44 protein-coding genes and 1 tRNA gene (1 of these 45 running past the window's edge) are annotated in these 57,671 nt (G+C 53.2%); 29 read left to right on the forward strand and 16 right to left on the reverse strand.

Going from position 1 to position 57,671, the window contains the following annotated elements; all coding sequences use genetic code 11:
- The first annotated feature begins 349 nt into the window (after nucleotides 1–349).
- The 3 genes from JSS75_13360 (at nucleotide 350) to JSS75_13370 (ending at nucleotide 3,132) form a co-directional block, all read left to right on the forward strand.
- On the forward strand, nucleotides 350–577 hold the full coding sequence (locus JSS75_13360; protein MBS1904688.1) for a helix-turn-helix transcriptional regulator: 228 nt from the start codon (nucleotides 350–352) through the stop codon (nucleotides 575–577).
- A 193-nt stretch (nucleotides 578–770) separates the two neighbouring features.
- Complete coding sequence (locus JSS75_13365; protein MBS1904689.1) at nucleotides 771–1,592, forward strand: hypothetical protein; 822 nt, start codon at nucleotides 771–773, stop codon at nucleotides 1,590–1,592.
- The gene (locus JSS75_13370) at nucleotides 1,573–3,132 is read left to right on the forward strand and encodes a transposase family protein (GenBank protein ID MBS1904690.1); all 1,560 of its coding nucleotides are present in this window, start codon (nucleotides 1,573–1,575) and stop codon (nucleotides 3,130–3,132) included. The genes JSS75_13365 and JSS75_13370 overlap by 20 nt, the downstream gene beginning before the upstream one ends.
- Before the next feature lie 197 nt (nucleotides 3,133–3,329).
- Here JSS75_13370 and JSS75_13375 read toward each other — a convergent pair whose 3' ends face one another.
- Complete coding sequence (locus JSS75_13375) at nucleotides 3,330–5,030, reverse strand: tetratricopeptide repeat protein (protein ID MBS1904691.1); 1,701 nt, start codon at nucleotides 5,028–5,030, stop codon at nucleotides 3,330–3,332.
- Between the two features lie 179 nt (nucleotides 5,031–5,209).
- Here JSS75_13375 and JSS75_13380 point away from each other — a divergent pair, with 179 nt between their 5' ends.
- Nucleotides 5,210–11,566 (forward strand): T9SS type A sorting domain-containing protein, encoded by a 6,357-nt coding sequence (locus JSS75_13380; GenBank protein ID MBS1904692.1) that lies wholly within the window; start codon nucleotides 5,210–5,212, stop codon nucleotides 11,564–11,566.
- An 875-nt stretch (nucleotides 11,567–12,441) separates the two neighbouring features.
- Entirely contained in the window at nucleotides 12,442–12,882 is a 441-nt protein-coding gene (locus JSS75_13385; protein MBS1904693.1) for a hypothetical protein, read from the forward strand.
- Between the two features lie 249 nt (nucleotides 12,883–13,131).
- Here the strand turns inward: JSS75_13385 and JSS75_13390 are convergent, their stop codons facing one another.
- The gene (locus JSS75_13390; protein MBS1904694.1) at nucleotides 13,132–13,770 is read right to left on the reverse strand and encodes a hypothetical protein; all 639 of its coding nucleotides are present in this window, start codon (nucleotides 13,768–13,770) and stop codon (nucleotides 13,132–13,134) included.
- A gap of 52 nt (nucleotides 13,771–13,822) precedes the next feature.
- On the opposite strand from JSS75_13390, the gene JSS75_13395 reads away from it, so the two are divergent.
- The 7 genes from JSS75_13395 to JSS75_13425 all read left to right on the forward strand — a co-directional run bounded on the left by JSS75_13395 (nucleotide 13,823) and on the right by JSS75_13425 (nucleotide 20,562).
- Nucleotides 13,823–14,164 carry a hypothetical protein gene (locus JSS75_13395; protein ID MBS1904695.1) on the forward strand — a complete coding sequence of 114 codons (342 nt, stop codon included), beginning with the start codon at nucleotides 13,823–13,825 and terminating at the stop codon, nucleotides 14,162–14,164.
- Between the two features lie 452 nt (nucleotides 14,165–14,616).
- Nucleotides 14,617–14,865: a hypothetical protein gene (locus JSS75_13400; GenBank protein MBS1904696.1), complete on the forward strand. Its 249-nt coding sequence runs from the start codon at nucleotides 14,617–14,619 to the stop codon at nucleotides 14,863–14,865.
- A gap of 11 nt (nucleotides 14,866–14,876) precedes the next feature.
- Nucleotides 14,877–15,110 (forward strand): hypothetical protein, encoded by a 234-nt coding sequence (locus tag JSS75_13405; GenBank protein ID MBS1904697.1) that lies wholly within the window; start codon nucleotides 14,877–14,879, stop codon nucleotides 15,108–15,110.
- 1,096 nt (nucleotides 15,111–16,206) lie between these two features.
- On the forward strand, nucleotides 16,207–17,055 hold the full coding sequence (locus JSS75_13410) for a DUF1573 domain-containing protein (protein MBS1904698.1): 849 nt from the start codon (nucleotides 16,207–16,209) through the stop codon (nucleotides 17,053–17,055).
- A 38-nt stretch (nucleotides 17,056–17,093) separates the two neighbouring features.
- Nucleotides 17,094–17,978 (forward strand): hypothetical protein, encoded by an 885-nt coding sequence (locus JSS75_13415; protein ID MBS1904699.1) that lies wholly within the window; start codon nucleotides 17,094–17,096, stop codon nucleotides 17,976–17,978.
- 35 nt (nucleotides 17,979–18,013) lie between these two features.
- A complete protein-coding gene (locus JSS75_13420; protein ID MBS1904700.1) occupies nucleotides 18,014–19,732 on the forward strand; it encodes a hypothetical protein in 1,719 nt (572 codons plus the stop codon).
- A 71-nt stretch (nucleotides 19,733–19,803) separates the two neighbouring features.
- Entirely contained in the window at nucleotides 19,804–20,562 is a 759-nt protein-coding gene (locus JSS75_13425) for a hypothetical protein (protein MBS1904701.1), read from the forward strand.
- 8 nt (nucleotides 20,563–20,570) lie between these two features.
- Here JSS75_13425 and der read toward each other — a convergent pair whose 3' ends face one another.
- The gene (gene der, locus JSS75_13430) at nucleotides 20,571–21,878 is read right to left on the reverse strand and encodes a ribosome biogenesis GTPase Der (GenBank protein MBS1904702.1); all 1,308 of its coding nucleotides are present in this window, start codon (nucleotides 21,876–21,878) and stop codon (nucleotides 20,571–20,573) included.
- A gap of 126 nt (nucleotides 21,879–22,004) precedes the next feature.
- Here der and rmuC point away from each other — a divergent pair, with 126 nt between their 5' ends.
- Nucleotides 22,005–23,357: a DNA recombination protein RmuC gene (rmuC, locus tag JSS75_13435; protein MBS1904703.1), complete on the forward strand. Its 1,353-nt coding sequence runs from the start codon at nucleotides 22,005–22,007 to the stop codon at nucleotides 23,355–23,357.
- Nucleotides 23,358–23,375: 18 nt separating this feature from the next.
- On the opposite strand, the gene JSS75_13440 is transcribed toward rmuC, so the two are convergent.
- Nucleotides 23,376–25,187, reverse strand: coding sequence for a hypothetical protein (locus tag JSS75_13440; GenBank protein MBS1904704.1), 1,812 nt, complete (start codon nucleotides 25,185–25,187; stop codon nucleotides 23,376–23,378).
- Nucleotides 25,188–25,190: 3 nt separating this feature from the next.
- Nucleotides 25,191–25,276 (reverse strand) — tRNA-Leu (locus JSS75_13445).
- Nucleotides 25,277–25,405: 129 nt separating this feature from the next.
- Here JSS75_13445 and JSS75_13450 point away from each other — a divergent pair.
- The gene (locus tag JSS75_13450) at nucleotides 25,406–25,945 is read left to right on the forward strand and encodes a dihydrofolate reductase (protein MBS1904705.1); all 540 of its coding nucleotides are present in this window, start codon (nucleotides 25,406–25,408) and stop codon (nucleotides 25,943–25,945) included.
- Nucleotides 25,946–26,130: 185 nt separating this feature from the next.
- Nucleotides 26,131–26,733 carry a M48 family metallopeptidase gene (locus JSS75_13455; protein ID MBS1904706.1) on the forward strand — a complete coding sequence of 201 codons (603 nt, stop codon included), beginning with the start codon at nucleotides 26,131–26,133 and terminating at the stop codon, nucleotides 26,731–26,733.
- On the opposite strand, the gene JSS75_13460 is transcribed toward JSS75_13455, so the two are convergent.
- The 7 genes from JSS75_13460 to JSS75_13490 form a co-directional block, all read right to left on the reverse strand.
- Nucleotides 26,730–27,995, reverse strand: a complete 1,266-nt coding sequence (locus tag JSS75_13460; protein MBS1904707.1) for an efflux RND transporter permease subunit — start codon at nucleotides 27,993–27,995, stop codon at nucleotides 26,730–26,732. The genes JSS75_13455 and JSS75_13460 overlap by 4 nt on opposite strands.
- 15 nt (nucleotides 27,996–28,010) lie before the next feature.
- Complete coding sequence (locus JSS75_13465; GenBank protein MBS1904708.1) at nucleotides 28,011–29,189, reverse strand: efflux RND transporter periplasmic adaptor subunit; 1,179 nt, start codon at nucleotides 29,187–29,189, stop codon at nucleotides 28,011–28,013.
- Nucleotides 29,186–30,370 carry an efflux RND transporter periplasmic adaptor subunit gene (locus JSS75_13470; GenBank protein MBS1904709.1) on the reverse strand — a complete coding sequence of 395 codons (1,185 nt, stop codon included), beginning with the start codon at nucleotides 30,368–30,370 and terminating at the stop codon, nucleotides 29,186–29,188. Before JSS75_13470 ends, JSS75_13465 begins: the two co-directional genes overlap by 4 nt.
- Nucleotides 30,363–31,568, reverse strand: coding sequence for a TolC family protein (locus tag JSS75_13475; protein ID MBS1904710.1), 1,206 nt, complete (start codon nucleotides 31,566–31,568; stop codon nucleotides 30,363–30,365). Before JSS75_13475 ends, JSS75_13470 begins: the two co-directional genes overlap by 8 nt.
- Nucleotides 31,561–33,474, reverse strand: coding sequence for an efflux RND transporter permease subunit (locus tag JSS75_13480; GenBank protein ID MBS1904711.1), 1,914 nt, complete (start codon nucleotides 33,472–33,474; stop codon nucleotides 31,561–31,563). The genes JSS75_13475 and JSS75_13480 overlap by 8 nt, the downstream gene beginning before the upstream one ends.
- Nucleotides 33,475–33,482: 8 nt before the next feature.
- Nucleotides 33,483–33,884, reverse strand: a complete 402-nt coding sequence (locus JSS75_13485) for a copper-binding protein (GenBank protein MBS1904712.1) — start codon at nucleotides 33,882–33,884, stop codon at nucleotides 33,483–33,485.
- 102 nt (nucleotides 33,885–33,986) lie between these two features.
- Nucleotides 33,987–34,382: a hypothetical protein gene (locus JSS75_13490; GenBank protein ID MBS1904713.1), complete on the reverse strand. Its 396-nt coding sequence runs from the start codon at nucleotides 34,380–34,382 to the stop codon at nucleotides 33,987–33,989.
- A 408-nt stretch (nucleotides 34,383–34,790) separates the two neighbouring features.
- Here JSS75_13490 and JSS75_13495 point away from each other — a divergent pair, with 408 nt between their 5' ends.
- The 10 genes from JSS75_13495 (at nucleotide 34,791) to JSS75_13540 (ending at nucleotide 43,366) form a co-directional block, all read left to right on the forward strand.
- Nucleotides 34,791–35,657, forward strand: a complete 867-nt coding sequence (locus JSS75_13495; GenBank protein ID MBS1904714.1) for a c-type cytochrome — start codon at nucleotides 34,791–34,793, stop codon at nucleotides 35,655–35,657.
- Between the two features lie 95 nt (nucleotides 35,658–35,752).
- Nucleotides 35,753–37,210: a cbb3-type cytochrome c oxidase subunit I gene (locus JSS75_13500; GenBank protein MBS1904715.1), complete on the forward strand. Its 1,458-nt coding sequence runs from the start codon at nucleotides 35,753–35,755 to the stop codon at nucleotides 37,208–37,210.
- A 24-nt stretch (nucleotides 37,211–37,234) separates the two neighbouring features.
- Complete coding sequence (locus JSS75_13505) at nucleotides 37,235–37,879, forward strand: hypothetical protein (protein MBS1904716.1); 645 nt, start codon at nucleotides 37,235–37,237, stop codon at nucleotides 37,877–37,879.
- A gap of 12 nt (nucleotides 37,880–37,891) precedes the next feature.
- Nucleotides 37,892–38,554 (forward strand): cbb3-type cytochrome c oxidase subunit II, encoded by a 663-nt coding sequence (locus JSS75_13510; GenBank protein ID MBS1904717.1) that lies wholly within the window; start codon nucleotides 37,892–37,894, stop codon nucleotides 38,552–38,554.
- A gap of 18 nt (nucleotides 38,555–38,572) precedes the next feature.
- Nucleotides 38,573–38,986 carry a hypothetical protein gene (locus JSS75_13515; protein MBS1904718.1) on the forward strand — a complete coding sequence of 138 codons (414 nt, stop codon included), beginning with the start codon at nucleotides 38,573–38,575 and terminating at the stop codon, nucleotides 38,984–38,986.
- 14 nt (nucleotides 38,987–39,000) lie between these two features.
- Nucleotides 39,001–39,207, forward strand: a complete 207-nt coding sequence (locus JSS75_13520; GenBank protein ID MBS1904719.1) for a hypothetical protein — start codon at nucleotides 39,001–39,003, stop codon at nucleotides 39,205–39,207.
- 153 nt (nucleotides 39,208–39,360) lie between these two features.
- Nucleotides 39,361–41,454 (forward strand): cadmium-translocating P-type ATPase, encoded by a 2,094-nt coding sequence (gene cadA / locus JSS75_13525; GenBank protein ID MBS1904720.1) that lies wholly within the window; start codon nucleotides 39,361–39,363, stop codon nucleotides 41,452–41,454.
- Nucleotides 41,447–42,196, forward strand: coding sequence for a sulfite exporter TauE/SafE family protein (locus JSS75_13530; protein MBS1904721.1), 750 nt, complete (start codon nucleotides 41,447–41,449; stop codon nucleotides 42,194–42,196). Before cadA ends, JSS75_13530 begins: the two co-directional genes overlap by 8 nt.
- A 12-nt stretch (nucleotides 42,197–42,208) precedes the next feature.
- Nucleotides 42,209–42,421 (forward strand): hypothetical protein, encoded by a 213-nt coding sequence (locus JSS75_13535; protein ID MBS1904722.1) that lies wholly within the window; start codon nucleotides 42,209–42,211, stop codon nucleotides 42,419–42,421.
- A 24-nt stretch (nucleotides 42,422–42,445) separates the two neighbouring features.
- Nucleotides 42,446–43,366, forward strand: coding sequence for a 4Fe-4S binding protein (locus JSS75_13540; protein MBS1904723.1), 921 nt, complete (start codon nucleotides 42,446–42,448; stop codon nucleotides 43,364–43,366).
- Between the two features lie 98 nt (nucleotides 43,367–43,464).
- Here JSS75_13540 and JSS75_13545 read toward each other — a convergent pair whose 3' ends face one another.
- Nucleotides 43,465–44,160, reverse strand: a complete 696-nt coding sequence (locus JSS75_13545; GenBank protein MBS1904724.1) for a pirin family protein — start codon at nucleotides 44,158–44,160, stop codon at nucleotides 43,465–43,467.
- 457 nt (nucleotides 44,161–44,617) lie between these two features.
- Between JSS75_13545 and JSS75_13550 the strand changes: the two genes are divergently transcribed.
- From JSS75_13550 to purD, 4 genes are all read left to right on the forward strand, one after another.
- Nucleotides 44,618–45,430 carry a glutaminyl-peptide cyclotransferase gene (locus tag JSS75_13550; GenBank protein ID MBS1904725.1) on the forward strand — a complete coding sequence of 271 codons (813 nt, stop codon included), beginning with the start codon at nucleotides 44,618–44,620 and terminating at the stop codon, nucleotides 45,428–45,430.
- Nucleotides 45,431–45,556: 126 nt separating this feature from the next.
- Complete coding sequence (gene prmA / locus JSS75_13555; GenBank protein MBS1904726.1) at nucleotides 45,557–46,432, forward strand: 50S ribosomal protein L11 methyltransferase; 876 nt, start codon at nucleotides 45,557–45,559, stop codon at nucleotides 46,430–46,432.
- Nucleotides 46,432–47,334: a Ppx/GppA family phosphatase gene (locus JSS75_13560; protein MBS1904727.1), complete on the forward strand. Its 903-nt coding sequence runs from the start codon at nucleotides 46,432–46,434 to the stop codon at nucleotides 47,332–47,334. Before prmA ends, JSS75_13560 begins: the two co-directional genes overlap by 1 nt.
- A 183-nt stretch (nucleotides 47,335–47,517) precedes the next feature.
- Nucleotides 47,518–48,834: a phosphoribosylamine--glycine ligase gene (purD, locus tag JSS75_13565; GenBank protein MBS1904728.1), complete on the forward strand. Its 1,317-nt coding sequence runs from the start codon at nucleotides 47,518–47,520 to the stop codon at nucleotides 48,832–48,834.
- A 190-nt stretch (nucleotides 48,835–49,024) separates the two neighbouring features.
- Here purD and JSS75_13570 read toward each other — a convergent pair whose 3' ends face one another.
- From JSS75_13570 to JSS75_13580, 3 genes are all read right to left on the reverse strand, one after another.
- Complete coding sequence (locus JSS75_13570) at nucleotides 49,025–51,961, reverse strand: insulinase family protein (protein ID MBS1904729.1); 2,937 nt, start codon at nucleotides 51,959–51,961, stop codon at nucleotides 49,025–49,027.
- 130 nt (nucleotides 51,962–52,091) lie between these two features.
- A complete protein-coding gene (locus JSS75_13575) occupies nucleotides 52,092–54,581 on the reverse strand; it encodes a T9SS type A sorting domain-containing protein (GenBank protein ID MBS1904730.1) in 2,490 nt (829 codons plus the stop codon).
- A 102-nt stretch (nucleotides 54,582–54,683) separates the two neighbouring features.
- Nucleotides 54,684–57,671: the 3' portion of a T9SS type A sorting domain-containing protein gene (locus tag JSS75_13580; protein ID MBS1904731.1), read on the reverse strand. Its footprint extends 180 nt past the window's final position; 2,988 of the gene's 3,168 nt are visible here — the last part of the coding sequence; its start codon lies beyond the right edge, outside the window; the stop codon is at nucleotides 54,684–54,686.

Raw genomic sequence — 57,671 nt, forward strand, 5'->3', positions numbered from 1 at the left:
GGAGTAGACAATCTTCCACCCGCTCGTAGTATCCCCCTGAGGTGTGATTTGTGAATTCGACTGTTGGCCCGGTGTCGTCTGCCCGGCAGCGGTGCTGCCGATTGCGAGGCCGACAACGAGAAATAATATGATTGTGCGTTTCATTGTCTCTGTCTTTCGTTGAAATGGGAGTCCAATCCCGTTGTACTAATAGTACCCTCGACCGTGATAAGCGGCGGGGGAAGCATCGCAGTATGTAGGGCAGAATTTACTACCCTGATTCAAACAGCAGGGGTGGTAAACTATTCCCATATATAATCCGACTCATGAGTCGTACTGCTATACTGCAAATATAGGTACGTTTGCCCCCGTGAATATAAAAAGGATCATCGGGGACAACATCAGGGGGTATCGAAATCGACTGGATTGGAGCCAGGAAAAACTTGCCGTGCGAGCAAAAATGCACAACGATTATCTTGGTCGGCTCGAACGAGGTGTACAGAATGCCAGCATTGACAGCCTTTTCAAAATCGCCAAAGCATTAGGCGTTGCTCCCTATAAATTGTGGATCGAGGATTCTTACAAGCGGGAGAAGTAATACCTCCCATACCTATTGCACATGCATTCCTGTCTTCCCGAACCATCAGTTCGGATCGAGATCCTCGATAACGGCCGCAATCATATTGGTATTCAGATAACCCGAACCAAAGGTCCAAAAAGCGCTTGTGTGAGCCACAATTTGGGCGATTCGGCACCCCCGAACCCCCAGTTTTCACTACACAACCGCTATCATGACAGCACACCAACGATCACATCAGCCGCCTCACCAACTACAACACCACCCTTCGGTCTCCTCGTTACTCTCCACGGAGATCCGCACGGCCCTGAAGAACCGCCAGAACGTCGAACTGCGAGGCCGATCCGCCGCCATCCGTGCACTCCTCGACTCCCTCATCCGTTTCGAACGAGGGACGAACATCGTCGCGCCAACCCACGCCGAAGATCATACCCTGCATATCCTGCCGAACATCACCTTCCCGGTCAGCGATAAAATGACCCCGGAGAACGTCATGCGACAAGTCCTGCAGGAGTTCGGCTGGCCGACCACCCCGAACCTGTCCCATGTACAGTTCTACTTCGGAAAGCTCCTCAAGGAGCTCCATCACGACCGGATCGTCCCGGTCTTGTTGTTCGAACATACCGAGATCCTCAGAAGGAAGGCATTCAAGATCCTCTCGATCCTCTCCGAGCATACGGTAGACCGCCGGCCTTTGGGCGTTCCCTCGATCCTCTGCATCACCGAACGGGGAACCCCGGTTTCCTCGCTCCAGACGACCTCGATCGTGATCGAGGTAACGAGCCCCCTCACTAGGGACGACATCGAGCGGATCATCGAGTCCGCCGCTGCGGGATCATACGGGATCTTCGATCCGCCGGTCATCCATGCACTCGAGCAACTCCCATCCTCGGCCCAGATCGTCACCACCGTGAAGGAGCTCCACCGCTTCGGCAGACGACTCGGACTCGAACGGATCACGAGTGAGGTCTACGATCAATGGAAGCAGGAACGAACCGTCAGCCACAGGAAGCGCTATGCCACGACGAACGATTGATCCCATCCAGATCGAGCGTATCCGTAGCGCCTATCTGGGAGCGCAGACCGTCCCCGAACGCAAACGGGTCATCGAACGAGCCTGTCGGTCGACCGGATACACCTACGGAGCCCTCATGCGGGTGTTGAACCTACACCTGCGGCCTCGCTCGCTCAGTGGGAAAGAACAAACGAGGATCGACTATTTCAATACGCTCGGGAAGCTCGTCTGGGACTATCAGATCGAACATGCCTCCAATACACGGATGGCATCCACCTCGGTAGCGATACGAGTGCTCAAGGAGGGGAAACAGCTCCCCGAGGATGTCACCTACCACCAGATCTCGGCCTCGATCCGACGTCAGCGGCTCAAGAACAAGGCGCAGAGCTATTTTACCCGATTCGAACGAACGGAACCCCTGGCCATGATCCAGATGGATTTTTCACGAAGTGTGTATCTGGAGCATTTCATCAACGACGGGGTATCGTATCTCAGGACGGCAACGGCAAAAGGAGCCAATGCGAGATCGGAGCGGGTCTGGATCGCGGTATCCGTCGATGACGCGTCGAGAGTCACCTATGCCCGGTATTACCTCGTCAAGGGGGAAAGTGCCGCATTAGCACGGCATTTCCTCTTACAGACCTGTATGCAGAAAACTCGGGTGGATACCGCTACGGGAGAGATCGAATCCCTCCCTCTACTGCAGGGGCAACCGGGGACACTCTACACCGACCGGGGGTCTGCGTTTCGCAATGCCTCGTTCCGCTCGGGGATACGCAAACTCGGGATTCGTCATGTGCTCGGTTCGACGATCCGCGATACCGAGGGGAACAAGCTATCGGGGTCGAATAAACAGGCGCGTGGGAAAGTAGAGAGAATGATCCGCTATATCAAGGAGGACTTCGAGACGGAGTTGTTCTTATCCTACAAGCGAGGGACGATCTTTACACTGAAGCAGATCAACCGGTTACTCGCACAATGGCTCATGAAGGTCAATACGTCCCGTCATCCGGAGCATGCAAGCGAGAAGCGGTGGGAGATGTTTACACCAGCATTGGAACAGGCCGTGTATCCCCCGAAGGAGGCGGAGTTGCTTTTCAGTAGCTCGGTCTGGCGGAAGGTGAACCGGCGGCAGGTACGGATCACAGACGGGGTATACTGTAAAGTCCCGGTCGAGATCAACCTTGGGACGACGATGGAGATCGTTACGATCGCGGGAAGTCACTATACGATCATCGACGGGAAGCGGGTACTGCTGGAGCCGGTGCCGCTGAGGAAGAGGCTGCATCCTCGGGCGGAGTCACCGAAGGAGTTCGAGGGTGACTATCTCGAGGGGATGGCACTGCGGCTGCGGCTCAACCGGGAGATCGAGGAGCGCACGAGGCAACAGCAGAATCTGGGGACCATGATCGAATCTCTGCCGGATGAGGTGGGTGAGTTCTTGGGAGATAGAAGATCCGTCAGCGATATTCAGCGGGTAACGACAACATTCTTACTTGCGGCAGAGGCGGTATCGGAAATTGCCCCACATTATGATGAAGAACATGTAAGTGTGAGATAATCAACCTAAGGAATAATCATGGGGGTCGTTGCTAATAATATTTATATGGCTATCCAGAGGAGTCATCATACTCTATTGTTTCATAAGACATAAGCGAGCAATTCATTCGGGTTGCACTTAGTAGACGCAAGCAAGAGAAAGAAGCAGTTAGTGTCGGAGATTCTTAATGCACCACGTTCCTGTCATTAGAGTACTGTTCAACTTAGACTAACAGGGTTCTTAGAAGCGAAGAAGGATTCCAAATATGCATGTAGTTCTGTGTCGTTTGGGATTCGCATTTTTTTTCGAATATTGGAGCGATGCCAATCGACCGTCCGTTTGGAACAGAAGAGCAGGTCTGCGATTTGCTCAGAACCAAGATTGAGTCGCACAAGACCACAGATTTTTTCTTCCGTGTCGGACAACAGAGGATATGCCCTTCGAAGTTTTTGTTGGAAGGTAGTATCGAGCATTTCTAAGGATTTTTTATCTCGGTATCGTGCATGGTGATTCGATAGATTCTTTTTGATCTTGCGTACAATCGCTTGCACGGACTTCTGTAGATCCACTGTGTCGGACGAATGGGTCAGGGCCTCAATGTGCGGGATTATCTCCTGTAAATAGCGATTCATCTCCGCAAGTTGGTCGTCGAAGACAAGCAGTTTATGTGCTTGGATACTGTTCTTAGCTTCAAGACTTTCTGATTTTCGTTGGTAGTATTGTTTGTCGGTACTTGCCATTTGCAGCGCCATTTTTGTGTCAGCGATTTGGCGTTCGTGTTTCAGTTTTTCAGCAAATAACGATTCCTTTGCTGCATCTAATAATTTGAAGTACTTAAGTGCTTCCGGGATGTCTCCAATGCCTTCATACCCTACAGAAAGGGCATAGAGGAGAGTACATCTTTCCTTGTTTTGCATGCCGTTCTCAAGCATTTGTTGTACCTGCAACAGGCAGTCTACACCTTCTTCGTATCGCTTGACATTTACTAAGTGAGACCCTTTTGCGAACAACACCATCCCCTTTGTATAGTAATCATTTGATGTTGTGGCCAATTCTACCGAAATTTCTATCTGAGACAAGGCTTCATCTGTTTTACCTTGCATCGCGAAAATATTGGCGATGTTTGCATGAGTCAAGGCTTGATAGTTGGAATGCCCCATTTGGATTTGAATATTCAGCGATCGTTCAAAGTATTCCAATGAAGTATCGAGTTCATTTTGCCTGCCATACAACTGACCAAGATTGCCTAGCGCTGCAGCCTGACGCTGTAAATTACCGAGTTCGGTACTGATATCCAGGTCGATAGTATGCGCCTCGGTGGCACTGTGGAATTCTTGTAAATCACTATAGATCCACCCAAGAGATGAATATACTTCTGCCTCCAATAATTTATCCGGCAAAGTCTCTAATAAGCGGAGCGCTGTTATGTTGAAGTCTTTTGCCCGAATATTGTCGGCGAGCAATTGGTATATACTGCCCAGATAATGATATGTCCTTGCAAGATGACTCGAAGGCTTATCCTCTTGCTGGTTCGCTAATGATATCTCCAGGCATTCAATCGCTTTTCTATATTCCCCTAATGATTTTAGGGGCTGCGACATTTCAGACAATGCTACAGCAAGACCGCAACGATCATTCAATGTTCGGTACGTATCACATATGATTTCATACGTTGCGACGGAGGCTTCGTGGTCGGAAAGTAAGTACTGTGATTTGGCAATGATTGAAAGTGCCGACAGTTTGAATGAATAATCTTTGGACTCTTGGATAAGTTGTACTGCGCTTTTACCATACTCCAGTGCCCGTACAGGATCAAGGGGAAGATGGAATTCACCTAGTTCAATGAGTGCAGATATTCGCTTTGAAGCAGATTTGACTTTCGATAGTCTTCGACGCAGGCTCTCTAGTGTTAATGCCATAGGAGATCAATGGGTGTTTTGTCTATTCCAATTCAGAACACTTCCAAATATAAAACCAGTATCCTCCCAGTAGAGAACAGGATTCAATAGAAAGTATTTTTGCCGGTGTACACAATGGCACAGCCAGCATCGCTCGTTAGTATGTGCCGGGTATATCGTCTCAACTATCACTATCGGTCATGAAAACTCGTATTGTATTTCTGCTCATTGCTTTACCACTCCTATTTTCAAATGTGGTTGCACAAAGTCAGCTACAGACAAACAACTTCCCAATTGGAGGGTTTGTCTTCGGTCTCGATCTTCAGCCAAATAGCTACATGACTCCGGCTGAGACGCAAGAACGCGACGTATTGCGCACAAGCAAACTGGTCAACAAATACTTGCTTGCGGGCTTTAATACGAATTACTTTATTGACGGTTCCGAATGGGGTAGTAGTACGCATATTGATCTTGCACATCAGATGCAATTTCGACGCCCCTTCACGAACACCTCACAGTATAACAATACGTTGCATTATTATGAAGGTCTAAAGGATAGTTGGTTCCAAACCTACTTGGGAGGAAAAGGTATTAACCCCTGCGTAGAACAACGATATTTCGTATCAACCTATCTCACGCTTGGAGCTGAGTTCGATCCATATAATCAGATAAAAACACCAAGCGAGTATGATTTTGAAACATTTGAACGACTGCTTACAAAGGCCGGCAATGGAGATGAAGCTCAAACATCTTATAAGTGGTATGAAACAGTCGTAGATAACAATGGCACCCCCCAACGGAAGTTGGTAGATCATCGAATGGGGATGCGTCAACTTAATGGTGAATGGTGGATACGTCGATCCGATGTTCAATCTGGAACAGATGCAATCACATTTAAAGAGTGGCCAACATACATTGGTGATCCTGTTCCCGATCAGCCGTTGGGTTATTATTGGCCTCGTCATGTAAGCGGACCTGATCAAAAATTGAGTAAAAAGAATCCGACAAATAAAGATGAAGCAGGCTATCCTTTCCAGATCCAGCCAACACAAGCTCAGATTAATCAGCAGTTGTCCCATGAAAGTGCGGGCCTTCCTGATGAGTGGGAATTCATAACTGACGTTAATGGCCACAAAGTTATTGCAGACCATCAATTTTCAAACGACTCACTCAGGATGTATTTTATTTACCGTCTTGATGAAAATGAGTATTTTGATGATGACGACAGGACTGAAGCACCTCTCAAGGATAATTTGTATGGGAATATTCCACTCTATACAATAAAAGTGGAGTTGACGTATATTAAAAAACTAAACACATTTCCTGTGTCGTATCAAACATTAAGTCAACAGCCGTCATGGAATGTTTCGCGAACTTTTGATTTGACGTGGGACGATTATCGATATTTCCATCAGGATAATAATTCTCCGAGCAATACACATCTGACATCCTTTGCAGGTCGTCAATATGCAATGTTTCCATGTCCTTTTCAAACACCGGAACATGAACATCCACAACCATACATGGAGATTCCGCTCACACACACTGACGGTGACGATTTATATGTAGCTAATAGCATACAAGTCCACTTGATTTCCAAGGGACATGTCGGTATCTATCCGCGTGGGTTTATTTTGCGATCAAAAATTGCAGATGAGATCGTTACAGGTTACTTAGATAATATATTGAGTAAATTAGTTCAAAACACGGTTGCCAACACTTCAGACCCTGATACACATCTTCCTCCACCGTCTCTGGCTGCGCTAACCACTGCTGGTGAAAGTATTTGGCCTTCGTACAGAGCATTAGCTTACATAGACAACATGTTTAATAACCAGCCAACAGTGGATGGGAAGAAATTTGGACGGCATTTATTATCATTTCAATCATCTCCTGTTGGGGCAAACTATCATTTTCTCAGAAGTATATTCTACGATCAGAACGGCGCTTCCTATCCTGCCCCTGTTATTGTGCAAGAGATATTCGACATGTACCAAAAAGGTCTTGTAGATAAAGTTGGCAATGATATTCGACCATTATTCCCCAGTGACGGCTTATCGGCACAAATGCGGCATTTCCAAGGAACAAGCCCATCTCTCAGCTTTCTCGATCTTGGGTTCGGTGTTGCAGGCTGGAGCAATTGGCCGCACTTGACCGACTGGCGAAGCGACATAGGCTTATTGACTTCCACTACCGATGCGAATGCGTTACCAGCCTTTAAACAGTCAGAATACTCAAAGTATGTAGATACAATGCATGCCCATCTTATGACATCCGATAGGGACCATGCAGAGGCCTCGCATGCGGCATATACTGTTAAACAAAACCTTGCAGCCGATGCAACATCCGGGACATGGTATTCTCTTCTGTCTACAATTGGTGGTGTACGACTACCTCGTCCAGATGCATTCACCTTATCAACTGTTTACAGTGCACTAACGAGTTTTACTGGGACTCCTAGTCAGAATGCTCAAAACTATATTGACAATATTTGGAATCCATTATTTGAATATCAGCAGCAATTTCGGCTATTCCACGACCCAAATCATCCCCCTCAATATCCCGGTCCATTTCGCTTTGACCAATTATATCCGGCATCAGTATTTGATCTCTATAATCCTAAATGGGGAGGTAGTGACAAATTTGTATTTTCTGCGCGTTCACCAATATCGACAGAGATTCGAGCAGAAGGGTGGAATGCGTTATGTTGGGGTGCAAAGGGTATTTTCTTTAATACATTGGGAAGCGACGGCATCGAGCAAATGGGAATCTGCGATAATCACATGAATACGGATTTTGACGGATGGGAATATCAGGATGACCACGGACAGCTCAAGAAGGCTCGCTTTGTCGATACCTATCCAACAGCTCAGGTGTGTAATGCGAATACAGATCCCAATACAAACGACATCTTAAATACATATCTGTTGCCGAGACAACCAACAAACGTGTCAAAAAGGATCAGTTATCCCTATCGTCCGATCCATTTCGCCGATGACCCCAGTGCCGACCACATATGCGATAACCCCACAACTGTATTAGCAACAAGCGATGGGATGCTATTGTCGCCTATACAATGGATCCCATCCAGTGTCCCTGAAGATAAGATTACGGACTATATGAATAAGCAGTTTACTGTAGGTTCTACAGACGTTCAACTCATGCTTAAATCCAAAGGAACCTCGAACGGAGATGAACAGATGTTTCATATTGTAGCAGAAGATGGTAGTTTGATTCGGACGGATTCACGTAACCCTAATACCAATGACACCTGGGGGGGGCACTGGAAACCCTTGTATGAATTTACATCAGAAACCCACGCCTGTCAAGGTATTCCGCTTTGTTCAAGCAGTACAGTGCCTGGGCATAAGGAATGGCTTGCTACATTCTTTGGGAATGTACTAAAAGATCCGTCTAACCCTAACGATATCGAATATCATGACCCAGATGGGTGGTTTGACTTGCTTACATGGAAGCCTCACGATGTTACCGATGCAGGCACTCAAACACTAACAATACAACCAATTCGCCATACAAATGATGACGCGCCTTCAATCGATGCTTGGATTCCAACGTATTATGGCTATAAACAAAAATGGGCAGGTGCAACTCAACTTACAAAGGATATTAATGCAATCTCCACGTACCTCACTCGTTTTCAATGGCAGCGTGCGTTTACGGCTTCCGATTTGGGGAGTTTTGATGAACTAGACAGTAAACTAAATCAAGAACCTAAGTTTCCGATCAAGTCGATAAGGACCAACCCCGTACTTCCTTACGCATATAATATCGAATTTACATCACCGCAACATACATCGTTTGAGTACCACTTTGTTAAGGATGACCAAGCTCCGTTTGATGATATTAAGAAGACCCACCTTCAACTGGCGTTGTTTAAAGATCCTGTAATCCGCGATCCATTTAGCTTCTCATTTATTTTAGCAAACCAACGTACCTGGCCTATTCAATTCAAGCCAAACACAGACCCGGACCACGATGGTATTTGGCGCGATTTCATCTTAACGCAAGATAACACTGATTATCCCAATACGGAGACGTTACTTGGCGCTGTGGATGCACGCATCTGTAGCTTCACGATTAATCCAGATGCATATACAAATGTATCTCCCGCATTCCGACATGGGGATAAAGGTATATCGATGAGACTTTTAAACTTAGGGACAAAAAAACATACAGACTTTTTCTCAAATATTGATGCATCTACCCTGACAACGGTTCCTGTCGAATTCGCCCCCGGCCAGGGTAATCTATTCCGTCTGTATCCAGTCTTCAGTTTTATGACTACAGGTCGCGGTACAAGCGCGATTGCCTATAATAATGCCGGACATCTGAGCTCAAGTGAAAATAACACGCAACAACCCTCCATTACGTATGCGACAGAAGATCGAAATGGAATAGCAGTATCATACCCACAAAAAGATACTACAGATCCGAATATTCATAAGATGCTCCAATTGGCAGATTCACAAATTGTAGTGATCGACAGTTCTGGTCTATCTCATACACCAGCAGTGTGCGTATACCCAGGCGGACCTGGGGTTGGACTCGTCTACACCCTTGATAATGCGGGACCATCGAAGGATTCAACGTATGTCATATTCCGCTATGGGCCGGGTGCTTCCCCGTTGAATTATCCGGTTTCCGATACGCTCGATCGGTACAAAACATTTTCTGAATTGAAAGCAGCTCCGGCTATTGTGCCATCAAAGAGCCAAGGGCTATCCTTTTGGGTTTCATGGCGCCACCCAACTATGGGAGCGAAAATTGCAATTGTAAATAGCCTTGGACAAATTGTTGCACAGAATTCATTTTGGGCTGCAAATAAATTTGAGACTAAGTTTATATCACTGGCTTCCCACATGCAACAGATTGACTCTGGTGTGGTTGGAATTCCAGTCGATACATGCTATATTGCCTTTGAGGAAGGACAAGGTATTTCGTCAGATATTTACTTCGTTAAAGCATTTCACAGTGATAATGTAAATCCCACGCAAATAGGAACCGTTGGGATGAAAAACATCTCAAATGGGATGCCCTACTGCGAACATCATTTCCCGTGTATCAGCGTAACTCAAAAACGACATGTATATGTTGTTTGGGAGTCAACTCCGCCAGCAGTAATGCATGACAACCTCGATAGTGGTTTATTTAGGAGGCACTACACTGTATTGCGTGATCGGCCGGTTCAAGGGAAATGGTCACAGTTTACCTCATTCTTTGGTTTCGAGAGTAATTTCTACCCAATTCCACTGCTCGATACACTAAGTGTATCCCCAGTGATAACTGCGGCGGATCCTATCCCTGGTCCACCGCAAGCAGTGGAAGGAAGTAATTCTATCTGGCAGGACGAAGTACGAATGGCATGGAACAGCCCTATTGATAATACTATACGATTAGCACATTTTGGGAATTATGGTTTGAATACCATCCCCAAGTGGCAAATCGTGCCGATGCCCGAAACATCGCTTGAACCAGCAATGGCACCTCGTACAAGATTTAATGGCGTACTTCAGCCGTTGCTATTTAGAGACGATCTTCTTATGGACGATAGTAACTCTTATGCGGTTCATTTGACGCAATACAGTTTTCCGTTAAATAACATAGTTGATACTGTCAAACGCTTTCAGACCTTGATCGTCAAACCTATATTCTGTGCTTGCCCGAGTGTCTTTGTCGCTAAGACGACAAGTGTAGACATTCGACGGTACTTGGGATTCTCAGCCTTAACATTGGATTGGCATGGCTGGGACTGGGAAGATACGATCCGCGATGGGAATGGCGGTCTGAGTGCGGGCGGATATCGATCGGATGGCACTGTATTTATGCCATTTGATACGCTTAATTTCAGTGCGCTCTTTCGGGTCGGAAGCTTTCACCAAGGTGATACGATGTATGCAATGCCATGTGTTCAATCGGTTGCGGATACACTTGGGTTCAGACTTGTGGTTCGAAAGAAGTCTACAAATGATCTCGTTTGGACATTGGACTCGGCTGAATACGCGATGGGGCAATTCCATTCATCCGTACCGTACAGTAAATCCGAGAAGCGCACTCAGGTTGTTCCCCCAGTATTTACAAACGATTCTGTATATCTCTCTCTGGAGAGTTATACAATTGGACATGGCTTTAATCAAGCAGCCCCGAATGACAATCTGGATATATCACACCAGTTGGTATATGATACAACCATCTTTGATATTCCGGCGCCCCTTGATTCGACACAGACCAGTTATAAAAAGGAGGTTCCAAGTACCAAACCATCGCTGGTAAGTATTGTGCCAATGAGTATAGATATTTACCCTAACCCGTATCGAGACTTCACTACAGTAAATATCTTTGCACCTCTGAATACATCGATGAAAGTAGCCATCTTCGATGTACTAGGTAGGGTAATACAGACTCTCTTCGACGGGGCCAACGACAAACCTATGCAGTCATTTCAAGTTGGGAACAGTGGCCTTGACGACGGGCTGTACTTTATAAGAGCCCAAGCCGGATCGCAAGTCGTTACAAAGAAACTCGAACTTCGCCGATGATAGAATCACATTCGAGATAATCACCTCCGATGCGATATACATAGGACAGAATACGTTCGGAGGCGATTATTTTGAAGGGATTGGATTGCGTCTGTGGCTCAACTGGGAGATCGAGGAGTGCACGAGACAACAGCAGAATCTCGGGGCCATGATTGAATCCCTGCCGAATAAGGTTTGCGAGTTCTTGGCTTCGAGAAGATTCGTCAGCTATATTCCGAGGGGAACTACAACACTCTTACTTGCAGCAGATGCGGTGTCGGAAATACCTTCAGGTAGTAAAGCGACGTATGTGCACATCGATAACCGAAACACCTATGATTTGTACTAGTCGATCCGGTGTCGTATATTCGTGCGCAGCAGACTGATATCCCTATTGTACTGTTACATAGAGTGCGAGCGGCTAACTCTTACCGGCCGTTCTCTGCAAGTCACGCCACAAGTGCCGTATGGGTCACTTGTGGCTTTTTTTTTGAGACCTCAAGTCATTTTACGAGCTTAGGGGTTACTCCGAGCCCCGTTGGAGAAGAAATCCAGACCAGTGAACGCCGCGTAAGGCCACGAGTCTCTTCAGTGCCGTCGACACCGAATGCTTCGGCATTACTCGATCTGAGTTCGTCGTCGCAGGGAGTGCTTGCTCCACGGATGACGCAATCGAACCCCGATGCGATTGCGTCACCTGCAACGGGCTTACTGATCTACCAAACTGATAATTCACTGGATTTTATTCTTACAACGGAAGCCAGTGGGCATATCTCGTCCTATCGAGTGGTGGGCTCGGAGCCATCGTCTTCAGACGCAAAACCGCAACACAGTCGATAACGGTCAATACCCTTGCACTTGCCTCAGTAAGTTCGACAGTAAGCGATAACAATCTCGTGTTTACTGTCGGTGCGAATGAGACATGGGAGTTTGAAATTGTCGGATACTTGAGTATTTCGAGCAACGGCATACTCGGTGCCAGCGTGACAACATCTGGAGGAATCAATCTCTCAAGTGCCGTTTCGGATGCAGGATTTATTTTTGAGAACCTAAACGTCAGTGCGCTTGGTGTGCTTGGAGTTGGAATGGAAGGCGCTCGTACGCAGGATGCAAGTGCGGTAGGCGACCATGTAAATACTACCGTCAATCTCAATATTTCCGTGTTGGGTGCTCAGGTGTCGAACACATTTGTGAAAATGAAGGGATTTGTTCATGTAGGTTCGTCAGCGACGACGGTTACCGCCCGCTGGCAGCAAGTCATTGGAGCTGGTCTCGGCTCGTCAGTGACCCTCAATATTCAACCGAACTCGTATCTTAAAGCAACAAGAGTAGAGTAACGGGCTTCCTCATTGTTGCACCATTAGCCCTGCGAGCATAGTAATCGTCAAGAAGAGCGCACATTGAACCCTCCATACAAGAACACCAAATTAGTGCTTGATTTAGCAATACCATATTTCGCTCAGTGGCGAATTAGACTGTCTCTGAAAGAGCACAGTTACAATTTCTGATCGTTCCTCTCTATTACATTTGGGATGTGTTTACCCTTCGCCTTCGGAAGATTTTTTGAATTTGGTCCCAGTGCTTGATTAGTTTTCTTCGACGATAAGCAGCTTTCGAAAAATCTCTTCAACTTGCGACTTGATGGAGGTTGCATCCTCGTCAAATATTCGCTGGGCTTCAATCCAGAAATCCAACTTCTCTTTCGGGTGGAGATCGGCCTCTTTTGAAAGTTTCCGTTTAAGAATGGCACTATAGAGCTTCTTGTTCAGCTCATCTGAATGTTCGCAGATGGTTTGTGGTAGAAAAATGCGATGTGTGAAGAAGTATTGACGGAACTCGTTAAATACTTTCGCGAAGTCTTCTACTTGTTTGGCTAATGTTTCATTTTGGCTCCCGGGGCTGACGGCGTCAGCCGCATAACTGAACGCAATCGCAAGTCGGGAGTAGAACTCTGCAATGATCGCGATCTGTTGTCTTTTTACTTCTGATAACAGAATCTCACGATCTTTGCCAAGACGTTGTAACTCTGCCTTAAGCCGCTCAAGCTCTTCATCGGCAGATACTTTGAGTCTATGCCTGTATTCTTCGACTCCTCGGTCGGATGCCGCCTGAATTAGTGTCTCAATATATTTCTTGCCAGCAAATTGATATATTACCCATAGGACCAGAAGGACGACAGCAGTTGTAATTGAAATCTGCATCGGGGTGCCAGTGATCTCAAACATTGCAATGTATGTGATAGTAGAACCAATCTAACACGGAGGGGCGTGAAAAAAGATGCCACGCTTTGGCGAGCGTGGCATCAAAATTACTGGTTCCCCGCGTACGTCTTTCCGTGAGCACGTCGGCAATTCACCAAACTTAGGATTACTGATGAATGATTTCATTGCACCAGCCAGCCCACGCCATGTTCCCGTGTTTGTTGTCATGCGCAACGGCGAGGAAATCTTTGCCTTATTCGCGGATGGTTCGACAAGAGGAGGTGAACGGCTATTCCAGCAACAGGACTACATGATTAACTTCTTGCCTTCGTTGAGGTCTTCTTCTGTGAATGCAATCATGCCACCTTCGCTGAACACAAACCAACCCTCGGTAGGCTTAGCGACTGCTACCATGTGATACTAATAATAATTTGTTTAATGAAACGGGTACACTGATCGACTGCATCTATTACAAGAAGTTTGCATACAAGGAAGTAGAATTGAATCGTAGCCTGAGGTCACGCATGTGATTTGTACGGCCCGAGGCAGAGGATCAGGGAGCTGATTCGCCACGGGGTGATACAGTTCTGTTCATAATGGACCATTTTCTCCCTGACCTCTGCTCTGGTTGCAATTGGTGCCGTTGCTAATCTCTACGAACATACGTCATTTCTGTCCTGATTGTGCAAGATATTTATGCATTCCTCATTATTTCAATAGTATAGTATCGTTAGCAGTATCATTTATAATCAGTTACGGTCTGACAATTTCTCCTATTTCGCACGAACGGACAGCGACACACCTTGTTGTGTGTGTCAGAAGTTGCAAACAGGCTAACGCCATTAAATTAACGATTTAGAAGGACAACACATGACACTGAACATTCAAATTTCGACCCCGGTCATCCCGAACGATTCGATGAAAGCAACACTCACCGAATGCATCGTTTCCCTCTTTCCTGAAGATACGGTGAAGGTATCATTCCATACATCCGGTTTCGACTCCTACGGCCAGAATAGCTTCGATGTTCTTGCGATGGATGCTGCCCGTCATGAACTCACCGACGTTCGGAACAGCGTCATGGTTGCCCTCTTCACGAAGATGTTTCAGAACAACTAATACGATCCCCGATGAGAAACTACTGGAGCAAACAAATCGCCTACGGAATCCGAACCTTGAAGATTGCAGGGCGCATCCTTGAGAAGGAGAAACTCAGCCTCAAGCGCAAGCGCACAGTCGAAGCTATTATCTGCTCGACGCTTGAAACGCTTCGCTGGATGCATGACGGATCGAAGAGAGCCGTCCGAGACGAACTCAGGAAACATGGTCTGGTTCACCTCCTCGATACCTACCGCCAACTGTAAAAAGCCCGCAGAACTCTGCGGGCTTTTTCATACCACCACGGGACAAGCACACGACCCCCGGCTTCATGGCCGGGGGTTGTCGTTTATGATCAACAACATTGAATAAGCCTCCCTAAGAATAGGTTGTCAGATTAGTAATAGCGCCGTAACACGTTTGTTTTATATTCGTTGGAGATCTTTGCCTGTTGAACGGAGCCGGATTATTTTCACTTGGAAGTACATTCCATGCATTATTTGAAGCATTAGCTTGGGATGCGATAGCCATCGGTCGGATTAAATCGGATAATCCGGTATATGAATCGCGCAAATAAAGGACTTAGTCGCGCACTTTTACATTGTCTTTGCTTACGCTGAAGTCAAGATACCGCCAGTATCTTCAAGCCGGCGCAAGCAAGGAAAAACAGTTGCCCCTCCTTTACAAGGAGGGGGTGGGGTGGTTGCCTCGGGCGGTGCGAATCTTTCAGAAAGCAAGAACAGGCCGACAGCGGAGACGCGCATATGCGCGTCTCTACAATAAGCCCAGGTGCTCGGAATATTAATTCGTTCATAGGCACCTTGACACTGGCTCTTGAATGACGTATCTTGTCCTTGAAGTGACGGGCACCAGATGTCACTGATTCAAAATGTACATTGAAATGCAGATCACACACACCTATATCCCAAGACACCATAGTTCCGGACGAGGTACTCAGATGGGTTTGTGTGTGCACAATTATGTTGTTGATGGTCTATGTACTTACAGACCGAATCCCCCAAATTGGCACCTCACTGGTGACTGTGCGATGGGCCGTGGTGTAACCTTGGGTGTCTGCACTCGTTTCATGTGATGAAGGGCTGCCCTCTGGGGTGGAGGCCGAACGGGTGTTCATGGCTCAGTTTGAAACGGTGTAAGGAGCTGTCATTCTGAGTAAAGCAAAGAAACCCTGCGGCGGAGCCTCACAGGGATTCCTCAAGGGATTCTTCGCTTCGCTCAGAATGACGTCTGTGTAAAGCGTTCAAACTCTGCTACGACCGAAAGGGCTGTGGGTGAACCTTTTTCGGCCTGTGGATATTTACACTGAGTACCCAAAAAATCACATTGAACTCGCTGAAAACTATGAATCGTACACGTACTCTCATTACCTCCGCCATTGTCGGAGTTGCCGGTCTGTTGACTATCATTCTTGCATCGGGTAGTGTTACTATTTCTCCGGCATTCGCGTCGTTCTTCGCGCCGGTCGATACGGCCAAAGGCCCCAAGATCGAGGTCAACGAGATCGACCATGACTTCGGGAAGGTCGAACAGCAGACGAACGCCGAAACAAACTTTACGATCACGAACCGCGGTACCGATACGCTACAAATCATGAGCGCGAATCCGTCGTGCGGTTGTACGGCAGCGGTGCTTGGCGACAAGAAGCTCGCTCCGGGTAAGTCGACGGCGTTAAAGGTCACGTTCGACCCGCATAACAAGGCTGAGGGTCCGTTCACGAAGGTGATCACGATCGTCTCGAACTCGGTGGTCGAGCCGCAGAAGCAGATCCGCATTCATGGCATGATCTATCGCTCCAAGTTGGCCCATAAAGAGTCGATGCACCTCGACGGTGTGTTCCAGGGCAATTGCGCAACCTGCCATGTCGATAAAGGCAAAGGCGAGCTTGGTGCAAAACTCTACGAAGCCGATTGTGCGATTTGCCACGGCTCGAAGTCGGACAACAAGCCGGGTCCGGATATTACGGCAGACGAGATGATGAACCATACGCCGGAACAATGGAAGACAGTGATCGCCAACGGCCGTGCGAACACGAACATGCCGGCATTCCACACGAAGAATAAAGGCCCGCTCAACGACGAAGAGATCGCTTCGCTCGTCGACTACATGGGTGCGTTCAAAAAGAACTTGATGCGCGAGCGTTCGATGAAGAGCAGCTCGACCGGCGCTTCAACCAACACCCCGAAGCACTAAGCAGATCGTTTCATTGCTGAAGCTTCCGGGTGCACACTGTGCCCGGAAGCTTCGTCGTTTTTGCCGCTCAACTGGTTCGTCTATCATTCATCATCGCCCTCTTCCTTGGCGCCCGGCAGATATGCTCGGCCCAGGTGCTGCATTTGGAATCCGCCGAATCCAGAGGGCTCGGATCGTCGTCGATCACCTATGCATCATCGGCCGCCCTAACGCTGAACCCCGCACTCGCGGCCGGTGACGGAACGCACGATATCGAAGTAGGGATAGCACTGACGCCGAACGAGCAAGGACTAAGCGACGCATACACGGCGGCGGTAGAAGGAGTCTATACTGCACGCCCCATCGGACTGTCGTTTTCCGTCGGAGCATCTCGGTTGGCATATTCCACCGTCTATTCCGATGTCGATGCGATCGCCGGTCTCGCGAAACGGTTCGATCTGGCCCAAGGACGTAGTGCCGCGATCGGAGCCAGGTTCCGATACGAGTCGCTGACAACAACGCCAGACTATGCTCCCGTGAAGTTCTATCTTCTCGATCTGGGCTTTACGTTCGGGATTTCCTCGGAATTCTCGGTCGCTGCAACGGCACTCAACCTCTTCGGAAGCGGGACACGCGACGGGGCCGGAACGGTCGAGGAACGCCCCGTCGATCTACTCTTTGGAGCCGGATATCGGCCAAGCGACACACCGATCACCCTCAGCGCGACGCTCGAATCGGAGGAGTCGTTCGGAACGACGGTTCATCTCGGGATATCGTATGCGTTAGTCGATGCACTATCACTGAGCGCAGCAACGACAACCAACTCCGGGACGATCAGCGTCGGAGCCCATTTCAAATACGATCCTGCATTGATCGACCTCGGTGTTCGCTTCGACCATGCATTCGGATCGATCCTCACGTTCGGTCTGACCGGGCAATGGTAACCACTATCTCCATATTGGTCTGCATTACCGTCTGTATGAGCAGCACGGCAATCGCGCAAGTGATCGATACAACAGACGATGGAAGCAGGCTCATTGAGCTAATCGACCGTCTCGACGATGTCCCCGATCCAGATGCTATCGCATCCCGCGGTCAGGAGTTGATGGATGAACATCGAACATTCGAGCAAGGAGGGCCGAGTCGGGTCACAGTTCATACACAGATGCAACTCAATCCGGCACTGGCCGACAGCAGTGAGTATGTTCGCCACTACTACCGCGGCTCCCCGATCAAGACATCTTCCAGTATCGTCGCGAGAACGGCTGATGTCGAATTGTCACTTGTCGAAGCAAAGGACCCGGGCGAACCACTGTATTTTGATCATCTCGTCGGCTCACTATCGATCCGAAAACCGATCGATGCGGGTCCATTTAGCGTCGAACATTTCATCATCGGCAGTTACGGATTGAACTACGGCGAGGGACTTGTATTCGGGAAAGGGTATCCGATCTTTCCCTCGGTATCGAATATTTCGGTACGTCGATCCGCAGCAACCATCACGCCGTATCGTTCGACGAGTTCGTACCGGTATTTCAATGGTGCAGCAACAACCGTAGAAGCAGGTTCATTCTCAATCGATGGATTCTATAGCGATCGAAGTATCGATGCGACGATCGATTCGGGAAGTATCGCATACGTCAGTACGTCAGGCTATCATCGAACAACAACCGAATTAGATAGGATGGGAACGACGCAACAAACCGTAGCAGGAGGAGCGCTACGATGGCATTCGCCCGAGGATGTATCGCTTCATCTCCAGCTTGGAATCGTGGGCTGCGACACGCGGTACGATCTTCCGTTGACGGTCGATACAACTTCCCCGCAGTTCGGCCATGACAATACAAGAGTCCTCTCCGCCTTTTGTACAGTCCATGACAGCATATTCTACCTCAGTACGGAGATCGGCGCGTCGTTCGTACCGTCGAGAACGACAACTTCGTTCGCCTTGAGTAGTACGATCCGGCTCGCCAGCCCCTTACTTCTATCGGCCAACGTGCACATCATCCCGCCGGAATACTACTCGCCGTTTCTAGGTACGTTCGGCGCAGCAAGCGATAACGATCTGCATGAACGAGGCTGCTACCTCGGAGTATCGTATGCTATGTCAAATGTTCTTCAATTGAGGGCGTACTCAACCCTCTCGTTCGAGCACATCGGATCGCCGGACGTCGGAGCAACGACGCGTTCCGTGGAATCGGCTCTTGGCCTACTCTATGACAACAGCAAACGATCGGTCGATGCCCGGATCCGTTACTCCGTAGCTACCGAAACTCCACGCACCTTCAGCGATGGACGGATTCGATACGAAGAACGGCTATCGGGCACAGTGCTGCTTACGCTCCTCGGGCGTATCCGTTCACTCAGCATTGATGGTGAACGAACAGTTGCATATACAGCCGGTATCGGTGCTACGCTTCGCCCGATGCACGTGCTTTCGTGTTCGGCGTTTATCGAACCATACACCGTTCCAACATTCGATGTGCGATTGTACAGTATCGAGCCGGAGATCGGTGACATATTGCCGTTCGTTCCACTGTATGGCAGCGGCACCAGAGTCAAGTTTGTAGCTGCGCTGAACCTCGACGATCGAATTCACGTCGAGGCAAGTTTCGGTCAATCGGTCTTTTCCTATCCGGCCAATACACCGACTCGTCGTACAACGACGATCGCATGCTCGGCCACCGCCCGGCTTTGAATCCGGCACTTCTGCCCGAACGCTTTGGCAGATGCCAACTGTTACTTGCAAGTTATACATCAGAACACCCGATGACTTCATACCGCAACAGCACCATACTGCTCATACTGCTTCTGGCCTCGATCAGCGCCTCGGCTCAACCGATGTCCCCGGTTCCACCGCCGCGCGAGCCGATGTATCATGGTGCCCCGCCCATTCCTCCGTTCGCGTTCAATTTGTCAGAAATGAAGTTCGGTGCGCAAGGTATTGGCGTTCAGTCGTGCATGTACGTACAGATCACAAATACGGCCGCCGTACCACAAGTCATCAAGAAATTATATGTCGTCGACGGTAAGGATTACTCAATCCCATCGCCGTCACAGCAAATGCTGCCAATCACTGTTCCGCAGACGAGCAACGTCACGATCAGTGTCTGTTTTAAGCCGACAACACCTGGAGATCATAACACGAACCTCACGATGGTGACCGATAGAGACTCGATCGTCCTACCGATTCAGGGAAAGGGCCTTAAAGCGGAGGATCTTGCAAAGATGCCGAAAGTGGGGTTGACCATCGAAGAACCGAAGAAGCACTCGAAGCAATGGGTGTTCCGACTTCGTCTCCTTGCGCAGTCCCGCGTGACCATGCAGGTCTTCGATGCGCTTGGAATGTTGGTCCAAACGTATTCGATGAACGATATCAAACAGGAAGGCGTCTTCGAACAGACTTTTGAAGGACTTGATAAAGGCCGCTTGCCGCTCCCGTCAGGAACGTATTATGTTCGTTGTGTCGTGGACGAAGTAGCACGCAACAATCCGCAGATCTATACAAAGACCATCACCATCAAGTAATCCTGTAGCTACTTCCGACGGAAGATTAGCGAGACGGGCACGCCCGAAAACCCGTAATGTTCGCGAAGCTGTCGCTCGACAAAACGTTTGTAGCTTTCAGGAATCAGATCGGGAAAATTCGAGAACAGCGCAAAGACCGGCGGTTCCGTTTTTACTTGCGTAATATAATTGATACGAAGATCGTGCCCCTGTACTGCAGGCGGCGGCGTTCGTTCAATATCCGCCAACAAATCTGTGTTCAGCGCCGAAGTACCGATACGCTTCTTCCGATCTTCATACACTTTGAGCGCTAACTCCAGTGGTTTTGTGTGACGTTGATGCGTCACGGCGCTGATAAAGACGACAGGGACGAAGTCCGCAGTCTTCAGCATTTCGTGGACCGACTTCTCAAATTGTGCAGCCGTGTTCGTCTCCTTTTCGACAAGATCCCATTTATTCACGACAAGAATGACTCCCTTGCGAGCATCGATCACGTCGTTGAGAATACGCGCATCCTGCTTCGTGACACCCTGTGTCGCGTCGACAAGCACGAGCGCGACGTCGCATTCTTCGATCGCTTTCATTGTACGTACGATCGAATAGAGCTCGAGAGCATCGTCGACATACTTCTTGCGTCGGATACCTGCCGTGTCGATTAACGTAATCGACTGCCCATAATACGTGTACGTCGTATGGATCGAATCTCGTGTCGTACCGGCAATCGGCGTAACGATCGCACGTTCTTCGCCGATGAGTGCATTCAGATAGCTGGACTTCCCGACATTCGGCTTCCCGACAATCGCCAGTTTCATATTAGCCGATTCCGTCTCCGCTTCTTGTGGGGGAAGCAGTTTCAGTAACTCGTCAAGGAAATCGCCGACACCGCGGCCATTGATGGCACTCGACGTATACGGTTCGCCCAGTCCGAGTTCGTAAAATTCCGTACGGAAACTTTCTCGTTCGGCATTATCGGCCTTGTTCGTGATGAGCATTACGGGTTTGCCCGAACGACGGAGAATATTGGCAACTTCGGAATCGAGCGGGTGTACGCCGGCCGTCACATCGACCACGAAGAGAATGACAGCCGCCTCCGTGATGGCGATCTCGGCCTGCTTGCGGATGCCGCGTTCAAAAATGTCTTCTGACTCCGGCACAATACCACCGGTATCGACGATCAAAAAATCTCGTCCGGCCCAATCGGCTTTGGAGTAGATGCGGTCGCGCGTCACGCCGGAAATGGATTCCGTAATAGCGCGGCGTTCGCCGACAAGGCGGTTAAAGAGCGTCGATTTGCCCACATTTGGGCGTCCGACGATCGCGACTAAGGGTAGCGGCATCGTTCGTTTTGTCTCGTGAGCCTGTAGAACGCCGAAATCAGGCTTCCGATTACCACGAATGTTCTCCCCTACCCCAATTGTTCTGAACGTATATTATCATAGAAGTTCAGGAGCACCACCGACCACATGATCATTCTGTACATACTCCTTGGCGTCGCATTAGGGTTGGCCATTGGCTATTTCGCGTTTCAATCGAAAGAAACTGGCGATGTCACTGCCGCACTTCGCGATACCGAGACAAAGCTCGCCCAAGCCCAAGGTCAACTCGCGGAATCGGAGAAGATGCGTGCCGTCGCCGCCGATCGTCTGCAGCAACTCGAACGCGACCGCACCGAATTGCGAACGGAACTGGAGCATGAACGCGGACAACTGCGTACCCATGCAGCAGACATTGCTCGACTGCAAGAAACGCTTCGTGCCAGCGAGGATAGCTTTCAAAAACTCGAGCAATCGAGCGAGCAAATGCGGGATCAGTTACGCTCTCAATTCGAGAACCTCGCCAATCGCATCCTCGAAGAGAAGACCGACAAGTTTACCAAGCTCAATCAATCGCAGCTCGAAACAATCCTCAACCCGCTGCAATCGAAGCTTAAGGAGTTCGAGGCCAAAGTTGACCAGACCTATCGCATCGAAGCGGCCGAACGCAACTCACTTAAAGGTGAGATCCTGAAGCTTACCGAACTCAACAAGCAGATCAGCGACGAAGCAGCGAACTTGACGCGAGCACTCAAAGGCGATACGAAGAAGCAAGGCAACTGGGGTGAGCTGATTCTTGAGAAGGTGCTGGAGTATTCCGGGCTTCGCAAGGACGAGGAGTACGTGCTGCAAGAGAGTCATACCTCCGACGATGGCCGCAGGCAACAGCCCGATGTGATCGTCAAACTACCCGAAGGCAAGCACATCATCATCGACTCGAAGGTCTCGCTCATCGCATACGATCGCTTCGTCGCCGCCGAAACCGACACCGACCGCGACAGTGCGATCGCCGAGCACGTCGCATCGGTGCGCTCACATATCAAAGGCTTATCGGAAAAGAACTACCCTGGCCTTGGCTCGCTCAACGCCCCAGACTTCACGCTGCTGTTCATGCCGATAGAATCCTCCTTCGGCCTTGCAGTGCAGGCAGATGCCGACTTGTTCACCTATGCCTGGGAGCGCAAGATTGTGATCGTCAGTCCGTCAACGCTGCTCGCAACGCTTCGCACGATCGCTTCAATTTGGAAGCAAGAGCGACAAACGAAGAACGCGCTCGATATCGCAGACCAGGCCGGCAAGATGTACGACAAGCTCGTCGGTTTCGTCGAAGACCTCATCGCCGTCGGTAAGAAGATGGACGATGCAAAGAAGAGCTACACCGACGCAATGGGCAAACTCCACAGCGGCACCGGCAACCTCGTCCGCCGCGCAGAACAAATGAAAGAGCTCGGCATCAAAGCCTCGAAGCAACTTCCGCCGTCGCTGCTGGACCGAGCGGAGTAAGTTGGTGAGATCGAGGGACTATCGAACCAACACCTGCTTTTTGACGCGCATGGTCTCACCCATCGATACTTCGATCAAGTAAACACCGTCGGCGATCTGACCAGTGTTGACCTCCGCTACAGTCTCGCCGGCAGACGCATCGACCTCTGACGTTGCTACGATCGCACCAAGAATATTGCGAAGCCGAATGCTGCAATGACCACTCTTCGGACTGACGAACGAGACTCGCACATTTGAACCGTCAGGTATAACCGAAATGCTCATATCGCCGTCTTCGATCGTTGGGTGCTCATGCACCGCTGCCGGTGGTACCTTCTTCGAACCGTAGATCACGCCGACCAGACCATGGTAGTCACCACTCGCAACTTCCGCGTTGCTCACGAACGACGGAACACTAAAAATGATATCGCTCAGGCCATCTTGGTTCGCATCCAAGCTGCTGACTCCCCAAATAGCTCGTGAGTTGCCGATGCCAAGATACATATCTACCTTGTCATCAAGCGCCGTACCCATCTCGTAGACGAACGCAAGCGAGGCGGCATTGCCGAGACTGGCATCGACGAACAGCGCGTGATTCCCCGTCCCATTGATGTCACCGACATCGACGTATTGCTGTGGGAAATCGGCAGGGCCGAAGAGAAAGTCGTCGTAGTAACCGGGTGGGTGCAGTTCAAAGTCTGAGCTATCGAGATAGATACGATGCTTCCCAAAGTCTTTCCCTCCTCGGAAGAAGTAGATCGACGGCGTTCCGGGACGACTCTTACGTTGCAGCGCCGCAAGCAGATCAACGCTGTGATCGCTGCTGTCACGCGGAAATGCGACTGCCGTATGGACTCCGTCGAAATAGAACGGTACGTATCGAACCCCATACGCGGAGTCCTCCAAATCCGGATTCTGCCATCTGGTGAACACTGTATCTTCTCGCAACGCCCGTGCGAAGCCTGCGAGGGAAAAGTGTCCATCATTCGCGTAGAAAAACGCGTTGCCTGCACGGTTGAAAGCTATGTAGTCGTCTCGTCCCGTGCCTCGATAATCGGCTTGGACACCCCAGAACCCTTCCCCCTCTTCCAAAGCAGTGACAGCATCCACGACGCAGAATGAATCCACGTACTTATACTTATACGGATCTTTCATCGCACTGTCAACTATCCACGGACTACCATGAATGATGCCAAGGTAGACGGAGTCATGTGATGATGTATGAGTCCCGGTAAGCCTCACTCCGATCACAATATCATCTAAAGAGTCCGTTGAAAAATGACCGATGTAGGGAGTTAACATCCTGTCCGGCGCATAGACCATCGAGTCCCGAACAATTGCGTGAGTAAACCCAAGAGTAATCACCCGACTCGTATCATACTCCCCAACTGAGTCGGCGAGATAGAGAAAGATGGATTGACCACCAAGCACAACGGCATCCGTCAGCGTTCGTGAACGGAAATGCCCAAATTGTAAGAAGTCAACTCCGTTGAAATCCAGCCGCTCCGTGCGATGGGAGAGCTTGTGCATGTTTAGCTTCCCAACGATATCAACTGCATCGGCGAAGATCGGATCGAGGAGCTTTACGGTATCAGGTGGCGGGTTCATTCCCCCGATCAACAGTCGACGAGGCGATCCGCTGCGGCCCTCTGGAATACCCATCAAGATACGCCCAAGCATCTGGCCGGGGTTGCTCGTATAGAGTGTGTCGATCTCTTTTGGGTTACCGAGCCTCGGTTGGTAGCACTCTGCATCGAAGGCTGGAGATTGAACTTGTGCATGAGTCGGCATAGCCGAGATCGTACCCAGCAGCAACAATACGCAGACTCGGAGGAGATGACGATGGCTCATGCGTACCGATGGCCGGACTCGAACCGGCACGTCCTTTACAGGACAACGGATTTTAAGTCCGTTGCGTCTACCTATTCCGCCACATCGGCGCCTGCTGCTTGCGTAGGCGTCAGTCTAACCGACCTGCGTAGGGGGGCGTTCCCCCACCTACTGCACATACGTGCAACTTTCGATCACGAATTCGTAGAGCACTTATCGTAGCGCAACTAAACACTATCATGGCGTCACCACGCAACACCATTCTCTATATTGCCGCCAGCCTTGATGGCTTCATCGCCCCGCCAGATGATAGTCTTGATTGGCTTTCCGCCGTCGCCCGCGAGGGCGAGGACTACGGATACTTCTCGTTCTACGAAACGGTGGACACGCTCATCGTCGGCCGACGAACGTATGATATCGCCTCGCGCTTCGAGGGCGGCTTCCCCCATGCGAAGAAGGAGTGCTACGTCATTACGTCCAAGCCGCAGCCCGCACAGGGGTCGGTACAGTTCTATTCCGGCGATCTTCGGGCGCTCGTTGCTTCGCTGAAGTCGCACGAAGGCGGGACGATCTTCATCGACGGCGGTGCAGGCGTGGTGAACTCCATGCTCAAAGACGATCTCATCGATGAGTTCGTGATCTCGACGATACCGGTGCTGCTCGGCAGCGGCATACGGCTCTTCGGCGAAGATAATCCGAAGTTGCCGTTGCGACTGGTCTCGAGCAAGGCGTACGAGTCGGGGTTGGTACAATCACGGTATCAACGTGTAAGAGGATGAATTACCCTATGTCATTGCGAGGAAGCCGCATTGGCGGCGACGAAGCAATCTGAGAACTTAATTGGGAGACCAACCTCGAGTGTTTAGATTGCTTCGTCGTTGCTGCGCAACTCCTCGCAATGACATTGGTAGTATGACGGCATAATATGGACGCTACGGAACAACAGTTTGTTCTACCTTTTGCGATGGACATCGAACCGAAGTACCACGTCGAGCGGCGCCGCGTGCGCTATGCACGCATTAGTGTCGATCACGAACTAAATGTGAAGATCGTGATCCCGATGCGCTACACACGCGCGCATCTCGACGTCCTGCTTGAAGAGAAGAAGCGGTGGATCGCAAAACAGGTCGCGCATTTCGTCCTTGCTCGCGAACGGGCGGTCAAGCTCGGTCAGGATGAATTGCTCTATTTCGGCGAGCCGTTTCGGGTTGACTTCGACGCCACGAACGCGAAGCTTGCAGAAGCATGGTATCGTGACCGGGCGAAGGAGCATGTGTTCACGCGCGTCGCAGAACTGGCGGGGCAGTTCGGGTATGCCTATAATCGTCTCTTTATCCGAGGATCAAAGACCCGCTGGGGCAGTTGTTCGCGGCAAAAGAATCTCTCGTTCAACTGGCGACTGATGAAAACGCCGCCGCACGTTGTCGATTATCTCATCCTCCACGAGCTCGCGCACACGGTGCACTTCAACCACTCCAAACGCTTCTGGGCACGCGTCGAAGCGACGTGTCCGGACTACCGCCTTGCCGAACGCTGGCTCAAAGAGAACGGATCAGCATTGCACTAACTCGATCGCGTGAGCGCGAGGTGCCGGTAGGCGTTCTCCACCATCACGATTGCATCGTCCACGATCACTCCGATCGCAAGCGCAATGCCCGTCAGCGACATGATGTTCGACGAGAATCCGAACGCATTGAGCAGAATGAAGCTCGCCGCTACCGAGATCGGGATCTGAATGAGAATGATCATCGCGCTACGTGCATGCAACAGGAAGATCAGCACCATGATCGACACGCTGAGAAACACTTCGAACAAGGTCCCCTTCACCGACGCGATCGCTTCTTCGATGAGTGTTGAGCGGTCATACGCCGCATGGAACGTCACTCCTTTCGGTAGTCCCTTTGTGACATCCGCGATCTTGGTCTTCACCGCTTTGATCACGGCATCGGCGTTCTCACCGTAGCGCATCACGACGATGCCACCGACTCGTTCACCGTTGCCGTTCTCGTCGAACACGCCATAGCGAATGTCACCGCCCATCTGCACGTCGGCCACGTCCTTCACGCGGATCGGAGTGCTGCCCCGTGTCGCGATCGTGATGTTCTCGATATCCGGCACGCCGTGGACGTATCCGAGGCCGCGGATGATGTACGAGCGTTCGCTCATCTCGAACTTGCGTCCGCCGACGTCATTGTTGTTCGCGCGCACCGCACGCTGGACATCCATCATCGTCAGGTCGTACGAATTGAGCTTGATCGGGTCGATCGTGATCTGATACTGTTTCTGGAATCCACCGAATGATGCGACCTCGCTCACTCCCGCGACCGTCTGCAGCGCCGGCTTCACGAACCAGTCTTGCAGCGCACGCAGATCGCCGAGGTCGTACCCCGGCGCCTCGAGCGTGTACCAATAGATGTGACCGACACCGGTGCCATCCGGTCCCAGCGTCGGGACGATGCCTTCGGGCAGGAGCCGTTGCGCGAAGTTCAGCCGCTCGGTCACACGCGTACGCGCCCAGTAGATGTCGGCATCGTCATCGAACGTGACATACACGAAGCTCATGCCGAACATCGACGAGCCGCGGATGTTGCGCACCTTCGGGATGCCTTGCAGATTCGACACGAGCGGATACGTCACCTGGTCTTCGATCACCTGCGGGCTGCGACCCATCCATTCGGTGAAGACGATCACCTGATTCTCCGAGAGATCCGGAATGGCATCCACCGGATTATTGCCGACAGCATACACACCCCACGCAAACATCCCTACTGCAACAAGCAACACAAGGAGGCGATTGCGAAGCGCGAACGATATGAGTGCTCCTACCATAGTCTGCTCCTTCCGTTACATCTGCATGCCCGCCATCGGCGAAGCACCATTCTTGAATGTGTACTCGCTTGTAAGCAAGTACGCCCCGGAAATGACGACCTTATCGCCGTCACTGAGTCCTGACGTGATCTCGACTCCGTTCGGATTTTCGATGCCGAGCGTGACCATCTTGATCTCGAACACGCCGTCCGAGCGCAACACCCATACGCTTGCACCGTGGCTGTCCTGTTCAACGGCTCCGTGCGGCAGCGTGAGCGCGATATGCGGCTCTTTGCGAAGCGAAATGTTCGCAAGCATGCCGGGGCGAAGATCAGTGGGCGGATGATCGAGTCGGAAGCGAACGCTCACGTAGTGCTCATTCTGCTGCAAATGCGGCTGAATGAAGATCACCGATCCGCGCTGTTCGGGTAGTTGGCTACCGGGGATGGTGAACGTGGCTTCATCGCCCTCGTGCAGACCCGTCAAGAACGCGACCGGCACCTGCGCTTCGACCCACAGCGAGCCAAGGTCGGCAAGCTCGAAGAGCGTGCTGCCCTCGCTGACGTAATCGCCTTCGCTGACAGTTGCACCGGTCACATACCCGCTTGACGTTGCAGTGAACGGCACTTCGTTCATGATCTTCCCGCTGCGTGCGATCTCAGCGATCATCTCATCGCTCATCCCATAGAGTCGAAGCCGCTGCTTTGCCGCGGCGGCTACGTCGCCCGATGCAGAGCGTCTGCTCGCGGCGAGATACTCGGCCTGCGCTGCATTGAGTTCTTCACTATAAATAGAATAGAGAACTGCACCACGGGCAACCGGCTCCGCACCGGAGCGCACAGCAAGTCGAGTGATGCGACCGGCAACGCGTGACGAGATGGCCGACGCGCGTTCCTGGTCGATCGTCACCGTTCCTTCGAGCGTCAGCTCCGTCGCCGTCGGCTGCAAACCGATCGTCTCGAGCTTGATGTTCGCCAGTTGCTGCTGTTGCGTGCTCAGACGGATCTCGCCGGCCTTCAGCTGATGCTTCTTGACCTTGATCATCTCCATGTGGCAGATCGGGCAACGGCCGGCATGGTATTCGGTGACCTGCGGATCCATCGAACACGTGTAGTATTCATCCGGCGCAAGACCGTCCTCTTTCTGTTTCTCACTCTTGCACGAAACGAACGCCACCAGCAAGACTAGTGCGAGGAGTGTGGTGATGGTTCTCATTGTGCGGCCTCCGTTCTAATGAAGCTGTCGCTATCGACAAAGTAATGCGCTTCGAGCGCAACCTCGTCGCTATCGTCGACTCCGCTTGATATTTGCACCAGCGAATCGGTTGCGATGCCTGTCCTGATCTCTACGGCAGCGAAGCGGCCGTCGCGTTTGACGAAGACGACATCCCGTTTGCCAAGACTGACGACCGCTGACTTCGGCAGCCACGCACCATCTACTGCGCTCGGTTCGATCATTGCATCCACCAGTGCGCCGATCTTGAGCGATGACTCGTGCGATACACCTTCGAGATATACCCGAGCACGCAAGGACGATGACGATGCATCGAGGATGGGCTCGATGTAGTCGATCTTCGCAGTGATGGGATGCTCCCGGTCCGTCTCCGGTCTGATCGTCACTGCATCGCCATGATGCACCAGCGCTGCTTCGCTTCGCGGAATGTTCAGGGCGATCCAGACACGTGAGGCATCGTACACCGACACCAGCGCCTGCCCTGCACGCACGTACATCCCTTCTTTCAGCGAGAGTTCGCTCGAAGCGAGGTTCGTTGCGTAGTCGGACGGCGCGGCGCTCGTGCTACTGGTGCCGCCAATCATCGAGGCCATGCCATCGCCTCCCGACGCATTCATCTTGGTTGAGGTTGTGCGCGAAACGACATCGTGGATATGTCCGCCGTAGGGCGAGTACACGGGCAGCGGGTTGATCGGCTGTCTGGATGAGACGATGCGAGCGATCTGCGCATCGGTGAGTCCGAGATTCGCCAGCTTCTGCTTCGCAGCTTCGGCAAGCTCCGAGGCCTGTGCATTACCACGGGTCAGGGCGATGAGCCGCTCCTGCTCGGCGAGGATCGCTGGGCTATAGATCGCAAGGATCTCTGCGCCCGTACCGATCGGTTGGAAGTTGTAATGCAAGGCCAGCCGTTCGATGCGGCCGTCGAAGCGCGAGCTGATCGTGTTCACCGAACGCGGATCGACGGTCACCACACCAGTTGCACGCACGAGCGGCGTAACACTGGAGTGGGTGAGCTTCACGGTCGCACCGGCCGCTTTGACGATGCGGTTCGGCGATGCCGTTACATCCGTCAGCGATGCCTCTGCCGACGGTGGCGGCGCCGCCTCGCGTTTGGAGCATGCCGCGAGCGATAGCGCCAGCAGCAGCATTGGCGTCTTAGTCATTGGAAAGAGCGTCTTCATACGAGATCTGAGCGTTGATAAGTGATTTAAGGAGATCGAGACGATTCATCTCGGCCATCCTCAGCATCTGCCATGCGTCGATGACACGAAAGAGATCGCCGGCATTCTGTTGGTATGCACGCAACGATGCATCGAACGATCGCTGATAGGCGGGCAGAACGACTGTCGTGATGTTCTCGAGTTGCGTACGACTGCCGTCAACTTGCGCACGGAGTATTTCGATCTTGGCCGCACGTTCGCGGATCGTTGCATCGCGCTTGAGCTGCATGCTTTCGATCTCGCGATCGACACCGGCGCTCATCGCATCGGCTTCGGTGCGAGACCACGGTGCGATCGGCAGTGAGACCATGCCCATGACCGAGAACTGGTTTGGCATCATGGTATTGAGCGCTTGCATGTGGTTGACCGATACGCCGAACTCCGGATACAGCGCCGATCGCTCCACGTCGCGGCGCGAGCGCATCATCGTGATCTCGGCATCGATGCTCCGTACTTCCGGGATACTATCGGTGAGCATCCGATCGGAAGCGGTGCCAGAAACCGGCAGTGTGGTGTCGATCTGGAATGTAGCTGTCGCGGCGCCGAGGAAGTTTCGCAGCTCTGCATTGTTCATGCCGATGTCTGCTGTCGTCATCGTTCGCATCGAAGAGAGCTCCGCGCGGGCAGCCTGCGCTTTATAGATGTTCTCGAGCGACTCCTTCCCGGTCGGGTAGCGATCGGTTGCGAGCGCGATCACGAATGCAAGCAGCGAATCGGTCTCGTCGATCGCTCGAAGCTTGCGCTCGAGCACTGAGCGGCCGTAATAGGCTCGCTTCGCCATCGTGTGCATGTCGCGAAGAGCGACAGACTGCGATGCGCGGTCGAGCGCCGCTTCGCTGAGCATCATCCGCTCTTTTGCATTCACCTTCGCGGGGTTTGGGATCATCTGCTCGACGCCGACCATGAACATCCCGTCGCCGATCGCATTGTATGGCGTCTGCCACAACCCTGCAGTGATCTTCGGCGGCATCCAGCTCGATGCACTGCGAGCGTACTCTGAGCGTGCATCCGCCATCACCTCATACATCTTGATCATCGGATACGACCGATCGATCGCATGGAGCACCGAATCGAGCGTGATGACCTGTGCCTCGGTCTGCACCGCCACAAGCAACAGCACAAAGAGTAGTAGCTTACTCATGGTGTCCTCCCGGAATGGTGATCTTGCCGTGTTTACGCAATTCGCGTTCCTTGGCCATTTCATAGACGACTGGCGTGACGAGCAGCACATACACGGTCGAAGTGATGAGCCCGCCAAGCATCGGCAAGGTGATCGGTCGCATGACGTCGCTGCCCGTGCCGCTAGCCCAGAGGATCGGCAAGAGTCCGAAGAGGGAGACGGAGACCGTCATTAGTTTGGGTCGCAGGCGTTGGATGGCTCCGTCGGTCACGTACTTGCGCAAGTCCGCCGACGAGATCGTCTCGCTCGAGTTGCCTTTGTCGTGCACGAGCTTCTCCATGTACTCATTCAGATAGATCGTCATGAGCATCGCCGTTTCGATCGCAACACCGAAGAGCGCGATAAACCCGACCGCCACAGCGACCGACACGTTGACATGGTAGAGTGCAAGGATATAGACACCACCCGAAAGCGCGAACGGCACGGTGATCATCGTCAGCATTGCTTCTTTGAGCGACTTGTACGTGAAGTACAACACGAAGAAGATGATGACGATCACGATCGGCATGATGATCTGCAGCGTCTTGCGCGAGCGGATCTGGTTCTCCCACTGTCCGCTCCACTCGAAGCTGTAGCCCGTGGGCAGCTTCTTGAAGGCGGAGTCGAGTGTGCGCTGTGCATCGCGGACCGTCGAGCCGAGGTCGCGGTCGCGCACGTTGAAGAGCACCGTCCCGCGAAGCATCGCTCCTTCGGAAGTGATCATCGGCGGACCGTCGGCAAGACGAACATCGGCGACGGCAGCGAGCGGCACAGTGCCTGCGGGTGAGCGAAGTGGTAACTGACGAATGGCATCGATGCTGTTGCGATAGTCCTGTGCGAATCGTGCGTTCACCGCGAAGCGTTCGCGGCCCTCGACCGTGGTCGTGAGGTTCATCCCGCCAAGGGCGGTCTCGATGAACATGTTCACATCGTCCACACTCAGACCGAACTTGCCGATCTCATCGCGTTTGATCGCGATGTCGAGATAGCGACCACCGGTGATGGGTTCGACATACAAGTCCTTCACACCGTCGCGCCCTTCGAGCGCTGCACGCACACGCTCGGCGAGCGCACCGATCGTATCGAGGTCGCGACCGTAGATCTTCAGACCGACATCCGTTCGGATACCTGTCGAAAGCATGTTGATGCGATTGATGATCGGTTGCGTGAAGCCGTTGACTACGCCCGGGATCTGCAACTTCGAGTTGAGTTCTTCGACGAGGCGTTCTTTCGTCATGCCGGGTCTCCACTCGGCGCGAGGCTTCAGCAGGACGATCGTCTCGATCATGCTGATCGGCGAGTTATCCGTCGCAGTGTTCGCGCGCCCTGCCTTCCCCAGCACGCTCTCGACCTCGGGCACGCCCGCGATGATCTTGTCCTGTATCTGCAGAATGCGCTTCGCCTCGGTGTTCGAGACGTCGGGCATGGTCACAGGCATGAACAGGATCGACCCCTCGTCGAGCGGCGGCATGAACTCGGAGCCGAGTTGTGTGTAGAGGAACGCACCGCCGGCGAGGAGCACGATGTTGATCGCGATCACCGTCTTGCGCCACTCCAGACACCAGTGCAGGATCGGTGTGTAGAGCCGCTCGAGCAGCCGCGTGATCGGGTTCGATTCTTCGTGTTTGAGCTTGCCGCGAAGGAAGAACGAGATCAGCACGGGCGTGAGCGTGATCGCGAGAAATGCATCAATCACGAGGATGAACGTCTTCGTCCAAGCGAGCGGGTGAAAGAGCTTCCCTTCGGTGCCCGTCAAAAGAAAGACGGGCAGGAAGGAAGCGATTACCACTACTGTGGAGAAGAATACACCCGGGCCGACCTGACGGCTCGATCGTTCGATCGTCTCGAGATCGGCTGCAGAGCTTCGGAAGCGGTCGAAGAACTTCATTGTTCGTGCTATTTCTTGATAAGGTCCATCCCGCACTTCTTGCACGTGCCGGGTTTGTCGGAGTGCTGGTCGGGATGCATCGGGCAGACATACATCGCTGCACTCGTGCTCGTGACCTTCACACCGGTGATGACTGGAAAGCCCTTGACGACTTTCATCGTAAAGAGCCCCTTTGTGCCTTCACTCACTGTATCGAAGAGCTTTGCATCGTCGACGGCGAAGGTCATGGTCATGGCCTTCATGTATCCTTTGATCTCCTTGTGGTCGAGCGTGATCTTCTTGTCGTCACGATAGATCTTCTTGACGGTCGCTTTGACCTTGTACACTTTACCGTCCTTCACGGGTGCGGCGGCAACTGACGATAGGGCGAAATATGACAAGAGTATGGCGATAGATAAAATGTACTTCATGATCGAATTGAAATGAATAAGAAAAATGATAGAATACAACGGAACATCCGCACGCATGGCAGCTTAGCGGCCACGAGTCGGATTAGTAGGAGATCTAAGAGATCAGATGACGAAGGTCGAGAGCATCGCACGCGCAGTGGATGCATCGGGAGGCAATGGAACGGTTCGTTGTCCGGGTATGGGCTCGACAGTGCCGAAGAGATCGAGGTCGTTCGAAACGACGATCATCGGTTGCGGTAACACGGCGGCTATTACCTGCACCGACTGTGAGTCCTGCGAACGTAGGCTGTCGGTGTGGACCACTTTATGCTCGACGATCGGCTTGCAGCAATCCTTCGTCTTGGTGGATGCCTTCTCCGACTTGTTGCACATCGAGCACTGCTGGGTCTGCTTCGTCGACATTTTCGGGCATGCGAACGAGACTGCCGTGTATCCGATCGAGGAGATCATGATACACGTTACGAGCACTGCCGATATAACGCGACGAAGACGCTTCATACTATTAGTTCAAGCGAACAGTTTAGCGAAAAGGTTCGCTCTGAGTTTCACACTCCAACTTCCGTGCCCTGTACTTGAAGTTACGAAAACGCCGTAAACAGCGATAGTTTCTGAATTCATTACCGTCAAATTCTTTTACGTCATCAAAATACTCTTACACGAAAAATACAAAATAAGACTGCATAAACGGCACAACACCAACGATCGCAGGGAGAGATAGAAGAAACGAACGCTCGTTAGTTTAAATTAGACCAAATTCTTTCTCTTCTGTAAGAATATGTATTCACAGATAGTTACGAACAGAGACGTGAGGGCATGCCATATATACGACAAAAAGCGTCCTTGTTCAAAGGGTATCGTGGTCCTAATTTTGTAAGGTGTGCTTGAAAATTTTTCTATTGAACCATGATGCGAAGAGCCACCCTATTTACATTGTGTGGGATAGCTATTGCACTTTCCGCATGTAAGCAGACGCCGTTCGAGGAACAGGCGACGGCAAAGAAGATCAATACCCTTAAGCGTGCCGGTACTCCGGAAGCCGAGTGGCAAAAGGTCTGGGCCGGCAAGCAGGTATATGAAACGTATTGCTCCGGTTGCCATGGCGTAAAAGGCGACGGCAAAGGTCCGGCCGCGGCGATGCTCGAAACGAAGCCCCGCAACTTCACGCGCGGGATGTTCAAGTTTATTTCTTCCGCTCCAGGTTCGCTTCCGACCGATGCCGATCTGCTTCGCACGATCAATCGCGGTGTTCCGCGTTCGTCGATGCCGAGTTGGATTATGCTCTCGGATGCAGATAAACTCAATGTGATCGAGTATATTAAAACGTTCTCCGAGCGTTGGCAGACATCGCAGCCTCCGGTCGCACTTTCATTCGGTAGTACCCCGCAATGGCTTGGCAGCGCAGCTTCCGTTGTGAAGGGCAAAGCCGTGTACGCGCGGATGGGGTGTGCGAATTGTCATGGTGAACTCGGTCTCGGCGATGGCAAGTCCGCTGCTGCACTGAAGGACGCGGAAGACAATCCGATCAAACCGTTTAACTTCCGCGAGGGTGTGCTTAAGGGCGGCACGCGAGTGGAAGACGTCTATCGTACCTTCTATACCGGTCTCGCCGGAACGCCAATGCCTGCGTTCGGCGGCATCCTCAGCGACGAGGAAAACTGGCATCTCGTCTCCTATATCACGTATTTGATGGGGAAGACGAATGTCACAGAAGCCGCGATGGCGGCTGCGGCAACAGCGGCGCCAACTGCTGATTCTACGAAGACCGCGAAATAACACGCGGTGGATCGGTCCGTGGCGGGAGCTTCCCGATACGGACCGATCGTACACGAACGAACCGAACTCGCAATTTTATTTCTTCTGCTACGACTATGGCTCTAGTAAATGCAGCAACGTTACCTGCAACGGAATCGAACCAGGGGTTGGTCGATAAGTGGGTGGTCAAAGCCCACTTCATCGCCGGCATCACGGCGTTCTTCGTTGCACTGCTTGCCGGACTGGTATTCAGCACGCAATTTTTGAGAAGCTACCTCTTCCCGGGGATCGAACTGCTCTCTCCGGGTCGCGTGCGTATGGTGCATACGAACATGGCAGCCTATGGCTTCCTCGCAAACCTCTTCTTCGGAATGCTCTATTGGGCAGTGCCGCGTCTGACCGGTCTGCGCGTCTGGAAGCGGGGGGTATCGCTCTTCCTATTCTGGGCATGGCAAGCGATCTTGCTGGCGACGTTCGTCGGTCAGCTCTATGGGCTTGCACAAGGTGTCGAATGGGCCGAGACCCCGATCTTCATCGACCCGGTCGTCGTCATCGGCGTGTTACTCATGACGGTGAATTTCTATGTGCCGATAATCAAGACGAAGGAAAAACCGCTGTACGTTTCGCTCTGGTACTTCACAGCGGCCTTCGTCTGGACCGGCCTTGTCTATATCATGGGTAACTACCTGCCGCAGTTCTTCGCCCCGGGCGTTGCAGGTGCAGCCATCGGCGGACTCTACATCCATGATCTCGTCGGCCTGTTCGTGACGCCGCTCGGTTGGGGCATGATGTACTACTTCGTGCCGCTGATCATGAAGAAACCGATTTATTCTCATGCCCTCTCGCTCGTTGGCTTCTGGGGTCTCGCCTTCTTCTACCCCTTGCAAGGCGTACACCACTTCCTCTGGAGCCCGATCCCGATGTTCGTACAATATGGAGCCGTGACTTCGACGATCGCCGTCGAGATCGTCGTCACTACCGTCGTCGTGAACTTCTTCCTGACGCTTCGCGGCTCGGGTTCAATGCTCAAGACGAATCTGCCGTTGCGCTGGTATTACACGGGCATGGTGCTCTACTTCACGACGTGCTTGCAGTGCGCCTTCCAAGTCACACTGACATTGCAGCAGGTCATCCACTTCACCGATTGGGTCGTTGCACACGCCCACCTCGTGATGCTTGGCGTGTTCGGTTTCTGGCTGCTCGGTACGGTGACGCATTTGTGGCCGCGTGTCACGGGCCGCGAGTGGTATAGCCTGCGCCTGAACACTTGGCACTACTGGCTCTCGACGATCGGCCTCGTCATCATGTTCGGTGACCTGACGATCGCCGGCCTGGTGCAGGGCTTTAGCTGGCGTTCACTACAGATCTGGGAACAGTCGCTCATCGCTTCGTTCCCGTTCTGGCTGGTACGTACGTTCGCCGGCGTATTGATTGTCCTGGGTCAGATGATCTGGGCCTACAATCTCTATCGCACTGCGAAGAACCCGATCCGCTTCGGCGAATCGCAGAAGGAGTTCGACCGCGAACATGAACTGGCACCGGCGTCGTACCCGCGTCCGGCTGTCGTATCCTAAACACCCAGCAAAGGAGACCACGCGATGAATCGAGAAGAAAAAATCAGGCGGATACAGGAGTTGCAGGCCGAAACCTCGGCGCTCATCTCCGCGCTCGAGGAAGAGAAGCCGCATAAATATCCTGACGAAACGTGGCCGCCAAAGACGTTCTACTTATGGTATCACATCATGACGGGCAGCATCCTTGGTGGCTTCGGCGCCATCGGTAGTCTGCTCTTCAATGTGGTCGGCTCGGTGATCTTCGATAAAAATCCATTCGAGCTCATTCGGGTCTTCATGACCTTTCCGATGGGTCAGAATGCGATGACGAGCGATTCGGCGACGATGTTGATCGTCGGCGTAATCCTCTATGTGTTCACCGGTGCGCTCTATGGCATCGTGTTCGAAGTGATCATGGCAAAGTATTTTAAGCAGTCATCACGCGGACAACGTGTGGTGGCGGCAATCGTGCTCGGCCTCGTGATCTGGATCGTGAATTTCTACGGGATCCTCTCGTGGCTGCAGCCGATGCTCTTCGGTGGCGACTGGATCATCTCGTCAATCCCATTCTGGGTCGCAGCGCTGACACATATCGTCTTTGCGCTCACGATGGTGCTCATCGGCGAGTGGGGCCACTTCGAGGCCACCGATTATAAGCGCCAGGCAATGGTGCGGGCAGAACAACTTTGATCGTATACGACAATGGCAAAATCACCTATTGAACGGTTTAGCACGGTATTTCTCGTTGCCGGCATCTCTTTCTTCGCGTTCAGCTTCATTTCATCGGGACTCATCCCGTGGTTGATGATGAACAAGATCCCGACGCAATCGCTCGACGATCTGGCAAAGAATCCGCCAGCTACGTTCGCGCAACTTGCCGCAGACTATCCGCAGGAATTCAAGAAATACTACGGCGAGCCGAACAGCGCCAGCTATAAAAAGGCGCTCTCGCTCGGTCGCGACGTCTATATCGCAGAAGCGTGCTGGCACTGCCATTCACAGCAGGTCCGCCCGATCTCGAACGAGCCGGCTCGCTGGGGCAAAGTCTCGACAGCAGACGAGTACCAGAATGTGCTGCAAATGCCGCAGATGATGGGAACACGCCGTGTCGGACCGGACCTGTTCCGCGAAGCAGGCCGCCGCACCAACGATTGGCAAATGGCGCACTTCTATAAGCCGACGAACGTCGTGCCGTCGTCTGTCATGCCGGAGTTCACGTGGTTCTTCGACAAGGACAAGCGTCCGAACGAACGCGGCCTTGCGATCGTCACGTATGTCAATTGGCTCGGCAGTTGGAATAAGGATTCCACCGACGAAATGAAGATGAGCATCCCGAAAGCGAATCGCGCCGGGATGGGACAATAATTACCGGAGGATACGACAATGGTAGAAACGACTACTCAGCAGCCACCCGTGGCACATCCCGAGCTTCCTGCACAGTTGCAGTACACACCGAAGCGTCGCAACCGCCCGCTCGTGGTATTCCAGTGGGCAGTGATCATCATTGCGGGGACAGGCTTCACCTATAAATTCATCGAGTTCACATACTCGATCTTCAAGACAGGCAACGACATCGTGCAATTCGCCGTCACGCCAATCGTGATGTATTCCTGCGTGGCGATCGGATTTTTCTCGATGTTCATGTGGACCGTCGTGCGCGGTGACTATAAGGATATCGAACGTCCGAAATTCCGGCTCTTCGAACGAGAGCTCGAACTCGGCAATACGGAATTTCTCGACACCGAGAAGCATGACGCACGCGAAGAAGTGATCTCGATCCCGATCTCAAAGAACTAACGACTCGTATAGATATGGAACCGACGAAAGACATGATGATCGCCGACGACGACTCCAGTACCCCGGATCGCTTTACCTATCTGGGTAGCCGATTCCCCTGGTGGATGCTCGTCACGTGGGTCTGCTTCATTATCGGCTCGACGTGGTACTCGATCACGTTCATGCTTCCCAACCTGAGCCGTTGGGTCGACAAGCCGCCGTTCTCGAAGTTTGTGCCGTGATGTCTCCTCTGGGGTGGAGAGGAGAATCTGGCACTGGAGGCGTGCAGAGCCCGCTCTCTGCGCGCCTCCGACCTTTTTGAATCGAAGAATACCACCCATCGGAGCTTGTGACCGGCGCGGGGCACAGGATCCGAAATGCACCACCCATTTGGAATGAATACGTCAGTCGTATCGGTTTGCGAACACTGCGGCCTCCCGGTATCGGCCCCGCACCGCCATGCGGAAGACTCCCTCTATTGCTGCTACGGTTGTGAAGTCGCCGCACACTTGCTCGGTAAGGGTGACGAAGCCGGCGCTCGACTCTCGATGTATAAGCTTGCAGCAGGCGTCATCCTTGGCATCAACGTCATGATGTTCTCCATGCCGTTATATGTTGAATCGCTCGGTGCGTTCTTCCGTCAAGGCCTCGGCTCCGAGGCATACTTCGAGCTGCTGAAGTGGCTCCTGATGGCGCTGTCGCTTCCCGTATACTTCCTGCTCGGCATGCCGTTCATCGAATCGGCAATCCGAAACATTCGCGATGGCCTGCGCTCGAACGCCGATCTTCTTATCGCCATCGGCGTCACGGCGGCCATGCTCGTTTCGATGTTCGACACCATCTTCACGAACGGCCCCGTCTATTACGAAACGGCCGTGGCCATCCTCGTCATCGTCACCGGCGGCCGGTATCTCGAAGCGAAAGCTCGTGCGAAAGCATCGCGTGCGGTTGACGATCTTGAAAAGACCGTCCCGAGCATCGTCACCGTCGTCGCATCGGACGGCTCGCTACGCGATGTGCAGGTGAGCTCGCTCAAGGTCGGTGATGTCATTCTCTCGAAGCCGGGTGAACAGATCCCGGTCGATTGTGTGATCAAGAGCGGCTCCGCCGAGATCAGTGAAGCGATGCTCTCCGGCGAACCGCATCCCGTGCGTCGCGGCGAAGGCGAACTGTTGCTTGCCGGCGCGATCAATTACGACGGCCTCCTGCATCTCGGCGTCTTGCGCGTCGAAGCCGAGAGCTACATCATGCGACTAAAGTCGCTGCTGATCGAATCGAAGCAAGGCCGCGCAGAGATCCAAGACACAGCCGACCGGATCGCCGCGACCGCCATCCCGATCATCATCGCCGTGGCGATCGCAAGCCTCATTTACTGGTCGGGCGCTGTCGATCTGCGGCACGGCCTCTTCGCATTCCTCGGTGTGGTGCTCGTTGCCTGTCCGTGTGCGATCGGCATCGCGACTCCTGCCGCGCTCTGGGTCGCCGTCACCGAAGCATCGCGCCACGGTATCCTCTTCCGCTCGCTCGGTGTCGTCGAGCGATTGTCATCGGTCAAGAACCTCTTTTTCGATAAGACGGGTACGCTTACCGTCGGCAAACCTGCCGTTCGCACGTATACAGTTGTAGGTGACGCGACGGCAATCGGAAGCGACGAACTCTTGCCGCTTGTCGGCGCAGTGGCATCACTGTCGGCACATCCGCTCTCGCGCGCCATTGCCGATGCATACGCGACCGATCGCTCGCTGGCATCGAATGTCCGTAACATGCAGGAGGTGCCCGCCAAAGGAATCGCCGCTTCCATCGGCACCCACACCGTGCGCATCGGTTCGGAAACTTTCGTCCGTGGCGAGCATCATATCAGTGACGGCGCTCGTCTCGAAACCACCGTTTGGTGCAGCGTTCGCGACGAGGCCGGTCTTGACAATCTCTTCGAGTTCTCGTTCGCCGATGAGGTGAAGCCGGAGACCAAGCGCGTCTTCGACGAACTCCACTCAGCCGGTTATCGGACGACGATCCTCAGTGGTGACGAGCAATCGGTCGCAACCCGCATGGGCAGCGATCTGGGCTCCGAAGCGCTCGGCAAGCTCACGCCGAAGCAGAAAGCAGAGATCGTCGCAAACGAACCGGAGTCGGCGTTCGTCGGCGACGGCTTCAACGATGCAGGTGCGATCGGCGCTGCGCGCGTCGGCATTGCGATGGGCAGCGGCTCGGACCTCGTCAGAAGCGAAGCGGACGTGATCCTCTTCGATAACGACCTCGAGCGCGTCCCGCAGTTGCTGCGTCTGTCGGCAAGCACGATGCGGATCGTCAAGCAGAATTTGTTTTGGGCGTTCATTTACAACGTAATTGGTGTCTTTCTTGCAGCGTTCGGGCTCTTGAACCCGATCATCGCTGCGCTGGCAATGGCGCTTTCGAGCCTTGCGGTCGCGCAGAACTCGATGCGCTTGCGTCACCTTCCCCACTTTCAGTCGGAGGGAGCGAATGCCTGAACTCTGGTTAGCGTTCGGCGCCGGACTCTTCGCCAGCCTGCACTGCGTGGGCATGTGCGGACCGGTCGTGATGGGTTGGCAGTCCGCTTCGTCTGCGCCGGTGCAGATCGACGTCGGCGGCGGTAGTGTCATCGCCGTGCAGCGATCGGTGATCGTACCGCAAGTGCTCTACCACGCAGGCCGTGTTATCTCGTACGGGATGATCGGCATGATGGCAGGCTTTGTCGGCGGTGTAACGATGATCTCGGCATCGGTACAGCAATCGTTCACGATTGCTTTCGGTGCACTGATGATCGTTGCGGCGCTCTTTCAGCTTGATGTGTTCAAGCGTCGTTCGAGCGGACTTACGAACTCGAAAGCGTACAAAGCACTGCGAGGTCTCATCTCGTCGAACACCGGTGAGTCGCGCTTTTTGATCGGGCTGCTGACACCGCTCTTGCCCTGTGGTCTGCTCTATGGCATGGCGCTGCACTCGGCGGCGACGAACTCGCCGGTGCTCGGCGGACTCGAAATGGCTGTCTTTGCGCTCGGCGCGGTACCCGCACTAATGATCGTTGCTTCGCTTTCGAGCATGTTCGGCGCGAAGCTTCGCAAACACGGCTCGACGTTCGCTGCGGTGTTCATCATGACGATGGGCGTGTTGACCATCCTGCGCGGAGCAGGGATCTACACGAACCCGTTCGAAACGAAGACACAGGAGAACTGCTGCAAGGCGCCGACACAAGTTGTACAACCAAAATAATTCTGAACGACTATGCTGACAAAAGTACTTAGTCTCGTTGCGTTAATAGTGATGATCGGCCTGTTGGCCCTCGCACTTCCGAATTACATCAACCTCTTCAGCACGAATCCGTCGGTGACGGCGATCGTGATGACCGGGTTGTTGGTGCTGGTAATCCTCGTTGCTGCTGTCATGCTGCTTGTATTCGGCGTGATCGGCATCAAAGGAAAATCAGCCAACGCCTAACCGAATGATCATTACCACCCCATCATGAAATCGCGTTTCCGGGCCGGCGTCGTGACGGCGCGCTACTGGGTCAATATCGTTGTGATATTGATTCTCGTGGTGTTGCCGCTGTTCCATATTATCAAGTTCGACTTCCTCAACGGTGAGTTCTACACCTTTGGGCAATCGACACATTGGATCACGACGGCGACGGCGTTTCTCGGCTTCTGGGCCGGATCGTATCTCATCACCCTCACGGCGGATTACATTTATGGCCGCCTGTTCTGCGGATGGATCTGCTCGTGGGGATCGATGCTCAAAGCACTTCGCTACACGGGTGAAAAAGTGAAGCGGAAAAAGCTCTCACCGTATGTCACTGAAGGCGTGACATTCCTGATGGCTCTGCTTTCGACGATCGGCCTACTCAACTGGTTCACCGACATCACGGTGCTCTTCCAAACGTCGCATAAGGCGTTCGGACCGTTCCTCGCTATCTTCACTGTATCGACGGTCGGCAGCTTCATTATGCTTCGCTACGTCGGGCTGAAGTTCTGCCAGGACTACTGCCCGATCGGCTGGTATCTCGGCGTGCTTTCGCAGAAGCACATGATGCGCATCGACTTCGAGCCCGCGAACTGCACGCTCGGTGAGGTATGCGTCCATGACTGCCCGATGGCGATGGACCCGCGCCTACTTGCTACCGACGGCGACATCAACAACCACGCAACGTGCGTGCTCTGCTTCGATTGCATCTCAAGCTGTAATGCCTGTGCCGCGAAAGTCCCGGGTACGAAACCGCTGACGGTCGGCATCGGCAAACAGCCGACGCTCGAGATCGACCTCGAAGGCGTGCTGAAGCAAATGGAGATCGATAAAGCCGAAGCCCGCAAAGCCCGCCGCGCCGCGCCGAAGTCGTCGGCTCCGCTGGTTACGATAAGTGCACAAAGTGATGTGAGCGCGAAGTAAGACAACTGTCATTCTGAGCAAAGCGAAGAATCCCTTCGTGACGACCTGACTCTTCAGGCCTTCACGAAGGGATTCTTCAGTTCGGTCGCAACGCGGCCTTAGTTCAGATCGAACAGTAACAGATGCGAGTCCTCGTTCGCCGTGATCGAGAGGTTGCTGACACTATCAATGCCTGCCCCATCGCCGGTCGTAAGCGTCTGTCCGTCAATACTGACCGAACCCGCGATCACCTGCAGCCACGCGCCGCGGTTCGCTCCGAGTTCATGACTCAGCGACATACCCTTGCTTGGCATTGACGCATAGACCCTCGCATCTTGCCCGATCGTGACCGAGCCATCGGCGCCGTCGGGACTGGCGATCAGTCGCAGCCTATCCTTCTTGTCTGCGTCAGTGAACTGCTTCTGCTCGTAGCTCGGCGTCGAGTCTTTGTACTTCGGGAATATCCAGATCTGATAGAGATACAGCTCGTCCTCGAAGGGATTCACTTCGGAGTGGAACACGCCCGTGCCGGCCGTCATGCGCTGCACATCACCCGCACGGATAATGCCGGTATTGCCCATGCTGTCTTGGTGGTGCACGCCGCCGGAAAGGACATACGTGATGATCTCCATGTCGCGGTGCGGGTGCATGCCGAAGCCCTGCCCTGCGGCGATGCGGTCTTCGTTCATCACGCGCAGCGTGCGAAAGTGCACCCAGCTCGGGTCGTGGTAATCAGCAAAGGAAAACGTGTGATGAGTGTCGAGCCATCCCCATTGTACATGTCCGCGATCGGCGGAGCGTCTGACGGTAAGCATACGTATCGGTAGGTTTGTTAATGAAGGCTAATACGGATTCGGGAGGTGATTGTTCCCAGGGGCTGTCTGAACTCGGATTCGTCGGATTCTGGGATTCGTCGGATGAAGCTGTCATTCTGAGCAAAGCGAAGAATCCCTTCGTAACGACCTGACTCTTCGGGCCTTCACGAAGGGATTCTTCACTTCGGTCGCTACGCGGCCTCCGTTCAGAATGACAGCGAGATTTCAGGAGACTCCTCCCTTCGGTCGGAATGGCTTTCCTAATCCACTGAATCCCTGAATCCGACGAATCCAAATTCAGACAAAAAAAGAAGCCTGTGGAGGTCACTCTTTCGAGCATTACTCAACACAGGCTATCCGCGTTGTTCATATCAATAATGATTGTGGTTTACGCGGTACACAAATAAGAACTTCGCACCATCGGAATTGTTACACCTTGCCTATGTACTTTTCGCACATGACCAAGGCTATACGAGTGCTCGTGGTGCTACTCCCGATAGCACTGCTGACAAGCTGTTCGAAGAAGGAGGCAGAACCGCCAAGGACAGAGACTTCCGCGCCGAAGCAGGCTTCGACGCCGACGTATTCCTACGAAATTGTCGCCACCTATCCCCACGATACAAAAGCTTTCACGGAGGGACTTCAATATTATAACGGGGAGCTATATGAAAGCACCGGCATCAACGGTCATTCGTCGCTGCGTCGCGTCGAGCTCAAGAGCGGGAAGGTTCTGCAGAGCATAGATCTTCCTAATCAATACTTCGGCGAAGGAATCGTGATCGTTGGGTCAAAGCTCTATCAACTGACGTATACGTCGCAGATCGGCTTCGTCTATGACCTCAAGACCTTCAAACAAATCTCGACATGGAGTTACAACGGCGAAGGCTGGGCGCTGACGACCGACGGCACGAGCCTCATCATGTCGAACGGCACCGACAAGCTGCAATTCCTCGATCCGAACACGCTCTCGGTCACGCGGACTGTGAGCGTGCAGGAGTCGGGCATGCCGCTGACGTATGTCAACGAGCTTGAATACATCAAAGGCGAGGTGTGGGCGAACATCTGGCAGACGAATCGCATCGTTCGCATCGATCCGGCCACCGGCGATGTGAAGGGATGGATCGATCTGAGCGGACTGCTTTCGCCGGCTGAAGCACAGGGCGTTGACGTACTCAACGGCATTGCCTACGACGCCGAGCACGACCGCATCTTCGTCACCGGCAAGAACTGGCCCAAGCTCTTCGAGATCAAGATCAAATCTATCAGTTGATGCGAATCTCTCTGTGAACCTCTGTGCATCCTCTGTGTACCTCTGCGGTTAGAACAGGATCTTAACCACAGAGGTACACAGAGGGCACACAGAGTAACACAGAGGGTAAGCCCGGAGCACTGAGTTATGCAGGATACAGAATTTCTCTCGTTAGTATTTAGTGTACCGCTCGAGTTCGAGGATGCACTGCAAGGGTATTTTCTCGTCAACCACGAACCGCAAGGCTTCGAGGAGGCCGCGAACGGCACATTCCTCGTTCATATCCTCAAAGCGGAATGGACACCGGAAGCAGAAGCGTCCTTCGATGAGTTCGTCAAGTCCCTCGGCACGAACGATGTGAAGCTCGAAGAGATCAAGACATACCAGAACAAAGATTGGAACGAGCAATGGGAAGCAGGCATAGAACCGCTTCGCATCTCTGACGATCTGGTGATCGCGCCAAGCTGGCGCCTCACCGAAGCCGCAGCCATGGGAGCAACGCATCTGATCAAGATCGATCCGAAAATGAGCTTCGGCACCGGTCATCACGAGACGACACGGCTGTGCCTGCGCATGATCGAGCACCTCGATTGCAGAGGCAAGCGAGTGATGGACCTGGGCTCCGGCACCGGCATCCTCGCGATGTACACCATGATGCGCGGCGCTACCCACGCCGTCGCGATCGATACCGATGAGTGGGCGTTCAGCAACGCAAAGGAGAATTGCGAACGCAACGGGTTCTCATCGGAGACGATCGATCTGAGACTTGGCGATCTTGCTTCCACGACCAAGCCGGATGAGAAGTTCGATCTGATCATCGCGAACATTCACCGCAATGTCCTGCTTGTGATCGCCGACCAGATCGCGGCGCATCAATCGCCAGGCGGTGCGCTCGTGCTCTCGGGCATCCTCGAGTACGATGCCGATGAGATCATGACGCCCTACATTGCAGCCGGCTATGCGTTCATCGATCGGGCGCAGGAGAACGAGTGGGTGTGCCTTCGATTCGCATATACGAAGTAGTGCGAGTCGCCGTCATCGATATTGGGACGAACACCGTCCTCATGACCATCGCCGACGCAGCGAGCGGCGCCATCCTCCGTGACGAACACGCGATCGCACGTTTGGGTGAAGGCGTTGACAAGACCCGCCGTATCTCGGACGAAGCATACAAGCGATTCGCCGAGATCATGCGTCGCTACCGCGGTATCATCGACGAGCTCGCAGTTGAACGCGTCGTCCCGTTCGCGACAAGCGCAATGCGTGATGCAACGAATCGAGATGAGGTCATCACACGCACAGCGCGAGAGCTTGGCTACAACATCGAGCTGCTTAGCGGCGCCGAGGAAGCACGCTGGAGCTTTGTGGGTTCTCTCTATGGCATCGACAAGCTTGAGGGGGTCGTCGCAACGATCGACATCGGCGGCGGGAGTACGGAGGTTTCTGTGGGTCACGGACAGACGTTCGATCGCGGCACGAGCATTGACATCGGCGCAGTCCGCATCAAAGAACGCTTCTTTCATCCGATGAACGATTCGAATGCAGATGCTGCGCGCGCATTCATCCGCGAACAACTTCTCGCCGCAACATCATCGATCGAATCGCCGTCGGATCTGATCGCCGTTGCCGGCACACCGACATCACTCGCGGCAATGAAGCACAAGCTGGCATCTTTCGATGCTTCGATCGTCGATGGCACTGTACTCACACACGAAGAGGTAGTGACGCTGACGCACGAGATCCTCCACATCTCAAGCGAAGAACTCACGCGCCGCTACCCTGCTGTCCTCGCCTCGCGAGCAGATATTCTTCCGGCGGGAGCGCTGATCCTTGAGGAGGCGATGAAGGCGTTGAATGTTTCAAGTGTCCGAGTGAGCACGAAGGGTTTGAGGTATGGGGTGCTGGTGAGAGAGTTGGATCGATAGACTGCCGAGACGGAAGAATCCAGTCACCTGCTTGGATATTTGAGTATGCCTGTAGGGATTCTTCGCTTCGCTCAGAATGACGTGAGGGGTATTGCCCCTCCCACAAAAACCCATATCTTTTCCTCACGAGGACCGGTAATGTCGTAATTTTGTACTTTCAGCTTCGCCTATACCCTCGACCTAATGCGGATTCTTGTACTTGGCTCCGGCGCCCGCGAGCATGTGATCTGTTGGAAGCTCAAGCAGTCGCCTGTCGTCTCGAAGATCTTTTGTGCACCCGGCAACGCCGGCATTTCGCAAGCGGCTGAGCTCGTGCCGGATGTAGTGCCGACCGATGTGAAGTCCGTCGTCGGCTTCGCGATGCGCGAGCGGATCGATCTGGTCGTCGTCGGCCCGGAAGCGCCGCTGGCCGCAGGTGTGGTAGACGCGCTTGAGCAGGAGCGCATTCCGGTCTTCGGCCCGCAACGCTCGGCCGCGGCACTCGAGTACTCGAAGGCGTTCTCCAAAGAGTTCATGCATCGGCACAATGTGCCGACCGCGCGGTATGCCGTCTTCACGGCGAGCGAACAGCTCGAAGCCCGCGCCTTTCTGCGTCATCTCAACTATCCTGCTGTCGTCAAGGCCGACGGACTCGCGGCCGGTAAGGGTGTGATCATCGTCGAAACAGAGGCCGAGGCGCTCATGACGATGGACGATATCTTCGGCCGTCGAATCTTCGGCGAAGCCGGGACGCGGATCGTCATCGAAGAATTCATGGAAGGCGAAGAAGCAAGCGTCTTCGTGATGACCGACGGCACGGACTACGACGTCCTCGCCCCGGCACAAGATCACAAGCGCATCCTCGACGGCGACCGAGGCAAGAACACCGGCGGCATGGGCGCCTACGCACCGGCGCCGGTAGTGACGCCCGAGGTCATGCAGCAGGTCCGCTCCGAGATCATCGAGCCGATGCTGCGCGGACTTCGCGAAGAGAATCGTACGTACAAAGGCGTGCTCTATGTCGGTCTGATGATCCGCGGCAACCGCGCGCGTGTCGTCGAGTTCAATGTTCGCTTCGGCGACCCGGAAGCGCAAGTTGTCATTCCATTGATGCAGGGCGACTTCGCAGAGATCCTGCTTGCCTGCGCGACGGGCAAGCTCAAGGAGCATCTACCGCTGAAGTCGTTCGATGCATGCGCGGTTACGATCGTGATGGCGTCGCAAGGATACCCGGATTCATACGAGACGGGCAAGGTCATCGAAGGACTCGATCACTTCACGCAACAGCGCGAGATCGACTCGGGCGTCGCCGTCTTCCACGCTGCGACCAAATTTGACGAACACGGCGCCGTGCTTACTTCCGGCGGCCGCGTGCTATCGGTCACGGCCGTCGGCTACGGCGACGAGCTCAAGCAAACGATCACTACAGCCTACAATGCCGTACACGAGATCTCGTTCGACGGCGCATACTACCGGAGCGATATCGGTCACAAGGCGCTCAAGTCGGTCCCGGCGGCGTAACAACAATGTCATTCTGAACTGAGGCTGCGAAGCGGCCGTAGTGAAGAATCCCTTTCGTTTGGCCTGAATCGTCAGGCAAACCGAAAGGGATTCTTCGCGTTGCTCTGAATGACGTGTAAAGCAGAACGAGTAACGAATAGGGCCTCGCCCCACTCGTTACTCGTTACTTTAGACTCGTTACTACTTCAGATCAATATCCGAAGATATCCTCCAGCTTCAACTCCGTGACCGGTCCCCACTTCTCGAGCGTCTTGAAGTCAACCTTGTCGCGCTTGCCGAGCACCATGATGGTGTAGTGGTGATCTTTGATATTTTGCTTCTGGAAGTCTGAGATCTTCGAGAAGTCCATCGTCGGGACGGCATTATACACATCCTGACGCAGATCGTGATCGAGCCCGCGCTTGACAGCACTCTCATAGTTGAAGAGAATGCCTTCGCGCGTGATGCGCTCTGTCGAGATCGTGTTGCGGATCGCATCTTTCGCCTGCTCGAAGAGCTTGTCGGTCTTCGGCATGTTGTTGAAGAGATCGAACATGGCGTCCATCGTCTCGGGCAGTTTGTCCGCCTGCGTGCCGACATACGCGTAGAAGTAGTTCGGCTTGTCCTTCTTCGCCGGCGTCTGGTAGTTCGACCACACGGCATACGCAAGCGCTTTCGACTCGCGAATGTTCTGGAACACGACACTCGACATGCCGCCGCCGAAGTATTCGTTATACAGACTCTGCACCGGGACCTTCGCCGGATCGTAGGTGTAGGATTTCGACAGGAAGACAACTTCCGCCTGCTGCATATCGAAGTCAACGAAGTACACCTTGTTCTGGTCGGTTGCCTGGTACTGATAATCAGCCGCAACGGGCGCCGCCTTCAGCGACGAAGGCGTCTTGTGCATCTTCTGCAGCATCGCCGTCACGTCATCGAGCTTCTGCGGTCCGTAGTAGAGCACGCGGTGCTTGTAGGTCGGGATAGAGGTGATCTTCGCGACCAGCTCCTGCGGCGTCAGCGCCTTGAGCTCTGCTTCGGAAAGGATGTTTGTGAACGGATTGTACTTGCCGTACTTGCCGAAATTACCCATTGCCTGACGCAAGATCACGTCCTTATCCTGTTTCGCATCGGCGCGGCTCTTGAGTGTACGGGCGACGAGTTTCTGCAGCGCTTCGCCATCCGGCTTCGGAGCGGCGAGCAACTCTTCGAGCAGCTTCACTCCTTCACCGAAGCTCTTCTGCAAGCCGGTCAGCGACACATAGATCTGATCATCGGCCGTCGAGACGTTGAGGCTCAGGCCAAGCGCATAGAGCTTCTTCTTGAGCTCTTCGGCGCTCATGGTGTTCGTGCCGAGGTAATTCAGATAGTCGGTCGCAAACGCAAGCTTTTTATCTTCATGTGCACCGAAGTCGAGCAGGTAGTACATTGAGAAGAGTTGATTCTCGTCGTTGTGCAGGTAGTGTACCGGCACGCCGCTCGGCAAATCGCGGAATTGGATATCCTTCTTGTAGTCGATGAACTTCGGGGAGATCTTGTCAGCCGGCGTATTGAGAATATGTGTGAGGAACGGCGACTCCGCTTCGCGATTGACCGGTACCGCCGTGATCGACGGCTTCTCTACCTTCGGCGAGTTGCGCTGCCCTACGCGCTTGTACACGACGACATAATTATTGCCGTAGTACTTCTTCGCGACCGCCATAATCTCCTGCTTCGTCACCTTCTGCATCTCGTCGATCTCGGCAACGATATTCTTCCAGTCGAGGTGGTGGATGAATGCCTCCATCATCTCGTTGGTGCGCGTACCGTTCGACTGCGCGCCACGGATACGCTCGAGCTCCGCGTTGTTCACGACAGCTTTAATGAGGCCTTCGTCGAAGTCGCCCTTCTTAATCTTCTCGATCTCGCCGAGCATCAGGTTCTCGACGTCTTCGAGCTTCTGCCCTTCGAGCGGACTGCCCTGCATCATATGCATCGAGTAGTCCATCTGCTGTAGCATCCACGTGCCCGCATTGAGCACCTTCTGGCTCTGGTTCAGATCAAGGTCGAACAGACCTGCCACGTTATTTGAAAGCATGCGGTCGATCATCCGTAGCACGAGTGCGTCGTGCGTTGCCATGCCGGGCAAACGGAAACCGATGGCGACATTCTCGGGATCGGGTCCCATGACCTCGCGACGAATGGGTGAGGTGATCGGATCCTCCGGTGCAAATGTGAATGGCGGCACCGGCTTCGGTGTCAGGACGCTGAAATCCTTGTCGATCATCTCGATCGTCTTGTCCGGATCGAGATCGCCCGAGAGCACGACAGCCATATTATTCGGGATGTAGTACTTCGAGAAGTACTCCTCGATCTTCTTGATCGACGGATTCTTCAGATGCTCCACCGTACCGATCGTAGTTTGCGTACCGTACGTATGGTGCTTGAAGATCTCGCGCATCATCGTCTCGAACTGTTCTTCACCATCATTGTCGATATTGCGGTTCTTTTCTTCATAGACCGCTTCGAGTTCGGTATGGAATAAGCGAAGCACCGGATGGCGGAAACGCTCCGACTCGATCTCAAGCCACTTCGCAAGCTGGTTCGACGGAATGTCGTTCACATAGACCGTCTGTTCGAGCCAGGTAAAGGCGTTCGTCCCCTTCGCACCGATCGCGCCAAGCATTTTATCATACTCGTTGGCGATAGCCCACTTCGCTGCAAGCCCGGATACCGAGTCGATCTCATGATACTTCTGCTTGCGCGCAGCCGGATCTGTCGTCTTGCGATAATCCTCAAAACGGTTCTCGATCTCATCGAGATACGGCTTTTCCTTCGAGTAATCCAGGGAGCCAAACTTGTCGGTACCCTTAAAGAGCAGGTGCTCGAGGTAATGAGCAAGGCCGGTCGCATCCGGCGGATCGTTCTTGGAGCCAGCCCGCACGGCGATCATCGTCTGGATACGGGGCTCATTCTTGTTCACGGACAAATAGACCGTCAACCCATTGGAAAGCGTATAGATACGCGCTCCGTACGGATCACCTTTAACGGTGGTATAGTTGTACTTCCCGTTCGCAGACGTATGTGTCTCGAGGGAATGTTCGTTCTTGGCGGAACCGGATGAAACAGCGAGTGCCGCGACAACCAGCGCAATGAAGAGTGTTCTCATGGTGTAGTGATCGATGAATGACGACACTGCGCTACGAGGCACAGGTCAGCATTGTTTCTTCAGCCATGGCGTGGGTGCCACACAGGAGAAGAACGGAAATTAGCGGTATGATAGGCTTCGCGGGAAACGATTAGTTCCGAACCAGCACGCGAGCTGTTTCTCGGAATCCCGCAACATCGACATTAAGGAAGTAGATACCGGATACCACATTCGTAAGCAAGAACGACCCAAGCGTATCGGTTTCATCCGTTGTCAGTCCCGAAAATTGTGCCACTGTGTGTCCCAGCACATCACTGACAGTTACACGATACGAGCCCTTCGGCAGGATACGGTCGAAGTGCAGATCGATTCGGCCAGAAGTGGGATTCGGAACAATGCGCTTGAGCGAGAGCGGGATGTGCTGCAAGTATTCGCGAAGGATCGGTGTCGAACATGTATCAAGCAGCGTAAATGTCGCGCTGCTGGCAGGCGCAACGATCGTCAGCGGGCAGGGTCTGTCGTTCGAAAGATTCGTCGTGCAGGTCACCAGTGTCGATGCACTATCTGCAACAAATACGTCGAAGTGAAGCAGCAGTAATTCGCCCGGCTGCGTGAGTTGGGGCGAGAACGAGACCGTCACCTCGTCGGTCGAATCATCCAAGCGTCGGATCGGAGACGGGAGTATGTTCGAACCAACCAACGCCCCACCACTAATCGAAGTGAGATAGAGCACATCGTGGTCGTACCGAACGAACAGTTCTACCGAGCGGATCGGGTCGGCAGCAGGGCTCACGAGTGAAAAGACACCCGTGGTTTGTACTCCTGCATGGGAGGATACGATCTGAAATGCAAACGCCGCCTGTTCGATCTGATTTACAGCGATGATGCCAAGATCAGAGCGATAGAATCGTGTTGCGGTTTCACAGATCGGTTCGGACTTTGTCAACGTCGAATTCATCGACATCGGTGATGATCCGGGGAGAGTCGCACAGTGAAAATGCAGAATGCAGATAGTGTCGCTGACTGCGGAGATCGGTGTTGCAGAGAGGTCGATCGTGATCGTGTTCGTCGCGGCACTCAGCGTAAATGCATTAGCATCGGCAAGCGGACCGTTGCGATATCCGACATAAGTGAAGTATGTCGGATCGAACGTTAGGACCGAGTGCACCGTCTCGATCGGATCGGCTCCCGGACGAATAAGACGAACGGCGACATCAAAATCCTGACACATGGTCGGCTCTTGCAGTGTATCGAATACGACGGTCGAGCGGATAGAATCGACAGGACCCGGAACAGCGGTCGGTAACCGTTCGCCGACATTGAAGGAATATGCATCGGCAATGCTAAACCCCGATGCGAACGCATACATCGGCTCCGGCGAGGTCATATGATGACGCCCGGCGGGAATCTCGATAACCATGTTCGAATACGGTGTCCCTGCGATCGGCTGCGGGGTTGCCAGCGTCAGCGCTGGGACATCGTCGATCATGATCTTCGACTCCGCTGTCTGCGGATACACCACGGAGATATAGTTTGGAAACGGCGTACCGAACACCGGATCCGCGAGGTCCGGGCTAAACCATTCGACAGAATCGAGCCATTGAGAGCGAGGCAGAACGGTAATCATCGACGGATCGCTCATACCGTCACGCGTTCGGTCATACCCACTCGAGAGCTGGTAGCACTGTGCAGGTGAAGTGGTCAAATACTCTTGAGATCCAAGAGTGAACGGAACTACTGCAACGCCATTAACAGAAGTATATGTGAATCCGCCGGGCTGGACAACAAAGAAATTCGGGTCGTCGGAAACGAAGATCAGGCTATACCCTTCGAACGTGCTGAACGGTGCAGTAAGAAATACCGTGTCGGTGTATCCTCGCGGTAACGGCATATTCAAAAGCTCGTTGCAAGCTTCATCTCCAAGCGGTGCGTATCCGCAGGTAAGAGCAGTAATGACACTCACAGGTTTTGACGCTTGTACGAACGAACCGGAAAGTGACGTCGCCGTAGGTGCAGCGGTGATGTCTGCTTTGACAATGTAGCACTCGCCCGCATTCAGCGTGAACGTAAACGGCGATGCGTCGGGACGGCCGATCGGACGAACGGACGGCGTCACGGTAACGGAAGTATTATCGTATGGTGCCGTGATCACAAATTCCGTTTTGTTATCTTCACCGGGGTCGTTATACAATCCCCATGTCGCGATCCGGTAGTCGGTGCCAAGCGAAGAATCCGGATAGATCTGTGTCATTTCGCCGCCGGCATTGAACTTATCGAGCAATTCAACCTGAACCGGACTCGTAGTACGGAGCACGAGTCCTTTCTGGCTCTTGCCTTGGCCGGGGATCAGCATGAGCCAATGCGGTAGTACGATGTCAGCGCCAAGCGTCGAATCGTAGCAGAACTTGGTGGAATATCCAGACGGCGAAGTGATTGTTGCGCTTCCCGGGGCTCGGCTGATCAGGTGCAGTATAAGCGTTGATGAATCGCCGTTGCCGAACGGATCGACCAATCCATCGGCTCCTTCCGGAAATGCAAATGTGAACTTCGTGCCGTACGTCACAACCGGAGGCTGTGCGGCAGCAGGCACACAGGCGAGTGCAAGGAGGAGACAGACGATGTATGGAATTAGTCGGGTCACTATTCTACTAACACGTACGAACCCAGAATGTAACACCTATTGTGAAAAAAGCACGGGGCGGTCTGTTCCGCCCCGTGCTTCGAACGATTGAACAAATCGCCGTTACTTCTGAACGACGAACGTGGCGCGGTGCTCTTCGCCGCCCGAGAGTGTTTGCAGCGTGTAGGTACCCGCTGCAAGAGTCGATACATCGAGATCGGTGGAGCTTCCCTGTCCGTCGGATGCCAGGACGACCTTCCCGAGCATATCGTACACACGAAGTTCGACGCGATCGGTCACACCCGTGAGCGACACGTGTAAACGGTTCGACGCCGGATTCGGCGACACGGTCAGCTCCATCGGGCTCGAACTACCGAACGGACTTGCCGTCGCATAGCCTGCAACCTTCTGCGAACCGTCAAGATCCACCTCGCTCAAACGATAGGTCTGCGACGAGAACGGAGCGGTTGCATCGAGTGCCGAATATGTCGAACCGAGCGCGGCGTTGGTTGCCGCAAGTGTGGCAACATTCTGCCAGCCGTTCTGTGTCTCTCGTTCGAGTTCGAACTGACGAACATCCTGCTCTTTCGCGGTTGCGAAATCGAGGAGTACCTGGCCGGTCGATGTACGGCGAGCCGTGAAGCTCGCAAGCTCAATCGGCAGATAGGTCGACGAACCGGTGAACACCAACCGCACCATCGGCAGAATCGGGCCGCCACCGCTGGCATTGCGGGCAGTCGAGTTACTGTCGACCAGATACTGATTGCTGTTCACATCACGGAATTTCGCAAGCAACTTCGGATACAGGCCAGAGTAGTATGGCGTCGACCCGGTACGAATCTTCCATACGAGTCCGCGGGCAGCATCTCCGCCCAAGCCGGTGCCCGAAGTCATATTGAACTCGATGCGATAGACCGAATCTCTGCTGAGATAGATCGGCGAGAATGTGCCTCGCATAAACCCGCGTTCGAGCGTATTATATGAGAAGGTACGTGCCCCAACGACCTGATTGCCGCTTCCGCGAACTGTCAGCGCCCAGTTGGTCGTCCCGTTCGCATCGAGCATAAAGAAATCGGCAGCGCGCAGCGAATCCGACGCAAGCGGCGTGAAGTCCATATAGAAGTGCGGATCGGCAACCACCATGGTGCCGGCTGTATCGGGCACGCCGTCATCGTACGCATATCGATCGTCGATCGCGAAGTTGCGATACATCGTGATCGTATCGTTCGGACGACGAATTTCCTGGAAGTTCAACTCGATCTGGATCTTCGCCGTGAACGTCCCACCCTGGCTACCGCTGACATCCCATGCGGGCATCGACATAACAGTATCGTTATGTGACAGTGGCGAATAGAGCGTCTGCAATTTGTGATAGACCTGACGATTGAGCGCGTCCCAAATGATCAAGCGAACATTATACGACGCAAGATTTGTCTGGAGCGCATTGCTCGAGATCGTGATGCGCGGAGTAATATTCTTAACCGAGCGCGGGATATGCGTGAAGAGCCCGTTGCCGAGGTCGAGCTGATATGGGCTGAGCTCCGTCTGGCCGTTTGTGGCAAGATTCACCTGGAAGCCATCGACCAACCAACTATCGTCATCGTCGAACGGCGGCGAATTGAACAGACCGACATCATTCTGCGATTTCAGACGCAGACGGAAGCGGCTGTGATCGTGGATAAGCGCTGACGGCACCTGAATACGGTACATCTGCGTCTTAAGATCCAATCCACCGGCAATCGCACCAACACGCGTCCAGTTCGAATCATTGATTGCATTCCACTTCGGAGCGGTAGATTTGGTCCCTTCGATAATGAGGCTATCGCCCGCGATGATCGCACCCGTCGTGTCTTTGAGAATCGGCTCCGGTCCCGGCAGCGTACGAAGGTTCACACCCGCCTGGAGGGAATCGGTCGCTTTGCCGCGCTGGTAAGCGAATGCCAGCCAGACGTTCGACTTGCCCGAAAGATTAATCGGCGCCGTTACCACGGTATCGGCAGCGGTACGAACCTGGTACAGATTGCCCGAGGACGACGGCCACGCATCGTCGCGACGATTGAGCAGCAACGAGTTGGTGGAAACCGGCCCTGGCTGGTCGTACATCAAGCCGCTGGCTGCAGATCCGCCAAAGATGTGCCATGAGCACGGATCGAGCGTATTATAGTCGTCATACAACGGCGCAGACAGTCCGTTCAGGAACACAAAGTCGCGCGTCATGATATTATCCGGTACCCAGTTATCGGTTCCGAGACGCGGAACGGAGACGGTCGTCGTCATTCGATAATGGCCGCAGGTAAGGCCGCCAAAGAGCGAGCCTGTGTACTGATAGCTGGAGTTGTTTCCAACATCGACGCTGTCGGTTCGGCTATAGACGCCGTTACCGGTCGTGAGATTAATGACCTGCGTACGGATATACAACTTGTAGTTGAAGTTCGTGAGATTCTCGAACGTCATCACCGGCTGGAACTGGTTGTTCGACATCTCATAGCCGTTGTACGGAGGGAAATTGATCGAGTTCATGCGAACATAATTGTTGTTCGCAAACCGGATGAACTTCACTGCCAATTGGTTATGCAGATCTTTTGCGTAGATCGCAGAGCTGTAACTCTTCGCATAATACGTACCCCGGTCGAGGTAGGTCGTCCCGTACACGCTCTGATAGTTTTGCGAACCGATCGTACAGGTTTGCTGAAAGAGCATCGCCGCCGGAACCCCGGCAAAGCTTCCGTCGAATGACCTGTAGTTGAACTGCATCGACGAATCTGTCCGTGAAAATGCGACCTGGCAGGTCACACGCGCCTGTCCGTTCGTCCCCTTGAGGAAGAGATTATAGTACGTGACATAGCACGAGTCCGTCGTCATGCGATAAAAGACTTTCGACGAATCGCCCGTCGTACGGAATTCAAGGTCGCCCCACATCGGGCAGACGATCGCCTCGTGCCCGCCATTATTGAAGTTGATCGGCATTGCGGCATTTGCAGCACTCAAGTCTGCCCCCATCATAAAGGTGTCGATCGTTAGTTTCATCAGACCGTTTGTCGTGATGTAGCGCGGTGGCAGACGAAGGAAACGATTGAAATGGTTGAAGGTGATCGAGTCCGTCGCAATGGT

It is taken from the genome of Bacteroidota bacterium (assembly GCA_018266755.1).
Taxonomy (GTDB): Bacteria; Bacteroidota; Ignavibacteria; order Palsa-1295; family Palsa-1295; genus JAFDZW01.

Excerpts from the sequence above, each read along its gene's own strand:
- JSS75_13470 (MBS1904709.1), bottom strand. The coding sequence starts at position 30,370 with ATGACTAAGACGCCAATGCTGCTGCTGGCGCTATCGCTCGCGGCATGC.
- prmA (MBS1904726.1), top strand. The coding sequence starts at position 45,557 with ATGCAGGATACAGAATTTCTCTCGTTAGTATTTAGTGTACCGCTCGAG.
- JSS75_13550 (MBS1904725.1), top strand. The coding sequence starts at position 44,618 with ATGACCAAGGCTATACGAGTGCTCGTGGTGCTACTCCCGATAGCACTG.
- JSS75_13455 (MBS1904706.1), top strand. The coding sequence starts at position 26,131 with ATGGACATCGAACCGAAGTACCACGTCGAGCGGCGCCGCGTGCGCTAT.
- JSS75_13535 (MBS1904722.1), top strand. The coding sequence starts at position 42,209 with ATGCTGACAAAAGTACTTAGTCTCGTTGCGTTAATAGTGATGATCGGC.
- JSS75_13510 (MBS1904717.1), top strand. The coding sequence starts at position 37,892 with ATGGCAAAATCACCTATTGAACGGTTTAGCACGGTATTTCTCGTTGCC.
- JSS75_13410 (MBS1904698.1), top strand. The coding sequence starts at position 16,207 with ATGAATCGTACACGTACTCTCATTACCTCCGCCATTGTCGGAGTTGCC.
- JSS75_13405 (MBS1904697.1), top strand. The coding sequence starts at position 14,877 with ATGAGAAACTACTGGAGCAAACAAATCGCCTACGGAATCCGAACCTTG.
- JSS75_13365 (MBS1904689.1), top strand. The coding sequence starts at position 771 with ATGACAGCACACCAACGATCACATCAGCCGCCTCACCAACTACAACAC.
- JSS75_13395 (MBS1904695.1), top strand. The coding sequence starts at position 13,823 with ATGCCACGCTTTGGCGAGCGTGGCATCAAAATTACTGGTTCCCCGCGT.
- JSS75_13500 (MBS1904715.1), top strand. The coding sequence starts at position 35,753 with ATGGCTCTAGTAAATGCAGCAACGTTACCTGCAACGGAATCGAACCAG.
- rmuC (MBS1904703.1), top strand. The coding sequence starts at position 22,005 with ATGATCATTCTGTACATACTCCTTGGCGTCGCATTAGGGTTGGCCATT.
- JSS75_13375 (MBS1904691.1), bottom strand. The coding sequence starts at position 5,030 with ATGGCATTAACACTAGAGAGCCTGCGTCGAAGACTATCGAAAGTCAAA.
- JSS75_13370 (MBS1904690.1), top strand. The coding sequence starts at position 1,573 with ATGCCACGACGAACGATTGATCCCATCCAGATCGAGCGTATCCGTAGC.
- JSS75_13420 (MBS1904700.1), top strand. The coding sequence starts at position 18,014 with ATGAGCAGCACGGCAATCGCGCAAGTGATCGATACAACAGACGATGGA.
- JSS75_13495 (MBS1904714.1), top strand. The coding sequence starts at position 34,791 with ATGCGAAGAGCCACCCTATTTACATTGTGTGGGATAGCTATTGCACTT.
- JSS75_13540 (MBS1904723.1), top strand. The coding sequence starts at position 42,446 with ATGAAATCGCGTTTCCGGGCCGGCGTCGTGACGGCGCGCTACTGGGTC.
- JSS75_13400 (MBS1904696.1), top strand. The coding sequence starts at position 14,617 with ATGACACTGAACATTCAAATTTCGACCCCGGTCATCCCGAACGATTCG.
- JSS75_13485 (MBS1904712.1), bottom strand. The coding sequence starts at position 33,884 with ATGAAGTACATTTTATCTATCGCCATACTCTTGTCATATTTCGCCCTA.
- JSS75_13380 (MBS1904692.1), top strand. The coding sequence starts at position 5,210 with ATGAAAACTCGTATTGTATTTCTGCTCATTGCTTTACCACTCCTATTT.
- JSS75_13475 (MBS1904710.1), bottom strand. The coding sequence starts at position 31,568 with ATGAGTAAGCTACTACTCTTTGTGCTGTTGCTTGTGGCGGTGCAGACC.
- cadA (MBS1904720.1), top strand. The coding sequence starts at position 39,361 with ATGAATACGTCAGTCGTATCGGTTTGCGAACACTGCGGCCTCCCGGTA.
- JSS75_13460 (MBS1904707.1), bottom strand. The coding sequence starts at position 27,995 with ATGGTAGGAGCACTCATATCGTTCGCGCTTCGCAATCGCCTCCTTGTG.
- JSS75_13515 (MBS1904718.1), top strand. The coding sequence starts at position 38,573 with ATGGTAGAAACGACTACTCAGCAGCCACCCGTGGCACATCCCGAGCTT.
- JSS75_13465 (MBS1904708.1), bottom strand. The coding sequence starts at position 29,189 with ATGAGAACCATCACCACACTCCTCGCACTAGTCTTGCTGGTGGCGTTC.
- JSS75_13425 (MBS1904701.1), top strand. The coding sequence starts at position 19,804 with ATGACTTCATACCGCAACAGCACCATACTGCTCATACTGCTTCTGGCC.
- purD (MBS1904728.1), top strand. The coding sequence starts at position 47,518 with ATGCGGATTCTTGTACTTGGCTCCGGCGCCCGCGAGCATGTGATCTGT.
- JSS75_13520 (MBS1904719.1), top strand. The coding sequence starts at position 39,001 with ATGGAACCGACGAAAGACATGATGATCGCCGACGACGACTCCAGTACC.
- JSS75_13545 (MBS1904724.1), bottom strand. The coding sequence starts at position 44,160 with ATGCTTACCGTCAGACGCTCCGCCGATCGCGGACATGTACAATGGGGA.
- JSS75_13450 (MBS1904705.1), top strand. The coding sequence starts at position 25,406 with ATGGCGTCACCACGCAACACCATTCTCTATATTGCCGCCAGCCTTGAT.
- JSS75_13505 (MBS1904716.1), top strand. The coding sequence starts at position 37,235 with ATGAATCGAGAAGAAAAAATCAGGCGGATACAGGAGTTGCAGGCCGAA.
- JSS75_13490 (MBS1904713.1), bottom strand. The coding sequence starts at position 34,382 with ATGAAGCGTCTTCGTCGCGTTATATCGGCAGTGCTCGTAACGTGTATC.
- JSS75_13440 (MBS1904704.1), bottom strand. The coding sequence starts at position 25,187 with ATGAGCCATCGTCATCTCCTCCGAGTCTGCGTATTGTTGCTGCTGGGT.
- JSS75_13530 (MBS1904721.1), top strand. The coding sequence starts at position 41,447 with ATGCCTGAACTCTGGTTAGCGTTCGGCGCCGGACTCTTCGCCAGCCTG.
- JSS75_13570 (MBS1904729.1), bottom strand. The coding sequence starts at position 51,961 with ATGAGAACACTCTTCATTGCGCTGGTTGTCGCGGCACTCGCTGTTTCA.
- JSS75_13480 (MBS1904711.1), bottom strand. The coding sequence starts at position 33,474 with ATGAAGTTCTTCGACCGCTTCCGAAGCTCTGCAGCCGATCTCGAGACG.
- JSS75_13390 (MBS1904694.1), bottom strand. The coding sequence starts at position 13,770 with ATGTTTGAGATCACTGGCACCCCGATGCAGATTTCAATTACAACTGCT.
- der (MBS1904702.1), bottom strand. The coding sequence starts at position 21,878 with ATGCCGCTACCCTTAGTCGCGATCGTCGGACGCCCAAATGTGGGCAAA.